Source organism: Kitasatospora sp. NPDC056138 (genome assembly GCF_042264695.1).
Classification (GTDB): domain Bacteria; phylum Actinomycetota; class Actinomycetes; order Streptomycetales; family Streptomycetaceae; genus Kitasatospora.
In genome coordinates this window covers 1-46,537 of sequence record NZ_JBHJVK010000068.1, presented here as the reverse complement: position 1 = coordinate 46,537, position 46,537 = coordinate 1, and the positions used below count along the sequence as shown (strand labels likewise).

Here is a 46,537-nt window from a genome sequence, read left to right as displayed (position 1 = left end):
CCAAGAACGCCTCGGTGGCGGTCCTTTGGCGCCCGGGAGCGGGTGCGCCCTCGCGGTGGCTCGGGTCCGGTGGTGCCGTGGCCGTCGCCGCCGGCAGCGGCACCCGCGTCGACGGGCGGGCACGCTCCGCCGGGAGGCCGACCTGTCCACCATGCGGACGGTGGACGACACACCAGGCGCGGACGACCGGACCTCCGGCCCGTTCGTCGTACGATTGCGTGCCGCCGCCACCGGACGCCGATCACCGGCGACACGGCGGCGTGGCGGCGGATGTGAACGGGACGCGTGCGAACGGTGCGCCCGTGACAGCGCGCCAGCCATGGCCGATCCGCCGCGCCGCATCCCACCGCCGTCCGACCCGCCCTTCGGAGGGCGGCGTCCGCGCCGTGTGGGGACGCCGCCAGGCGGGCGCACACCGACCGCCGGTGGACACCGCGGGCACGATCACGGCCGTGTGAGGGAACTCGGATGACAGGCACGGGGGAGCGCAGACAGGTGGACGGACTGAAGGTCGAGGTGCTGGGCCCGCTGCGGGCTTGGCGCGCCGGCAGTGAGCTGGACACCGGCTCGGCCCAGCAGCGCGCGGTCCTGGCCGCCCTCGCGCTCCGCAGCGGCCGGGTGGTCTCGGTGGAGGAGCTGTCGCAGGGGATCTGGGGCTGGAATCCGCCCGCCAGCTCGGCGGTGGCCCTGCGCAACCACATCTCACGCCTGCGGGGCGCGCTGGAGACCGAACCCCGCGCGCCCCGGCTGCTGGTCTCGGTGGCCGGCGGCTACACGCTGCGGCTGGACGAGGACGCGCTGGACGCGGCCCGCGCCGAACGGCTGGCCGCCGAGGCCGAGCACGCCGCCAGGACCGGCGACCGGCCCGAGGCCGCCCGGCTGCTGGACCAGGCGCTCGCCCTCTGGGCGGGCGTTCCACTGACGGGTGTGCCCGGGGAGTACGCCGAGCGGCAGCGCGAGCGGCTGGCGGAGCGGCGCCTGGCCCTGCTGGAGACCTGGCTCGGCCTGGAACTCGAACTCGGCCGCCACGCCCGGGCCGTCGCGGAGCTGACTGCGCTCGCCGACGAGCACCCGATGCGCGAAGGCCTGCGAGCGCTCCAGATGCTCGCCCTGTACCGCTCCGGACGCCAGGCCGACGCGCTGGCCGCGTACGACCGCACCAGACGCACCCTCACCGAGGAACTCGGGCTCGACCCGGGCCCGGAGCTGGTACGGCTGCACCAGCGCGTCCTGCGCACCGACCCCGAGCTGGCGGCACCGGGCGCCGAGCCGTCGGCGCCCGCCGCACCGTCGGTCACGGCCTGGCTGCCACCGGCCCAACTCCCCCTGGACGTACCCGACTTCACCGGGCGCACCGAGACGATCGCGGAGCTGGACGAGGCGCTGGCCCGTCCGGCGCACGGTATCGGCACGGCCGCCGCCGTCTGCGTCGTCCACGGCATGGGCGGGGTGGGCAAGACCACGCTGGCCGTGCACGCCGCGCACCGCTCCCGAGGCTCCTTCCCCGAGGGGCAGCTCTACGCGGACCTGCGCGGGGCGAGCGCCAAGCCGGCCGACCCGTACCTCGTCCAGGGCCTGTTCCTGCGGGCCCTCGGCGTGCCGTCCGAGAACATCCCGACCAGTCCGCCGGAGCGCACCGCGCTGTACCGGACCAGGCTGGCGGGCCGCCGGCTGCTGATCCTGCTGGACAACGCGGCCGACACCGAGCAGGTGGAGCCGTTGCTCCCGGGCACCGCGGAGTGCGCGGTGCTGGTCACCAGCCGGGCGTCGCTGACCTGCCTCCCGGTCACCAGCCGCACCGCTCTCGAGCCGTTCACCGAACGGGAGGCGCTGGACCTGCTGCGACGGATCACGGGCACCGCCCGGCTGACCCGCGAACCGGAGGCCGCCCGGGCCCTGGTGCGCACCTGCGGCCTGCTGCCGCTCGCGGTGCGGATCGCCGCCTCCCGGCTGGCCGCCCGACCCCGGTGGACGGTCGCCTCGCTGACCGACCGGCTGGCGAACCGGCCCCGGAGACTCTCCGAACTGGAGACGGGCAGCCTCGCGGTGGACGCGGCCTTCCAGCTCGGCTACGCCGCTCTCGACCCGGCGCAGGCCTGGGCCTTCCGGCTGCTCGCCATCCCCGAGACGCCCGACCTGTCGCCCGGTACCGCTGCCGCCGTGCTGGACTGCAGCGACGTCGAGGCGGAGGAGGTCCTGGAGTCGCTGGCCGACGCCGGGCTGCTGGAACCCGGCGACCCGGGCCGGTACCGCTATCACGACCTGGTCCGGCTCTTCGCCCGCCACCGGACCCTGGAGGCCGACCCGCCCCAGGAGCGGCAGGCGGCCCTCAGCCGGCTGGCACGCTGCCACCTCGCCGGGACCAGCGCCGCCCTGCGCAGCGAGCGCCCCTACACCAGGCTCGCCGGCGCCCTGAACCCCGGGCTCGCGGACGGCCCGCAGTTCACCAGCCCGGCCGAGGCCCAACGCTGGGTGATCGAGGAGCTGGCCGGGATGATCGGGCTGGCGACCCAGATCCTGCAGCACCCCACCCGCCCGGCGGGCCTCGACGACGCGCGCGTGATCACCGCCACGCTGACCGCCATGGTCCCGTTTACGGACCTGTGCATGCCGTGGCGCCTGGTGCTGCCGATCGGCCAGGCCCTGCTCCGGATCGCGGAGCAGGCGGCGAGCCCGGAGGTGGCCGTCAACGCCGGCGTGGTGCTCGCCGTCGCGTACGCGCACACCGGAAACCACGCGGAGGCCCGCGAGGCGGCACTGCGCGCCTGGCGGACCGGGGAGCACCGGAACGACGGCGTCTTCCCGCACCGGCTGCGCTACACGATGGGCGCGGTGGCCGCGCTGGACCCCGCGTCGGTGGACGAGGCGGTCGTCCACTTCGAGCAGGCCCGCACGCTCGCGCACGAGGCCGGCGAAACCAGCTTCGAGGCACAGTGCGCCCTGGGTCTGGCCCAGGCCCACCTCTCGCGGAACGACCACGCCGAGGCACTGAAGGAGGGACAGGCCGCGCTCGCCCACTTCCGCGCCACCGCCTGCCACCTCCCCACCACGCTCGCGCTGCGCGCCCTCGGCCTGGCGCTGCACGGCCTCGGCCGGCACGACGACGCCGTGGCGCGGTACGGCGAGGCCCTCGCCCTGTGCGACACCCACGGCCTGCGGAGCCAGCACGCCGCCACCCTGCTGGCCTGTGCCGTCGCACACCTGGACGCCGGACGGCCCACGGAGGCGGATGCACTCGCCGGCCGGGCCGTGGGCCTCTTCGCCGATATCGGTGACCTTGCCGGGCAGCAGCGGGCCCAGGACGTGGTGCGCCGCGCCAGGTCGATGAGTCTTTGACGGTCAGTCAAAAACGCTTCCCCGCCTTGCCCTTGCCCTTGCCGCAGGCCTAGGTCGCCCTGCCCGGGCCGCCGCATGCGGGTGCCCGTGGAGGATCCCGGCGACGGCTTGCCGGCGCGCGGTCCGGGCTGCGGGCAGGGGGATGGTGTCCGGGGCGTCGTGGGGCGCAAGCCGGCTTCGGCCCCGGTGCGCCCGGTGGGGCGTTGATAGCGGCGGGCACGGGTGCGGAGGACCGTGGCGCCCGGTCGGCCCCTCGCTTCGGGGGGACGCGTCGGTGATCCGGGCGGCGCGGGTGGCATGAGCAGGCGGCCGCCTCACCGATACCGACACACCTTCACTGAACGCAGCGGCGGTCCTCGCCGCCCATGGTTCGGATGTCAAGGACCGTCGCTGTGTCCTGAACGTTCCCACATGTCGGAACCGCGCCGAGCGGTGCCGGCGAACCGCCCGTAACCGATCCTTGCTGATGCCTCATCACATCGTGGAGACTGTGCTGCACGAGATTGCTGTGGGGAGCAGTCGGGAAGATGGGGGCAACAGTGGAGATCGGGCTCGCGGACGCGCTACGGGCGCTGCGGCAGGAGCTGGCCGAGGCGATGGCGGACGGCGAGGGGAAGCCCGTACGACTGGCGGTGGAGTCGGTCGACCTCGAAATGCAGGTGACCCTCTCGGCCTCGGCGGAGGCCAGCGGTGGGGTCAAGTTCTGGGTCCTCACAGCCGGTGCCAAGGCCGCGGGCAGCACCGGTGCCTCGCACACCGTCAAGCTGCAGTTGAAGGCGGAAACGGCCGACGGCGGCCGGGTGCTCACCGCCAACCCGGATCGGCTGCGGTTGAACGACTGAGTGCGGGGCGCTGCGCATGTGGGTCGAGCGCGACCGGGTGGTGCAGATCGTCGGCCGCGGGCCGGAGCCCGGGGAGCGGTACTTCGTCGCCACCGGCTTCCTGCTGACCGGCGACCTGGCGATCACGGCGCGGCATGCAGTCCACGAGCCGGGGTCGTACGAGGTCCGGTCGCGTGCCCAGCCGGGTGCGGCCGAGCGGCCGGCACCCGTGCAGGTGCAGCACGTCCTGCTGCACCCGGACAGGGATCTGGCGCTGCTCGTGCTCGACGCCGACCCGGACGGCCTGCCGCCGGTCCGCTTCGCCCGGATGCCCGTGGGACTCGGCGGAGTCGGGTTCCACGCCGTGGGGTTTCCCAGGTTCGCCGTCGAGGACGGCCGGGTGGGCAGCCGGCAGGTCGACGGCACCATCCAGCTCGGCTCCGATCGGGAGGGCCACCGACTGGAGCTGGCTATCACCAGTCCCGAACCGGAGACCCCGGGACGAGGGGCGGACGGGAGGCCCCGCTCGCCTTGGGCCGGGTACTCGGGCGCGGGCATCGTGACTGCCGAGGGCGGGCTGCTCGCGGGTGTGTTCAGCAGCCACCACCTGCCCGGGGGCCGGCAGAGCGTCTCCGCGATCGATGTCTGCGACCTGGACGATCCTGCGTTCCTACGGCAATTGAGGCGTCATCAGGTCGACCCCGAGCCGGTCGCCGTCCCGTTGCCGGGGCATGCGGGGGTGCCGCTGCTGAGCAGCATCCTGCCGCACCAGGAGGTGCTGGGACGACTCACGGCCCGACCGAGCCGTTCCTTCCTGTTGGACCAGCGGCTCTCCTACGTGAGCCCTGGACCGGAGCACGCGGGCGAGCCGGCCCGGTTGCTGGCCGACCTGGCCGACCTCGACACCCCGGATGTCCTGCTGGTCGGTGCGGCCGGTACGGGCAAGACCCGTACCGCCTTCGAGGTGGCTGCACTCGCCGTGCGGTCCGGCTGGCACGTGCTGCACGTACGGCCGGACAGCTCGATCACCGTCGAGGAGCTGGCCCGGGCCGTGCTGGGCCGAGGGCACCGGCAGGTGCTGTTCGTCCTGGACTACCTGGACACCTACACGCAGCTCGATCTGCGCAAGGTCGCGGCCGAGCTGAAGCCGGAGGCCGCGCGGCAGGGGATCACGCTGGCCTTCCTGGGCTCGATCAGGCCAGGTGGCCGGGCCGCTGTCCACCATCGCCATGCCCTCGACCTGTTCCGCGAGGTGCCAGTCCGGGCCGATCCGGCCTACCAGGCGGAGGTGGTCGGACGCATCCTCGCCGAGGTCGCGCCGGAGGCCGAGAAGCGCTGGGGTGCGCCGGCTCTGGCCGAGGCCTGCGGACCACGCCCCGCCGTCGCGCTGCTGATCGCGCTGGGCATCGAGCAGCGACTGGACACCGCCGCCGCCCTGGAGCTGCCTCGGCTGCGCAGCGGTGAACTCCTGCCCTGGTTGGACCTGCGCCTGCGCGAGGACGGGCTGCTGCCCGGGCGGCCCGAGGATCCGCACAGCCCGTTCGCGATGGCGGAGCCGGACACCGTCCAGCTGGCCTGCGCGGCGGCGATCGCCGCCTGCCCGCAGCCGCGTACCGCCGTCGAGACCGCGGTCGCCTCACTGCTGGCCCTGCGCCCCGATGGCGACCGCTGGACCCCCGCGGTGATCCTCGGCACGCTGCTCTCCCTCGGCTGGCTCCAGGAGGCCGACGGGCAACTTGAGCCACTGCACGATGTGGTGGCGGACACCCTGCTGCACGCGGTGCTGCTGCCGCAGCCGTCGCTGACCGTCCACGAGGGCGCGGCCCGCTGCCTGTTCGCCGTCGCCCGGCGTTCGGCCACCGCCCTCGGCCGGTTCGCGGCCCACCTGCGCCGGCTGGCCGCGGACCTGGAGCTGAACAGCACCGGCAGTGATCTGCTGACCGGCTTCTGCGACGGCTGGCTGGCCGAGCACGCGGCCGGAGTCGGCGAACTCCTCGCCACGGCAGGCGAGGAGGGCGCGCACGCACTGCTCACGCTGCTCAGCGGCGCGCCCTGGTCCGGTGCGGTCGGCGCGCGCTGGAACGTCGTGGTCAGCCCGTGGTTCGGTGGCGCCGCGACCGAGCGGGCCGGACGGGTCTTCCTCACCGGCGCTCTGACGGCCAGTCCGCCAGCCGCAGCCGGGCGGATCGTCGCCGAGGCTCTGGGCTGGCTGGACGACCACCGGCGGCGCCCGGACGCCGACTACGTCATGTCGGCGCTGCTCAGCTACTCCTTCCTGGCTCCCGAGCAGTGCCGCAGGCTGGTCGGGTACGCCACCGAGTGGGTCGGTCTCCACCAGCGCCGGGAGCACACGAGTTTCCTGCTCACGGCGCTGCTGCGCCGCCAACTGCCGCCGCAGCAGCGGGCGTCGGTGGTGCAGCTGGCGCTGGCCTCGATCGACGGGCCAGAGTCGGCGGCGGCCAGCTTTCTGCTGTCCGCCCTGGTCCGCAGCTGCGGGTTCTGGGCACCCGAGCTGCGGCCGGCCGTCGGGCGGACCTTGGCCTGGCTGGCCGACCACTGCACGCAGCCCGAGGCCAGCTTCGTGTTCCAGCCTCTGCTGCAACGCCGCGATCTGACCGCTGGCGAGACCGAGCACCTGATCGGGCTCGCCCTGGAGTGGCTCGCCGTGCATGGCACCGACCACGAGGCCCGCTTTCTGCTGCACCGGCTGATCGGCACGAGCAACCTCCCCCAGCGGAGGGTTCCCGAGGTCGCCACCGCCATCTTGCAATGGATCACCGGCCGGGAGGGCACCACGGCTGCCCGGTACCTGCTGGTCGATCTGCTGCGTCGTACGCCGCTGGACCCGGAGGTCGTCCGTGCCGCTGTCGGACGCGCCCTCACCTGGCCCGACACGGACGCTGGGCAACGGCTACTGCCCGCCCTGCTCGCCCGGCGCGATCTCACCGACCTGGAGCAGCGCACGGTGATCGGCCGCGCCCTGCGTCGGCTGGCGGAGCGGCCGGACGGCAGCCCGGCGGGGTTCCTGATCGCGACGATGCTGGCGCAGCCCGGCCTGACCGCCCAGGAGCGGCAGCGCGTACGCGGCGCCGCCGACGCTTGGCTGTCCACGAATTCCGCGGACGGCCCGGGGTACGACGCGATCCTCAACCACCTGATCCAGGACCCGCAGTGGCCGGAGGGCACACGAGAGCACGCTGCCCGGTGGGTGGCGGCCAAGGCGGCAAAGGAGCCCCAGGCGGCTGCCCCGGCACTCCGAGTGATCCTGCGTCAGGGCCACCCCGAGCTCGGGGACGTGCTGATCGACGGCGCCCTGGCCTGGTTGGCGGAGCACGGCCGCTCGGTCCACGCGTACCAACTGCTGCTGGCCCTGGTCGGGCGGCCCGATCTGACCGAGGAGCAGTCCATCGCCGTCGACGGGCGGATCATGGTGTGGCTGCGCACCAACAGCCTGCCGGAGCCGGCCTTCGCGACGGCGCTGCTGGCCGCGCTGTTCGGTACCGACCGGTGGCAGGGCGAACGGACGGCCTCTACCCTGCGCAGGACGCTGGCCTGGTCGGAGGAGCGGCTGCCGCAGGCCTCTGCACGGATCATGTTGCCGCTGCTGTTGAGCCACGAGGAGCTCGCGGACGACCGGTCACAGGTGTTGATCGGCCACGCGGCCGGTCTGCTCGGGGAGTACCCGGACGATCCTCGGCTGATCCGCGCGCTGCTGGACCACGACGGCACCGGCGCAGAGCACCACCGCGTAGCGGTGGACGCGGCGTTGGCCTGGTTGGGCGATCACGGCACCGAACCGGACGCGTCCCACCTGCTCCGCCCGCTGCTGGCATCCGGCCGGTCCGGCTCGGCGCAGTTTCGTGCGGTGACGGATCACGCGCTGGCCTGGCTGGACGAGCACGGGAGCGATCCCGGTGCCTCACACGTCCTGCGTCCGCTGGTGCAGCAGGAGAGCCTCGGCGTGGAGCAGGCCCAACGCACCGTGGCTGCCGCACTGGCCTGGCTGGCCGACCACGGGGACACCGGAGGGTCGCGCCACCTGCTGCGCGCGGTGCTGCACCGGTCCGAGGTCACACCGCAGCAGCTGCGCGCCCTCACGGACCTGGCGCTGCGACGGCTGGAGGTCGGCCGCCGGGATCCGCAGGCGGGGGCGGACCTGAAGACGCTGCTCGACAGCGAGCGCTCCGCGGAGGCGCTGGCGCCCGTTCTGGTCTGGCTGGACAGCTGCCCCGACCCCGTCGCGGCGAGCGTGGTCTTCGAGGTGTTGCTGAAGCGTGACGAGCTCGACGCCGAGCGGCGGGCGCGGTACAGCGCCTCGGCCCTCGACTGGATCCGGCAGCATCCGCAGGACCCCGCGCTCCGGCTCGTCCTGTCGACGCTGCTGGCCCAGCCGGACCTCCCCGATGACCACGCCCGGGCGGCGGCGAACGCCACGCTGCACTGGCTGCGGACCCAGCTCGACCGCCGGCAGGTGGTCACCCCCACCCGCCACGGCGAAGCCGTCCGGCTACTGCGGTTGGTCCTGGCCCGGACGCCGGACGGCCGGCTGGCCACGGACGCACTCGAACTCTCCCTCGACCTCGCCACCCAGTCCCTGACGCGTCCGGGCACGGGCCCACTCCTGCGCACCCTGCTCGCCCGGCGCTGGGAGGCCGAGCAGGAGCGGCTGATCGCCCACCTGGCCGGTCGCTGGCTGAAGCACCACGAGCACGCACCGGCGACCCAGTCCGTCCTGACCGCACTGCTCGCCCGAGGTCGGATCACGCCGGATCACGCGGACTGGGTGGTGAACTTCGCGCTGCGCTGGCAACGGGCCAACCCGCGGGCACAAGCCGGACACCTGGTGCTCAGCGCCCTGCTGATCAGCGAGGTGCGGACCCCGGAGCTGACGGACCGGATCCTGGCCGAGGTCTGGGAATGGCTGGCGGGCGACCACCGCCCCGCCGAAACCGGCACCGTGCTCCAGGCGTTGCTCGCCTGCACCGGGCTGGCCGGTGCTGCCAGAGCCCGGGCCGTCGCGGCCGCCAGCACCTGGCTGGACGGCCAGGAAACGGGTGAACCAGCCTCGGCCGTCCGTACCCTCCTGGCGACGCACAGCTCTTCGGAGGCGCTGATCGAGGCCTTACTGATGGACGACGGCCTGTCCGCAGACACGGCACACAGCCTGCGCTGGTTCCTCCGCCGCCCTGGGATCACCGACCAGCGGATCCAGCGTGTGACCGAACACCTGCTCCACTGCTACGAGAAGGCACCGACCAAGGCCAACCGGGCGATCATCGCCGCCCTGCCGGCCGGCCCCGCCGTGGATGGTGTGCTCAGCTGGCTGGAACGGCACCTCGACTCGTCGCAGGCTCCCACTGTCCTGCGCCTGTTCTTCCCGGACGGCGAGCTCACCCGTGCCCAGCCGGCCCGGGCGGCCCGGGTCAAGCAACCGGTGACGCTCCTGATCCTGCGCCGGTACCTCGACAGGCCCGCCACTGCGGCCGATCAGCCGGACCAGTTGATCGAGGCCGCCGTGGCCAGCATCACCGCCCGGTTCGAACGGCCCGCACTCGAGGTCCTGGACGCGATCCTCTTCCGCCCGGAGACCACCGACGGCCAGATCCAGCGTCTCACCGAACACGCGTTGCGCCGCTTCGACGAGGCTCCCACCAAGACGAACCGGCCGGTGGTCAACGTCCTGCTGGCCGACCCCCGGTCGGGTCCGGCGGTGGCGGCCGCGCTGGCCTGGCTGGCCGATCACCGTTCGTCCGCTGCCGCGCCCACCGTCCTGCGGACGCTGTTCCGCAAACCCGACCTCTCCGCCGCGCAGGCGCGTGCCGCCGCCGACCATGCGCAGGCCTGGCTCGCGGCCGCCCCACCCGACGACCCGGGCCGGGCCACAATCGCTGAGTTCCTCGCTCCCGGGTGATGCGCACCGGGTGACAGCGGTGGCGCATGGTGGCCGTCGGCCGCCGATTCGTGCGCCCCCGGTGACTGTACGCACCCGGCACCGCGCCTTCGGGGACGAACGGCGCGCGGTGCGTTACCCGCGTCACGACTCAGCGGCGGAGCCGGACGGTGAAGCCTCTGGCGCTGGGGTCGCGACGCACGGTGCCGAGATCGATGCCCAGGTCGGTGGCGGCGTGGCTGTCCGCGACAACCTGCTCGACCGGATCGCCGAAGCCGCACGAGAGGGCTGGCTCGGCGAGGTCGAAGGGCTCAAGGTCAGCCTCGCCGGAGCCGGGTGGAAGCTCGTCCAGATCGGTCGGCGCAGCCGGACCAGCACAGTTGCTGACCTCGAGTCCCTCACCTCGCCAAGCCCCTGACCGACGGTCGAGGAGGGAATCCACCGCGATCAAGTTCTGGAGAGGTGTCATCACATACCGCTGGGATGCTGGACAGCCAGTCGGGATGCGCGGCTTTGAGGGCGTCTCAGCCCGGCAGCGCAGCCTCGAGCTGCGCCAGCTCCGCCGTGCTCAGCTCGACCTGCACGGCCTGGGCCGAGTCCAGGATGGAGGCCGGGCGGCTGGCTCCCGGCACCGGGATCACCACCGGGGAGCGGGCCAGCAGCCAGGCCAGGGCGACCCGTTGCGGGCTGACGCCGTGCTCGGCGGCGATGTGGTGGAAGGCGGTGCCTGCCGAGGTCGGGCCGGAGGGGCCGTCGAGGGAGCTGCGGGAGATGCCGCTGAGCGGACTCCAGGGCAGGAAGGCCAGGCCGAGTTCGGTGCTCAGCCGCAGCTCGGGCTCGCTGTCGCGGACCGCCGGCGAGTACTGGTTCTGCACGCTGACGAGCCCGTTGCCGAGGATCGCGTGCGCCTCGCGGATCTGGGCGGTGGTCACGTTGGAGATCCCGGCGGCACGGATCGTGCCGGCGTCGAGCAGCTCGCGCAGTGCGCCGACGGAGTCGGCCCAGGGCACGGCCGGGTCCGGCTTGTGCAGCTGGTACAGGCCGACGGCCTCGACGCCCAGGCGCTCGGCGGAGGCTTCGGCCGCGCGCTTGAGGTGCTCGGGACGGCCGGTGACGGTCCAACTGCCGTCGCCGGGGCGGCCGCGGCCACCCTTGGTGGCGACCAGGACGCCGGAGGTGTCGCCGCCGTAGCGGGCCAGGGCGCGGGCGACGAGGAGCTCGTTGTGGCCCACCTCGTCGGCGTGCCAGTGGTAGCTGTCGGCGGTGTCGACGAGCGTGACCCCGGCGTCGAGCGCGGCGTGGACGGTGGCGATGGCCCGCGCCTCGTCCGGGCGGTGCTCGATGGACAGCGGCATGGCGCCCAGGCCGACGGCACTGACGGTGGTGTTTCCGATGCTGCGGTGGTGCACGGTGACCCCGTTCCTCAGGCGGTGCGGACGGCGGATGCGGTGAGGGCTTCGGCGACGGCGCCGGGCAGCCAGTCGGTGGTGCGGGAGAAGGAGAAGCCCAGACGCTTGGCGCGGGCGTTGCTCATGGCGTAGTGGCGGCAGAAGGAGAACGGTGAGGCGGTCTCGCCCCGGGCGACGGTCCGGTACACGGGCTGCCGCCCGGTCCGTGCGGCAACCACGGCACTCAGGTCGCGTACGTCGAGCAGGCCGTCGGAGCAGGCGTTGATCGGGCCGGTGAAGTCGGCTGCTGTGGCCGCCCACAGCAGCAGGTCCGCCAGTTCCTCGTAGTGGATGAAGACCGTGGGCAGTGCCTCGGCGTGCACGGTGACCTCTTCGCCCCGGGCGATGCGCTCGACGTAGTGCGCGAGCCGGCCGGTGAACTCCCTTGCGCCACCGCCGAGTACGTGGGCGCTGCGTACGGAGGCGAACTCGAACCCGGCAGCCCGGGTGAGGACGGCCTCCGCCTGGCGCTTGCCTTCGGCGTAGTGCGCCTCCAGGTACGCCTCGTCGTGCCAGGGCAGATCCGTCGACACCGGCCAGGTGGACGGGTCCACGGTCTCCTCCGGCACCGGGGTGGCCGTCGGCACGGCGGTGAGCGCGGCGGTCGCCGGGTCGTAGACCTCGATCGTGGAGGTCATGACGTAGCGCCGGGTGCGGCCGCGAAAGGCTCGGGCGGCGGTGGCGGCCTGCACGGGGGTGTAGCAGACCTGGTCGACGACCGCGTCGAAGGTGCGGGTGCCGAGCGCGGCAACGAGGGCGGCTTCGTCGTTGCGGTCGACGACGAGGTGCTCGACCCCGGCGGGCGGCCGGGTGGAGCCGCGGTTGATCACGGTGACCTGGTGGCCGGCGGCCTGCAGGCGCTTCACCAGGAGCCTTCCGAAGTACCGGCTTCCGCCGATGACGCAGATCTTTTGCATGCCCCCATCCTGAAGACCTAGTGTCACCAGCAGAAGTACTGACTTACTGGAAACGCATTAAGGTGAACTGTTGATCGATGTGCAGCGGCTGCGTGTCCTGCGGGCGGTGGCGGAGCGCGGCAGCTTCAACCAGGCGGCCACCGCCCTGCACCTCACCCCCTCGGCCGTCTCCCAGCACGTTGCCGCTCTGGAACGCAGCCTCGGCGCCCAGGTCGTCGCCCGCAGCACCCGTGGCGTCACCCTCACCCGGGCCGGACAGATCATGGTCGCCGCCGCCGAATCGGTCGCCGCCGAGCTCGAACACGCCAAGGCGCAGGTCGACCGGCTCGGCAGCGGACGCACCCAGCTCACCATCGCCACCTTCACCACCGGCGGCAGGTTGCTGCTCCCCGGTGCGCTCGCCCGGCTGACGGCGGCTCACCCCGACACCGTGCTCCATGTCAGGGAGGGCGAGCCCGAGGACAGCCTGCCCCTGGTCCGTCAGGGCGCCGTCGACCTCGCGCTCGCCTACCACTTCGACGGCCCGCTGCCCGGACGGCAGGGCCCAGGCTCCGGCCTGGAGTGGACTGCGCTCATGGAGGACCCGCTGCACGTCGTCCTGCCGGAAGGGCATCGTCTGGCCGATCGCGAAGCGCTCGACCTCGCCGAACTGGGGGCCGAGCCCTGGGTGCTCGGCTGTCGCAAGACCGAGGCGTACCTCCGCCGTTACGCCGAGCGGGCCGGCTTCGACCCGGAGGTGCTCGGCACGACCACCGACTACTTCTTCGCCCGCTCGCTCGTCGCCGCGGGCATGGGAATCTCCCTGATCCCCTCCATCGCACTGAACCCCCGGGTGCCGGGCCTGCGCACCGTCCCGATCGAGCCGCCGGTCCCGACCCGGCACATCGGCGTCGCCACGATCAGCCGCCGACGCGACCACCCCCGGGTCATGACGCTCATCCAGGCCCTCCACGATCAGGCAGCAGAGCTCGACGGGGTGTGAGCACGGGCCGGACCGCGCCGCACGGAAACGGATGTTCGCGAAACGCGGAGATCGACACGACGTTCCTGCGGGTCGTGCTTCTCGCGCGGGTCCGGCGCCTGGTGCGCCGGTCGTGGCGTGGCCGGCGGCAGAACCTTCTGCCGCCGGCCGGGAGTTCGGGGTTGCCGGTCAGTGGGTGGGAGGGGTCCAGTCGGTGGGCAGACCGGACTGGGCGAGGACGGCGGCCAGGCTGTAGTGGTCCTGGTCGGAGGCGATCCTCTCGTGGTCGTCGAGGTCGAGGAGGGTGGTCATCGGCACGGCGAAGGCCTCCGGGGTGAGTGGTCCCTCAGCCAGGCGAAGTACCGGTGGGGTGCCGCGGTGAACTCCTTGGACAGGATGCTGAAGCGGGGATCGACCACGGCGGACCTCTCGGGGGGCGGCGCGCGGGGAGCGCCGGGGTGACAACGTGCTTCGGTGACGGCGGGTGACTGCGGGCGGCGGGATGGTGGTCCAGACCGATTGTCGTGCGCACTATAACCTGAAGATCCGTCGGCACGAGGGCATCGGTTCCGGGCCACGGGTGGTTCGTACCAACCGAGTTACCACACCGTGGGAGGAGCCGCGAGTTCGGCGAAAAGCCGGCCGAGGTGCTCCCGTGGCAGCCCGCAAAAGGCGTCACGGGACATGGCCGCACTGGCCTGACGGAGAGTCACACCTCGACGACCTCGATGGCCACCGGCACGTCACCGCCTGCGTGAACACGCGGTCAGGCGGGCTGCCACAGCTCGATCCGATTGCCCTCGGGATCGGTGACCCAGCCGAACCGGCCGACACCCTCCAGGTCCTGCGTCTCCTCGGCCACGTCCGCTCCCTTGGCGCGCAGTTGCGCGAGCATCGCATCCAGGTCGCGGACCCGGAAGTTGAGCATGGTCCGCTGGGCGCGGGACCCGAAGTAGTCGGTCGCGGACTCGAACGTCGCGAACACCGTCGGCCCGGCTCCCTGACGCCACAGGCCGTTCTCATCGGCGTCCAGACCCAGGCAGTCGCGGTACCAGGCGTTCAGGGCCGCCGGATCGTCAGCCCGCATGAAGTATCCGCCGATTCCAAGCACGCGTTCCATGCCGCCATCCTGCCAGGACGGCGATCGGGCGGGCCGGCACCGCACCGTCGCCCACGGCTGGGCCCCGCCGCCGGATTCGCGGGTCCGCACCGTCGACGACCTGCGGGACGCACGACCGCAGCTGTACGCGTTCGCCCGCGAGCCGGCCGCGAAGGCCGGGACCTCCGGGGTGTCGGTACCTTCGCCGCTGCCGGAGCGTGAACAGCCCCCGTCGTGCACGAGCCTGCCGGAGACGGCGGCGGGAGTCCTCGACGCGAGACGGCGGGAGGGATGTGACGGCGCGTCCATCGGGACCGGCGCCGACCCCCGTCGGCCCGGCGGCGTCGAGATCGGCCACGAGGCCACCGGTCGACGGTGATGACGGAGAAGCGAGGGGACTCCCCGAAGCCGCACGTACCCGAGGTGCGCCTGCGACTGGGCGTCGAACTGGAGCAGATCGCCGAGCAGCTCAAGTCGCTGGCCCGCGCCCAGGACCAGCTGAACGACCTGTACGAGGCCGTCCTCAGCCGGGACGTCGACCTGCCCGTCATGCTGCGCCTGATCGTCGCCACCGCGATGGACCTGGTCGGCGCCCGCTACGGTGCGCTCGGCGTCCTCGACGAGGAAGGCGAGTACCTCGCGCTGTTCGTCCCGGCCGGGCTGTCGGACGAGGAGATGGCCGACCTGGCCGACGTGGAGCTTCCGCACGGCCGCGGCCTGCTGGGGCACCTGATCGCCCACCCCGAACCACTGCGCGTCGACGACATCTCCGCACACCCGGACTCGGCCGGCTTCCCGCCAGGCCATCCGCCGATGCGCACCCTGCTCGGAGCCGCGATCAACATCCGCGGCAGGACCTACGGGGACCTGTACGTCTCCGAACGCCGTGACGGACAGCCCTTCGACGCCCACGACGAAGCACTGATCATCGCGTTGGCCGGCGCAGCGGGACTGGCCATCGACGACGCCCGGCTGTACGAGCAGTTCCGCCTCGACGCGGAACAGTTCCAACGACTGCTGCTTCCCCGGCTACCCGACCTGCATCCGTTCGACGCGGCCGCCGTCTACCGGCCCGCCGCCACCCCCGGCCACGTCGGCGGCGACTGGTACGACGCCCTCCTGGCGCCGGACCGGGCCTGCGCGCTCGTCATCGGCGACGTCGCCGGACACGACCTGCAGGCCGCCGCAGCCATGGCCCAGATCCGCAACATGCTGCGCGCCCTGCTCTACGACCGACGCACCCCGCCCAGCGCCGTCCTCCTCCAGCTCGACCGGACCCTGCACGCCATCACCGACAACCCCGTCACCACCGCGTGCCTCGCGCGCATCGAACCCGGGGAACACGGCGGATGGGTGCTCCGCTGGAGTACCGCGGGCCATCCCCCGCCGCTGCTCCTCACCCCGGACGGTCGGGCCGACTACCTGCACGCCGACCCCGATCTCCCCCTCGGCGTGGACACCGCCCAACCGCGCCACGACCACACCCGTCCGGTGCCCCCGGGTGCGACGGTGGTCCTCTTCACCGATGGGCTCTTCGAGCACCCGCACCACTCCGTCGAGGCGGGCCTGGACCGCCTCGCCGCCCTCGCCGCCACCCATGCCGCCCTGCCACTGCAGGACTTCGTGCAAGCACTGGCCGACCACCACCCCAGCGACGCCCACGACGACATGGCCGTCCTCGCCCTTCGCACGCCTCCCGCCTGACCGCACCGGGCCCCGCCGGGCTCCGTCGTCCCGTCTCACGTGCTGCGCCTACCCTCCGTCGCCGCAGCGCCACCCGGCACGCCGCGGGTGATGCGGGACCGGACCGTCGGCCCTGGTGCCGACGCTCGTCGGCTCGATGCGCCGTCCTGCATGCGGTGCTGTCCGGGGAGCGCACGAGGACTCCGAGGCCGTCGGGTGCGGGCGGTCGGGCGCGGGGGATGGCGACGAGTTCCGCGCCGGTGCCGACGGTGACGGGCTCGGCGTGGGCACCGGCATCGCCTCGGCTCTCGTACCGGTCAGGGTGCGGGGCCGCCACAGCTGACGACTCGCGGCGGTGACACCGGCCCTCGGCGCGGTCGGCCGGCGAAGGGGTGCGGGATTCCCCCGGGTTCCACGGTGCGTTCCTGCTCGGGGCCCGGTTGCGGCCGGGCCCGGTGGCGCTCTTATGACAACGGCATTGACGTGTGACGGTGCCGCCGGTTTCATGGCTCGCACTTCCCCCACACCCCCACAGCCAAGGCGGTGATCCGTTGGCATCGACGGTGAAGGATCCGGGCTCCGGTCCGAGAGCGGACGCGAGCAGCCCCCACGTCACCATGAGCAAGTCCCTCGGCCTGCTGGACGGAGCGGTGATCGCCGCCTCCAGTACGGCCGCCACCAGCAGCATCGGCATCGGTCTGGGTCTGATGGCCGGGGTCGTCGGCCTGCACCTGCCGGCGATCATGCTGCTGGCCTTCCTCCCCGTGCTCGCCATCGCGGGCGGGTACGGGCGGCTGAACGCCGTCGAGCCGGACGCCGGCAGCAGCTACCGCTGGGTGGGTCGCACGCTCAGCCCCTGGCTGGGGTTCCTGACCGGCTGGGTGAACACGGTCGGCACCGTGGTCTTCATGGCCTACACCACGACCGTCACCGGCTCGTCGATCATCCAGCTGCTCGACCAGGCGCACGTGCGCGCCGTCGCGGGCCTTCGGCTCGACGCGGACTCGACCGTCCAGTGCACCCTGCTCGGCCTGGTGGTCCTGGTGGGTGCCGCGCTGGTCGCGGTGCGCGGGCTGGACCTGGCGGCTCGGCTGCAGAAGGCGCTGCTGGTGTTCGAGTACGCCGTGCTGCTCGGCTTCTGCGGGTACGGGCTGTTCGCGGGTGACCAGCCGTTCTCGCTCCAGTGGTACAACCCCTTCGACATCCCCTCCTTCGGCGCGGTGGCGCAGGGCATGGTGCTGGCCGTGTTCTGCTACTGGGGTTTCGAGTCGGTGTTCAGCGTCGGAGAGGAGGTCCGCGACCCGCGGGACGCCTCCCGGGGTGGCATGCTCGCCCTGGTGGTGATGATGCTGCTGTTCCTGCTCGCCGGCACGGCCTTCCAACGGGTGCTGCCGCTCGACGAGTTGGCCGACAACGGCGCGCACGGGCTCACCTACTTCGGCACCAGGCTCGCTCACCAGCCGCTGGCCGCACTGCCGTTGATCGCGCTGATGTTCTCCGCCGTGGCCTCGCTGCAGTCCTCGGTGATCCCGACCGCCCGCGGGATGTACGCGATGGGGCGCGACGGGGTGCTCGGCCCGGTCTGGACCCGGCTGCACCCTCGGCACGTCACGCCCGCGGTCGGCACGCTGCTGATCACCGGGATCGCGGTGGCTCTGGCGCTGGCCTCGATCGCCATCCCCACCGTCAACGACCTGATCTCGGCCGCCGTCAACGCGATCGGCATCGTCGTCGCCCTCTACTACGCGCTGACCGCCGTCGCGGCCGCCGTCCGGTTCCGTCACCTGCTGCGGACCAGCCCGGTGGAGGGACTGCGCGCGGTGGTCGGCCCGTTGCTCGGCGCGGCGGCGCTGCTCGCGGTCGGCGGCTACCTGGCCTGGACCTTCTACGACTCCGCCGACCACTTCGAACTGTCCGCAGACAACGGGTGGTTCGAGTTGACCGTGGTGACGCTGATGGTCGTCACCGGACTGCCGTCGGCGGCCTGGGCCCGCTGGCGTCGGCGCTCGCCGTACTTCCTCGGCACGACCGACTGACCCACCAACAGCACAACCCGAGAACGGAGCACCACCCATGACCGAGGCCGATCTGGTCTTCACCCACGGCCCCGTCCACACCGGCGACGCCGCCCGCACCCGGGCGAGCGGCCTGGCCGTGACCGGCGAGCGGATCAGCGCCGTCGGGCACGACGAGGTCCGCGAGCTGATCGGGCCGCGAACCGAGGTCGTGGACCTCACCGGCAAGCTGCTACTGCCGGGCTTCCAGGACGCGCACGTCCACGCCGTCTACGGCGGAACCGAGTTGGCCTCCTGCGACCTCACCGGCACCGTCGGCGTCGCCGACTACCTGGAGCGGGTCCGTGCGTATGCCGGAGCCAACCCCGAGCAGGTCTGGATCACCGGCAGCGGCTGGTCGATGGAGAGCTTCGAGGGCGGGCTGCCGACCCGGCAGCTGCTCGACTCCGCGGTCCCCGACCGGCCGGTGTACCTGACCAACCGCGACCACCACGGCGCCTGGGCCAACACCCGGGCCCTGGAACTGGCCGGGCTGACCCGGGACACCCCCGACCCGGCCGACGGGCGGATCGAGCGTGAGCCCGACGGCACCCCGAGCGGCATGCTCCAGGAGGGCGCGACCGCCCTCGTCGCCCGGCTGGTCCCGCCCGTCACCGCCGCCGACCGGCTGGACGGGCTGCTGCGCGCCCAGCGGCTGCTGCACTCGCTCGGCATCACCGGCTGGCAGGACGCGCTGCTCGGCGAGTTCAACGGCCAGCCGGACCCCTCCGACAGCTACCTGGCCGCCGCCCGCTCCGGCGCGCTGACCGCCCGGGTGACCGGAGCGCTCTGGTGGGAGCGCGACCGGGGTGCCGAGCAGATCCCCGAACTCGTGCGGCGGCGTGAGGAGTTGAGCCAAGGCCGGTTCCGGGCCGGCTCGGTGAAGGTCATGCAGGACGGCATCGCGGAGAACTTCACCGCCGCGATGACCAGCCCCTACCTGGACGGCTGCGGCTGCGCCACGGCCAACACGGGCCTCAGCTTCGTCGATCCGGCCGCGCTGCGCGGGTACGTCACCGAACTGGACGCGCTCGGCTTCCAGGTGCACTTCCACGCCCTCGGCGACCGGGCGGTCCGCGAGGCGCTGGACGCCGTCGAGGCCGCCCGTACGGCGAACGGCCGACGCGACACCCGGCATCACCTCGCCCACCTCCAGGTGGTCCACCCGGACGACCTGACCCGCTTCGCCAGGCTCGGTGCGGTCGCCAACATCCAGCCGCTCTGGGCCGCCCACGAACCGCAGATGGACGACCTGACCATCCCCTTCCTCGGCCCCGAGCGCGCCGCTTGGCAGTACCCGTTCGGCGCACTCCAGCGCGCGGGCGCCACTCTGGCGGCGGGCAGCGACTGGCCGGTGAGCAGTCCGGACCCGCTGGCCGGCCTGCACGTGGCCGTCAACCGGATGGAGCCGGGCGCCGTCGACGGCCGGGTCTTCCTCCCCGAGCAGCGCCTCGACCTCGCCTCCGCCATCGCGGCGTACACGGCCGGTGCGGCGTACGTGAACGGGCACGACGACGCGGGCGTGCTCGCGGTCGGGCGGCTCGCGGACCTCGTCGTGCTGGACCGCGACATCCTCACCGGGCCCGCCGAGGAGATCGCGGACGCGCGTGTGCTGCGGACGTACGTCGGGGGTGAACTCGTCCACGCGGCCGACTGATCCGGGCGCTGCCGCGACCGGGCCGTCTCCGTGCGGAGGCGGCCCGGTCGGCGTGGGCGCTGCCTCGGGGAACTGCAGGCCACCCGGCGCCGCAGCACGGCGATCTCCTTCCGCGTCGGCGACCTCCTGCTCGCCGAAGGCTTCGCCCCGGGCGCGCCGTCCGCCGCCGAGTGGGACGACGCGCAGGTGGCCGGATGGCAGCGGCGGTGCGGGGGGCGACCCGGCCGACGGCGGCCTTCCCGCCGTCCCGCCGCGCTCAGCCCGCAGCTCGGAGGCGGGCCTCGGCGGCGTCGAGGAGGAGGTCGAGGGCGTACGGGTAGCCGCTGCGGCGCATGTCGGTGGCGAGCAGGTGGGCGGTGGCGGTGATGTGGGGGTGGGTGGCGGCGTCGAGGCGGGCGTAGGAGGCCTGCCAGACCTGCAGGTCCGCGGTCCGGGCGGCGGCGGGCAGGGCGAGGGCGGCGGCGTCGAGGGCGGCGAAGCCCAGGCTCTGGTCCACGAAGGCGTGGTAGATGCGGACGGCCTCGGGGCCGGGGAAGCCGGCGGTGCGCAGGATGCCGAGGATGGCCTCGACGGCGGCGATCTCGTGAGTGCGGCCGGTGGTGCGATGGGCGGCGAGCATGGCGGCCTGCGGGTGGGCCTGGTAGTTGGCGTGGATGCGCAGGCCGATGGCGCGCAGGTCGGCGCGCCAGTCGCCGGTGGGCTGCCAGCCCTGCTGGGCACGGCCGATGAGCTCGTCGGCGATGGCGAGCAGCAGGTCGTCGGTGCTGCGGAAGTAGCGGTAGACGGCACTGGGGTCGGCGCCGAGCGAGATGCCGAGCCGCCGGACGGTGAGCGCGCCGGCGCCCTGCTGGCCGACCAGCCGCAGCGCGGTGTCGATGATCAGCTGCTGCGAGAGGACGATGCCCTGCTTGGTGGGGCGCCGACGCCGCCGCTGGGGCTCGGGGGTCACACGCTCGTTCATCCGGCCAGCCTATGACAACCACCTTGACGTAGGAAGCCGGCGGACGAAGAGGCCGTCGGGCACCGTGCCGGGGCTAATTCCGTCAACGGCGCGGCGGATCCCGGACGGGGCGGATCAGCGTCCGCCGACGGGGCCGGTGCTGTCCCGGACGACCAGCTCGGGGCGCAGCAGCTGGATAGAGTTGGCCGGACCGCCCGACCGGGTGAGGGCGCGCAGCAGCAGCTCGACGGCCTCCCGGGCCATCTCCCTTCGGGGGATGGCCACGCTGGTGAGTGCCGGCCGGGTGACGCCGACCTCCGGGGTGTCGTCGTGCCCGACGATCGACAGGTCGTGCGGGACGGAGCGGCCCGCGGCCCGGGCGGCCTCCAGGGCGCCGAGGGCGAGGACGTCGTGGGTGGCGAAGAGCGCGGTGATCGTCGGGTCTGCCGTCAGGGCTCTCGTCGCCGCCGCGAAGCCGCCCGCGGGGGTGGGCTCGGGTGCCATGTGGACGGCGTCGCCGGGGACGGTCAGGCCGTCGGCGGTGAAGGCGCGCCGGAAGCCCGCCACCCGGGGGGCGTGGTCGGGGCCGGCGAGCACGGCGACGCGTTCGTGCCCGAGTTCGCGCAGGTGGCGCCCGGCCAGGAAGCCCGCCCGCTCGTAGTCGATGGTGACCACCGGGAAGCGGTCGGGGGCGTCGGTCTCCCAGGCGCACAGGGCGACCGGGAAGGCGGCCTCGGCCAGCAGCGGCAGGTGGTCGATCAGGTCCCGGTCGCCGGCGATCAGCAGTGCGTCCACCGAGCGGCTGGTCAGGCCGGCCAGGTGTCGCTTGGCGCGCTCGCCGTCGAGCCGGGTGGTGCAGAGCAGCAGGTGGTAGCCGTTCTCGTCGAGGACGTCCTCGACCTCCTCGACGATGTCGGCGTAGAAGGAACCCGTCACGGTGGGGACGAACAGGCCCACCGTCCTGGTGGCGCCGGTGGCGAGGGAGCGTGCCACCAGGTTGGGGGTGTACCCCAGCTCCTCGATCGCTGCGCGCACCCGGGCCGCGGTCGCCGGGCTCACGGCCCCCCGCCCCCGGACGACGTTGGAGACGGTCTGCTTCGTGACCCCCGCACGCTCGGCCACGTCCTGCATCGTCACCATGACTGGATCCTTCGACTTTACCGGTCAACTCGCTTCCGGTGAAACGTAGGGCACCGGTGAAGGGTCGTCAAGATTGGTCAAAACCATGATTCCGCCTGTGACTTGATGATTCGTCGCCAGGGCGATGCCGGGTCACCGCGAGCCGGAACGGGTTTTGCAAGGCCTCTTGATTTACCGGTCAACTCGACCGTAAGGTCCCAGCAATCCAGCGACGCCACGTCCTCGGGCCCCGGCTGACGATACGTCCGCACGGCATCTCGCTCCTCCGAGAGAGGAACCACCCATGGAACGAGTCCGACGACAAGGTCTACGGCACCACCGCTGCGGCCGGCCAGGCACCGGACCTCTCGCCGGTGCTCCGGCGGCAGGTGCCCGAGGAGAACGTCCCGGGCTCCCGGGGCATCCCGGCCAGGTCCTTCGACATGCTGCCGAAGGACCCGTCCGGCTCCAACCACGACGTGATCCCGTACGGCACCACGTCCTCGTCCTGACGGACAGCCGGCGGACGACCACGCTCCCGGTGGCGTTCTCCTCGTTCGTCGCGGCACAGCAGTTCAACGGCCCGGACTGCGGCACCATGTTCGCCTGAGTCCGCATCATCCTCGCCCCCGGTGATCGCGCTCTTCTCCTGGACGGGCTCGCGGATCATCCAGGGCATGACGGTTGGGATCGGGAAATGACCTCGACACTGCGCACCGACCGGCTCCGCATCGACGGCACCCCCGACCCGGTCGGCGGCACCCTGCCGATCCTGCACGGCGTTCCGCGGCAGACCGCCGCAGGCGTCGGGGTCGATGACGAGATGCGGCGCAACCTGGCCTACGGGGTGCCCGGCACGCTGCTGCCCTACACCCGGCAGGGCGGTTACGACCGCGTCCGCGCGGAGCGTGAACTCCCCTGCGTGGTGCTGGAGAACGAGATCCTCACCGCGACCTTCCTGCCCTCGCTGGGCGGGCGGCTGTGGTCCCTGGTGCACCGGCCCGGCGGACGGGAGCTGCTGCACCGCAACCGGATCCTCCAGCCGGCCAACCTCGCCCTGCGCGACGCCTGGCTGGCCGGCGGCGTGGAGTGGAACCTCGGCACCACCGGCCACTGGCCGCTCACCTGCGAGCCGCTGCACGCCGCCCGGACGACCGCGCCGGACGGCACCCCGGGCTTGAGGATGTACGCCTTCGAACGGCTGCGGCGCCTGGTGCTGCGGATGGACACCTGGCTGCCCGCAGGCTCCCCGGTGCTGTACGTCCACATCGCCGTGCACAACCCCGCGCCGACCGAGACCCCGGTCTACTGGTGGTCCAACATCGCCGTGCCGCAGGACCGGGGCGTGCGCGTCCTCGGGCCGGCGGACCACGCCTTCCACTGCGACTACGTCAGCGATCTGCGGCGGGTGCCCTTCCCGCAGGTCGACGGCGCCGACCGCAGCTACCCCGGCCGGGTGCCGCGCGCCGCCGACTACTTCCTCGACATCCCCGGCGGCGAACGCCCCTGGATCGCCGCGCTGGACGGGGCCGGCACCGGACTCGTCCAGACCTCCACCGCGCGGCTGCGCGGCCGCAAGCTGTTCTGCTGGGGCACCGGTACCGGCGGGAGGCACTGGCAGGAGTGGCTCTCCGGCCCGGACTGCGCCTACCTGGAGATCCAGGCGGGCCTGGCCCGCACCCAGTTGGAGCACCTGCCGCTGCCCGCCGGCGCCACCTGGTCCTGGACCGAGGCGTACGGTCTGCTGCAAGCCGATCCCGCGGCTGTGCACGGGAGTTGGGAGGCCGCCCGGTCGGCCGCCGGCGAGGCGCTGGACCGGCTGGTCCCGCCGCTGGAACTGGAGCTGGCCCAGGCGCTGGCGGGTGGGTTCGGCGAGCCCGAGGAGGTGCTGGCCGAGGGCGGCGGCTGGGCCGCGCTGGAGGTCGAGGCCGGCGCCCTGCCCGCTTCGCCGATGCTGCCCTTCGGCGAGCCGGCCGCCGCCCAGGAACCCTGGCGGCAGCTCCTCAAGACCGGCACGCTGCCGGTCTGCGACCCGCCGGCCGAGCCGGTCACCGGGGCGCACTGGCGGCTGCTGCTGGAGGGGAGCGCCGCCGACTGGCACGCCCTGTACCAGCTCGGGCTGCTGCGCCTGGCGGCCGGGGAGCGGGAGTCCGCCCGCGAGGCGTTCGAGCGCTCGGTCGCCGCGCTGGCCTCGCCCTGGGCGCTGCGGGCGCTCGCCTTCCTCGCCCCGGCCCCGCAGGAGGCCGCCGACCTCATGCACTCGGCACACCGACTCCGCCCGGACCTGAGGGAGTTGACGATCGAGGTGCTGGAGTCCCTGCGGCGCGCCGAGCGTTCCGCCGAGGCGCTCGCGCTGATCGAGGAGCTGTCCCCGGCCGACCGGGCGCACGGGCGGATCAGGCTGGCCGAGGCGGAGGCGGCGCACGCCTCCGGCGACGACGACCGGGTGCGGCGCCTGCTGGCCGAGGGCATCCGGGTCGACACCATGCGCGAAGGGGAGGTCTCCCTGGACACCCTCTGGCGCGCCGTCCACCCCGGCACGCCCGTGCCACCGCAGTACGACTTCCGGATGGCGGACGGCTGAGCCGCCGTCGCCCGCCGACCGCCCTCCCGTTCCGCACCCCCCGCACCGAGGGGCGCAACGGCGCCCCGCCACGGAAGAGGAGTACCCGTGTCACCCCTGCGCACCAGATGGGCCGGCGCCCTCACCGCCGCAACGCTGGCCGTCCTCGGCACCGGCACCCTGGCCGCCACCCCGGCGGCGGCCGGGCACGCGGCGGCCACGTACACGATCTCGATCACGAGGACCGGCTCGTACGCGTACCCGGACGACACCCCGGCGAGCGTCTACACCGACAAGGACGGCACGTTCCACTTCCAGCAGTCGCACTCGCTGTACGGCGCGAAGGACCCCCGGCAGTGGGACTTCTACACCGGCGCGGACTTCGAGAGCGCCACCAGGTCGGCCGAGATCAGCGACGCCGTCAACCCCGCCAACCCCGACGACCGGAACGACGACACCACCTGGCGGTGCAACAACAGCCCCACCGGCCTGGAGTCCAGCAGCGCGCCGCAGGGCTCCGGTTATTCCCAGAAGAACTTCTGCGATCTGGTCGGGGTCTGGGTCGACCCGGACACCGGGGACTGGTACGGGCTGGTGCACAACGAGTTCACCCCCCAGCCCTTCGGCGACGGCCTGCACTACGACGCGATCGACTACGCCGTCTCCACCGACCAGGGCCGGACCTGGACCATCAGGGACCACGCCATCACCTCCCCGTACGGCACCACCCGGGGGGACACCGCCGCCTTCCCCAACCAGACCTACGACTACGGCGACGGCGACCCCCGCCTGTTCGTCGACACCGCCTCGGGCTACTTCTACGTCTACTACGGCTCCCGGATCGTCCCCAAGGCCGGCGTGGGCGGCGGCAACGGCGGCCTGGCCCACGTCGCGCGCGCCCCGATCTCGGCGAAGATGGCGCCCGGCTCCTGGCAGAAGTGGTACGACGGCGCCTGGTCGCAGCCCGGCGCGGGCGGCCTGGAGAGCAACATGGTGCCGGTCACCCCGGCCACGCCGACCGGGTACACCCCGCCCGCGAAGGACTACCGCCCGAGCACCACCGGCTCGGTGGACCAGCAGATCGCGGCCGGCCGACTCCCGTCCAAGTCACCGCTGTTCATCATGAACATCGCCTACGACGCCTACCTGGGCCTGTACATCGGCGAACCCGAGGTGGTGTCCGGCACCGCGCCGCAGCAGTTCTACGCCACCAGGGACCTCGCCACCCAGCAGTGGACCCTGATCGGCGACAGCGGCGGCTACACCTCGGGCTCCTGGTACCGCTGGATGCTCGACACCGCCAGCCGCACGGGCGGCACGGTCATCGGCAGGACCTTCCGCTCGTACTGCTCCATCGCCTGCGCAGGCTCCGACGGCGAGTACGCCGACATCGCCATCGGCTCCTCGGCGCCGGCCGCCCCGCCGGTCGACCCGACCAGGACGTACCGGGTCCAGAGCGGCGACGGCCGCGTCCTCGCCCAGGCCACCGGCGGCTCCGCCACCACCTCCCGGGCCCGGCCCACCGGCTCCGCCCGCGAGTCCTGGAGGTTCCTGGCCGAAGGCGACGGCTCCTACCGGATCGCCAACGCCGCCACCGGGCAGCTGCTGGGCGTCGACTCCGCCTCGACGGCCGGCCGGGCCTGGGGCGCGGGACTGACCGCGACCTCGGCCGCCGGCGGGCACGCCACCGTTGGCCAGCAGTGGTTCATCCTCCCCAGCAAGGCCGGGAAGGGCCGGTTCCAGTTGGTGAACCGCTACAGCGGCCTGGTGGTCGGCATGTCCGCAGTGGCGGGCCGACTCACCGAGACCACGCCCGCCCGCTCCTGGAGCGACACCACCGGCAGCACGGTCGGCGACGGCCGCACGGCTGCCGAGCAGGCCCTCGCCTTCACCCCGACCGGGACGGTCCACGGGACGGTCCTGCTCACCACCCCCGGCGACCGGTCCGGCACCGTCGGCCAGGCCGCCGCGGTCCAGTTCGGCGCCACCGACAGCGCCGGCAGGCCGCTCGCCTTCTCGGCGACCGGCCTGCCCGCCGGACTCTCCATCGGCTCCTTCGGCCCGGCCGCCGCCGGCGCCCGGGTCGTCCAGCGGACCTGTGGCACCGGCCGTACCAACCAGCAGTGGACCGTCTCGTAACGGCACCGGAGAAGCCCCTGCCCCCTGCGCCGTGTCGGACACCCTGCCTGGGTGTCCGACACGGAGGAACGCCATCCCCCGTCCCTCCCCACTCCGGAGACGCCCATGGGCCGTCAACACCTGTCATCGATCTGGCGCACCGCCCTCAGCGCGGCGCTCGTCCTCGCGGGCGCGCTGGGTGGCCTGGCCGCGCCGCCGGCCGCCCGGGCCGCCGCACCGAAGGCCGTCCCCACCACCACCGTCACCGTCGACGGAACCAAGCCGGGCCTCACCTTCGACGGGGTCGGCGCGATCTCCGGCGGCGGCGGCAACTCGCGCCTGCTGGTGGACTATCCGGAGCCCCAGCGCAGCCAGCTGCTGGACTACCTGTTCAAGCCCGGCCACGGCGCCTCGCTGCAGGTGCTGAAGCTGGAGATCGGCGGCGACACCAACTCCACCGACGGCGCCGAGACCAGCATCGAGCACACCCGGGGCACCGTCGACTGCAACCAGGGCTACGAGTGGTGGCTGGCCGAGCAGGCCGAGGCCCGCAACCCCGCCATCAAGTTCTACGGCCTGTCCTGGGGCGCCCCCGGCTGGATCGGCGACGGCAACTTCTGGTCCCAGGACTCCATCGACTACCTGATGTCCTGGATGGGCTGCGCGGCCAAGCACCACCTGAACGTGTCCTACCTCGGCGGGTGGAACGAGCGGGGCTACGACAAGTCCTGGTACGAGAACCTCAAGAGCACGCTCGCCGCGCGCGGTTACGGTGCCACCGAGGTCGTCGCCGCGGACGACGGCTGGGGCGTGGCCGACGCCATGGCCACCGACCCGGCGTTCAAGAACGCCGTCGACATCGTCGGTGTGCACTATCCCTGCGGGTACATGAGCTCCTTCACCGACTGCCCGAGCACGGCGAACGCCAAGGCGCTCGGAAAGCCGCTGTGGGCGAGCGAGAACGGCTCCGAGGACGCCGACGGCGGCGCCCCGGCGGTGGCGCGCGGGATCAACCGCGGCTACCTCGACGGGAAGATGACCTCGTTCATCAACTGGCCGGTCATCGCCGCGCTCTACCCCGACCTGTTCTTCTCCACCGACGGCATGTCGATCGCCGACCAGCCCTGGTCCGGCAACTACGGCATCGGCAAGACGACCTGGGTCACCGCGCACACCACCCAGTTCGCCGAGCCCGGCTGGCGCTACATCGACTCCGCGAGCGGGTACCTCGGCGGTGCGCGCGCCAACGGCAGCTACGTCACGCTGAAGAGCACGAACGAGCGCGACTACAGCACCGTCATCGAGACCATGGACGCCACCGCCGCCCAGCGTGCGAGCTTCACGGTCACCGGCGGCCTGTCCGCCGGCAAGGTCCACGTCTGGTCCACCGACCTCGACTCCACCAACCCGGCCGACTGGTTCGTCCACCAGCAGGACGTCACCCCGTCGCACGGCGGCTACACCCTCACCCTGCAGCCCGGCCGGGTCTACACCGTGACCACCACCACCGGCCAGGGCAAGGGCACCGCCACCCCGCCGGCCGCCGCGCCGATGAAGCTGCCCTACACGGACGGCTTCGACACCCCGGCCACGACCACCTCGCCGAAGTACTTCACGGACATGAACGGCGCCTTCCAGACCGTCGCCTGCGGCGGCGGCCGCACCGGCACCTGCCTGCGCCAGATGGCCCCGGCCTCGCCGATCCGCTGGACCGACGAGCGCTACAACGCCCCGTACACGATGATGGGCGACGGCAGCTGGTCCAACTACACCGTCAGCGCCGACACCATGTTCGAGCAGTCGAGCACCATCGAACTCCTGGGCCGGGTCAACCGGCAGGGCCGCAACAACAACGGTCTGAACGCCTACCACCTGCGGGTGAGCGACACCGGCGCCTGGTCCATCGACAAGAGCGACACCGGCTGGAACTTCACCACCCTCGCGAGCGGCACCACCACCGTCCTCGGCACCGGCCGTTGGCACAGCGTCGCGCTCTCCCTGGACAACGAGACCCTCACCGCGAGCATCGACGGCACCACCGTGGGCAGCGCGACCGACGCGAGCTTCACCGACGGGCGCGCCGGCCTCGGCGTGACCGGCTACCAGACCGACCAGTTCGACAACTTCGCCCTCACCCCCGGCACGCCGACCAGCCACACCGGCCCGGTCGCCTCGGCGCTGCCCGGCACCTGCGCCCGCCCCGCCTCCGGCACCAGCGGCGCCGCCGTGCAGCTCTGGGCCTGCGACGGCAGCGCCGAGCAGACGTGGACCTGGTCCAACGGCACCCTCACCCACAACGGCAAGTGCCTCGACGTCACCGGCGCCGCCACCGTCAACGGCTCCCCGGTCGAACTGTGGGACTGCACCGGTGGCGCCAACCAGCAGTGGACGCCCCAGCCGGACGGCACCCTGAGGAGCACGCAGTCCGGCCGCTGCCTCGACGACCCGGCCTACGCCACCGCCAACGGCACCACGCTGGAGATCTGGGACTGCAACGGCGGCGCCAACCAGCGCTGGACCCTCCCGTGACCGGCTGACCGTCCGGACCCGGACCGACGCAGTCCGCCCGGCCCCGAGCGACACCCCGCCCGGGGCCGGGCGCGTCGGTAGAGCGGTGACGGGAGGCGGATGGCGGGGCCGGCCCCGGCCCGAGCCGGCCGCGCCACAGGGACTGGCCGGGTGACGGCTCCGCCGGGGGATCCCGCGACGGTTGTCGTGCCATCGGGAGTGATCACCAGCACCGACGACACGAGCGTCATCGAAGCGTCTCCGAAGGACGGACTCCCAAGACCGGCAGCCGGCCACGGAGTGACCGGTCGTCCTGGGGTCGGACCGGTGCCACGCCGCCGTGCAGCACCCGCCGGGCCGACCGACCGCACCGTCGTCCGAGCCGGATTCCTAGGAGTCGTGGTCGTAGGCGACCGTCACGGGCGCGTGGTCGGACCAGCGCTCGGCGTGGGTGGCGGCGCGTTCGACGCGGGCGCTGGTGACGCGCTCGGCCAGGCCCGGGGTGGTCATCTGGTAGTCGATCCGCCAGCCCGAGTCGTTGTCGAAGGCACGGCCCCGGTAGGACCACCAGCTGTAGGGGCCGTCCTGGTCGGGGTGGAGACGGCGGACCACGTCCACGTAGCCGACCTCCTCCAGGACCCGGGTCAGCCAGGCGCGCTCCTCCGGGAGGAAGCCGGCGTTCTTCTGGTTGGCCTTCCAGTTCTTGAGGTCGGCGGGCTGGTGGGCGATGTTCCAGTCACCGCAGACCACGACCTCGCGGCCGTCCTTCGCCGCCCGCGCGCGCAGCTCGGCGAGGTGGACGAGGAACTCCGCCATGAAGCGTTCCTTCTCGTCCTGGCGTTCGGTGCCGACCTCGCCGGACGGGAGGTAGAGGCTGGCCACGGTCAGCCCCGGCAGGTCGATGTCCGCGTACCTTCCCGAACCGTCGAACTCGGCCGAGCCGAACCCGATCGCCGTACGCTCCGGAGCCTTCCGCGAGAGCACGGCCACGCCGGCCCGGCCCTTGCTGGCCGCAGGTGCCCAGACCGCGTGCCAGCCGGGCAGGTCGCGCAGTTCGGCGGGCAACTGCTCCGGCTCGGAGCGCACCTCCTGCAGACAGACCACATCCGCCTCGGTGGCCGCCAACCACTCCAGGAAGCCCTTCTTGGCGGCAGCCCGGATGCCATTCACGTTCACACTCGTCACCACGATCACCGGGGAAGGGTATCCGTCCTGCTCCCGGCCGGGCGAGCGTCCGCGCCCGTGCCGAGCGGCCCGGATGAAGGTCCGATGAGAAGGACGTGTGCGGTGTCATTGGTCTTGACCATCTCGTCGGGCACCCCCTAGGGTCGCTTACTGCAAAGACCTTTAATAAAGAAGGACTGATAAAGCCTGCCCCTCCCACCTGCCACAACACAGGGCACGGGGCCGGTCCGACGTCCTTCAGGGTGGAGGACACGATGGGGCAAGGACGGCTGGCGACAGTACCGGAGCCCAAGTACTGGCACCTGCGCACGGTGCTGCTGCGGACCATCGACGAGGAGTTCTCCACCGGCCAGGTCATTCCGAACGAGCGTGAGCTGTCCGCCCGTTTCGGCGTGGCCCGGGCCACCCTCCGGCAGGCGCTGGACCAGCTGGAGCTGGAGGGCCGCCTGGTCCGCCGCCGCGGCATCGGCACCCTGATCGCCGCGCCCCGCGTCGGCATCCCGGTCAGCACCCCCGGCGAGAGCGGCCCCGGTGCCCCCGGCGGCAGCCTGACCTGGCGCGCCGTGGACTGCGTGAGTGCCCCGGCCTCCGCCCAGCTCGCGTCGGCACTCGGCATCCCGGCGGGCGAGACGGTGCACACCGTTCGCCGACTGCGGCTGGTCCAGGGCCAGATCATGGCCACCGAGTCGCTGCACGTGCCGGACTCGGCCGTACCGCACCTGCCCGCCGTTCCGCACGTCGTCGGTGGTGCCACCGAGCAGGACCAGGCGAAGTCGGTCCTGCGGCAGCTGGAGCGGCTCGGCGTGGACGGCGAGTCCCGCTCGGTCGAGCTCGGTGTCGCCGAGGCCGAGCAGGCCGCCCTGCTGGAGCGTCCGCCGGGCACCCCGGTCCTGGTGGTCACCGCCCAGTACGCGGTGGCCGGCCGGCTGGTCGCCCTCGCCGTCTCCACCTACCGGGCCGACACCTGCAAGCTGACCTTCGGCGAGACCGGCAAGGTCGAGGTCACCCCGGTCCAGGCGGGCGCGGTCCGTACCGCCTCCTGAAGCCGGGCCGCTCGCCGCTGTCGCTGCGCCGTGCCGCGCTGTGCGCAGTCAGGGGCGCGGGGAACCGCGCGGGACGGAAGGCGCCACGGTCCGGCCGCGCCCGGAAGAGCGCGGTGCACCTCGCGAACTCCCCTTGGGGCGGTGCGGGTTGCCCTGTCGGGTGGCGGCGCGGCCCGCTGCCCTGCCGTTTCGCGCAGTTCCCCGCCCCCTGGGGCTTGCCCTTTGCCCGTGGGGCGGTGGGGAGCCCTAGCGTGGGCCGATCGCCGGAGGGTCGACTGCGAAGAGCTGCTCCTCGACGTGGTCGAGTGCGACGCGCAGCGCACCCATGGCGACCACCTCCTCGCCCAGGGCCGCCAGAGCGACCTCCGGTGCCCGCAGGCAGTACAGCGCCAACTGCTCGCGCAGCGGCTCCAGTACGCCGTCCAGCCCGGCCGCCCAGCCGCCGACCACGACCAACTGCGGGTCCAGCGCCAGCACCAGCGCCGCCACGTCGTGCACCAGCCGCCGCAGGAAGCGGTCCATCGCGACCCGGGCGACCTCGTCGCCCTCCCGCGCCAGCCGCAGCACCCGCGCCACCGCGGCCTCGTCCAGCGGGTCCAGCGGCTTGCCGGTGGTGGACAACAGCCGTTCGGGCGTGGCCTCCTGGCCGAGCAGGTGCAGTGCGCCGATCTCCCCTGCGGCGCCGCCGAAGCCCCGGTGCAGTCTGCCGTTGATCAGCGAACCGGCGCCGGGGCTGAGTCCGGCCATCACGAAGACCACGTCGCCCTTGCCGACCGCCGCGCCCTGCCAGTGTTCGGCGATGGCGGCCAGGTTGGCGTCGTTCTCGATCAGTACGGGGCAGCGGAAGGAACGGCGCAGCCGGGCGCCGAGGTCGAGACCGGTCCAGCCGGGCATGGCGGTGCCGAGCCGGATGGTGCCGTCGCGGTTCACGATGCCGGGGCTGCCGACGGCGACCGCCCAGAGGCTGTCGCGGGAGACGCCCGTCCTGCGCAGGACCTCGGCGACGGTCGCGCGGACGGCGCAGAGCCGTTCCTCGGGGTCCAGGGTCCCGTCGACCTCCCTGGCCTCGCTGCCGAGCAGTTCGCCGGTCAGGTCGGCGAGCACGACCCGCAGACCGTGCACGCCGATCTCGATGCCCAGGACGTGCCCGGCCTCGGCGCGGAAGCGGAACCAGCGGGCGGGGCGGCCGCGCTGACGGGTGCCCGGCGGTTGGCCGGCCGGGGTGTGGTCGACCTCGGCGACCAGTCCGGATTCCATCAGGCCCTCGATCACGCCTTCGACGGTGGGCCGGGAGAGGCCGGTGTCGCCGACGAGTTGGGTGAGCGTGACCGATCGGCCGTTGCGCAGCGTGCGCAGCGTGACCGCCGCGTTGATCCGTCGCAGCAGGGAGGAGTCCCCTCCGGTGAGCCGATCCGCCAAGTCCCTGCACCTTCCGCGTACGCGCGACAGCTCTGGCGCGCAGTGCCCAGTGCGCGCAGACCCCCAGCTGTCCCGCGAGCATCGCCGAACCGGACGGCGCGACACGGGGTTACGGCACCGGAGGGCGTGAGCCGGATGCTACTCGGGAGTTACCGCTCTAGCGAGCATTTCCGCAGCTCATAACGGCTTCGGTATCGAAACGGTACGTACCGTGTGAGGATCGGGTGTGCGCCGGGGGCGAGTGGAGCAGGTGCGGTGGAACCTCGGGGGAACGCTGCGGTGATCCGGTGTACGGCCGGTTCGGGATGCCCGTCCGCTCGACGGTGCACGGTGGAACCGGTCGTGCACTAGGGTCTGTTCACCTGCCACTGTGACCAGAGGAGCGCCATGTCCGGCGGCATCGCAACCACCGAGGGCGGCGGTACGGCCTTCGTGCTGGAGCAGACCAGTCTCGGCCCCGTCCCGTTCCTGCCGGAGATCCGGCTGCACCTGGCCGAGGAGGCCATCGAACTGTGGGAGCGGACCGAGGAGGCCAAGGGTGAGGTCGGACTGCCGCCCCCGTTCTGGGCGTTCGCCTGGGCCGGGGGAGTCGCGGTGTCCCGCTACGTCCTGGACCACCCCGAGACCGTGGCGGGACGGAAGGTCCTGGACGTGGCGGCCGGTTCGGGCGTGGTCTCGATCGCGGCGGCACTGCGCGGGGCGGCCGCCGTCCGGGCCGCGGAGATCGACGACTACGCGGTGGCCGCGATCTCGGTGAACGCCGGCGCGAACGGTGTCGAGGTGACCGCCGAGTGCGCCGATCTGCTGGACGGCGACGGCGGGGAGGCCGAAGTGGTGCTGGCCGGCGACGTGTTCTACGAGCGCTGGATGGCCGACCGCTTCCTGCCCTTCCTGGAACGCGCGCACGCCCGGGGCGCGGTGGTCCTGGTCGGCGACCCGGGACGGGCGTACCTGCCCCGGGGGCGGTTCACGGCGGTCGCCTCGTACGAGGTGCCCGTGATGGCGGACCTGGAGAGCAGTGCGGTGAAGACGACGACGGTGTGGCGGCTCGGCTGAGCCGACGGCCGTCAGCGGGTGTAGTGGCCGTCGAGGCGTCCACGGGCCAGGGCGGGGCCGCCCGCTGCGGCCAGCACGGCCGGGGGCTTGGCGGCGTCCAGTGCCGCGCCGCCCCCCGCCGAGGTGATGGCGGTGGGCAGGGCGAACAGTTGGAAGACGTACCGGTGCGTGCCGTGCCCCTTCAGCGGCTCGGGGCCCAGGTAGCCGCGCCCGGCGCCCGAGCGCAGCACCCGTACCCCCGGGGCCGGTGCGGCGGCGGCCAGGGCCCCGGTGGGCAGCGAGGTGAGCTCGGGGTCGAGCAGGGCGACGCAGTGCACGAACGGGGTGGCGGTCGGGGAGTCGACGTCCTGGACGACCAGTAGCAGTTGGGCTGTTCCCTCGGGGACGCCGGTCCAGGCCAGCGCGGGGGAGCTGTTGTCCCCGCCGGCGCGTGCGCCGGCATGGGCCTCGGGCAGGGCGCTGCCGGGTGCGAAGTCGGCGCTCCGCAGGTCGAGCGTGTCGGGGCCGGCCAGGGCCGGGAGGTTCCAGGCCAGATTCGCCTCACCGGCCCGCTTGTTCTTCAGCAGGATTCCCAGGATTCGCACGGCGGTGTCCCTCTCTGTCGCAGTCGGCAGGCGGAGTGACGGGCCGTCGGGGCAGGCCCCCAGGGCCGGTCGCAGGCCGGGTCCGCGCATTGACTGCGATCGATGTTCGCAGTTTGTGTCGCCCAACTTACTGCATACGCGGTTCGCAGAACAGGAGGGGTGGGGGCGAGTCGTCCTCGCCCGGGCGGGCGGGTGGTCCCGCGGAGCGGAATTCACTGCGGCTCAGGCACGCCGGGTGCTAGACCGTGCGGTATGACCGAGATCAGAGTCCGCCGTGCCGCCCTCGACGAGATGCCCGACCTGCTGGCCTTCTGGGCGCGATCGGCGGAGGGAACGAGCATCACCGACGACCCTGACGGGGTGGCCCGCCTGATCACCCGTGATCCCGAGGCCCTGCTGGTGGCCGAGCGGGACGGGGCCGTGGTCGGCACCGTCATCGCCGGGTACGACGGCTGGCGCTGCCACCTCTACCGCCTCGCCGTCGACCCCGGGCAGCGCCGGCAGGGCATCGCCACGGCCCTGCTCGCGGCGGCCGAGGAGCGGTTCGCGGTCCTGGGCGGGCGTCGCGGCGACGCGATGGTGCTACAGGCCAACGAGCAGGCCCAGTACGCCTGGAGGGCGGCCGGGTACGTCCGCGAGGAGCAGTGGCGTCGCTGGGTCAAGCCACTCGCACCCTGATGGACTGGGCGGGCCCGAGCCCCCGCCGGCCGCCGGCCCGCTACCGCTCCCGGCCCTGATCCCGAGTCCGGGCCCGTTCCCGGCCGGGCGAGCCGGCCGGCCCGTCGCCGCCCGCCGCTAACGTCGCTGCCCGCCGGTACGGGAGACCGCCGCCCACCGCCCGCCCCGCCGCGCGTCGGCGGCGGGACAGGAGGCGGGACAGGAGGCGGGCGGTTGCGGTCCGCTGCCGGTGGCCGGGGCCGGGCAGGAGTGGGGCGGAACCCGACTCGGTGTCAGCTGCCCGGCCGGTGCTCGGCGGCGAACGCCACCGCGTCCCACCCGCCGCCGAGGGCGGGGGCGAGTGCCTGGCGGGCGCGGAGCCGGAAGGGCGTGCTGCCGCCCTCGGCCACGCCCTCGGGCAGGGCGCCGAGCAGCGGAGCCTCGGCGGAGGCCGGGAGGTCGGCGAGGTTGCAGCGGGAGGCCAGGTCGGGGTCGGCGGGCCAGGAGCCCACCACCACGCCCGCCAGCTCCACGCTGCGGGCGCGCAGCGCCTCGGCGCTGAGCGCGGTGACGCTCAGCGTGCCGAGGCCGGCCGCCGCGACCAGCAGCACCCTCGGGTGCAGGCCGAGGTCGGCCGTGGCGACGGCCATGTCGGCGAGGGTGTGCCCTTCCTCGTCGTACCGGACGAGCAGGCCGCCCGCGCCCTCGACGATCACCAGGTCGTACCGCTCGGCGAGTTCGGCGACGGTCTCGGCGACCTGCTTGGGGCCGATCGTGGGCAGCCCGGACCGCCGGGCGGCGGTGTCGGGGGCCAACGGCTCGGGGTAGCGGGCGAGTTCGACCGGGTGGACGGCCGGGCCGGCCAGCCGGAGGACCTCGTCCACGTCCCCGGGCTCGTCCGGGGCGACCCCGGTCTGACCGGGCTTCAGGACCGCCACGGTACGCCCGGCGTCCAGTGCCAGTGCCGCGACCGCGGCGGTGGCCATGGTCTTTCCGACCTCGGTCCCGGTCCCGGTGACGAACAGGACGCCGTCGGTGCAGTTCGTGTGGGTGCTCATCCCGCCACCGCCGCGGCGGTCACGGCGGCGCCGATCCGCGCCAGGTCCTCGTCCCCGGTGATGTACGGGGGCATGGTGTAGAGCAGGTCGCGGAACGGCCGGAGCCAGACGCCCTCGCGGGCCGCCGCCTCGGTCGCCGCGGCGACGTCGACCGGGTGGTCCAGCTGCACCACGCCGATCGCGCCGAGCACCCGGACGTCGCGCACACCGGGCACGTCGACCGCCTCCGCGAGACCGGCCCGCAGACCCGTCTCGATGCGCTTGACCTCCGGCTGCCAGTCCTGGCGGAGCAGCAGGTCGATCGAGGCGTTGGCGACGGCGGCGGCCAGCGGGTTGCCCATGAAGGTCGGCCCGTGGGCCAGCACCGGCATCTCGCCCTTGCTGATGCCGTCGGCGACCTCGCCGGTGCACAGGGTGGCGGCGAGCGTCAGGTAGCCACCGGTGAGGGCCTTGCCCAGGCACATCACGTCGGGGGAGACGCCGGCGTGGTCGGCGGCGAACAGCGCGCCGGTGCGGCCGAAGCCGGTGGCGATCTCGTCGAAGACGAGCAGTACGCCGTGCCGGTCGCACAGTTCGCGCAGCAGCCGCAGGTACGCGGGGGAGTGGAAGCGCATCCCGCCCGCGCCCTGTACCACCGGCTCCACGATCACGGCGGCCAGCTCCCCGGCCGTACGCTCGATCAGCTCGGTGAGCCCGGCCGCGTAGGCGGGGTCGAGCGGGGCGTCGAACCCGGCCGGGGGCTCGTCGGCGAAGACCTGGCGCGGCAGCACCCCGCCCCAGAGCTGGTGCATTCCGCCCTCGGGGTCGCAGACCGACATGGGGTGGAAGGTGTCGCCGTGGTAGCCGCCGCGCCAGGTGAGCAGCCGGCGCTTCTCCGGCCGCCCGAGCGACTGCCAGTACTGCAGGCACATCTTCATCGCGACCTCGACGGACACCGAGCCCGAGTCGGCCAGGAAGACGTGCTGCAGCGGCTCGGGGGTGATCTCGACCAGCCTGGTGGCCAGCCGGACGGCGGGCTCGTGGGTGAGCCCGCCGAACATCACGTGGCTCATCCGGCCGAGCTGGTCGCGGACGGCCTGGTCCAGTTCGGGGTGGCCGTAACCGTGGATGGCGGCCCACCAGGAGGACATGCCGTCGATCAGTTCCCGGTGCCCGGCCGCCGGTTCGGCGAGCCGGAGCCGCACCCCGGACGCGGACTCGACCACGTACGGGGTGGCCTTGCCCGGCATCGGCGAGTACGGGTGCCAGACGTGGGCCCGGTCCAGCGAGATGAGGGAGTCGGGGGAGAGCTGTGCCATGGGTGCGCGGTCCTCAGGCGTTCGGCGCCAGTTCGGTGCCGGCGCCGCGGCGCCGCACGCGGACCAGGTCGGTCCGGATCTCGTCCCCGTTCGGGCCGAAGTCCCCGGCCGTGGCGGAATCCCCGTCCACCGCGGAGTCCCCGGTCGCGGAGTCCTCGGAGAGGGCGGAGTCCCCGGCCGTGCCGCAGGCTCCGGCCGGCGCGGTGGAGCCGTCGCCGCAGGGGCCGCAACCGCCGCCCGTGCCGCACGAGTTGCCGCCCGCCACGTCGGCGCGGTGCCGGGGCAGCGTCATCTCGTCCGCGCCCTCGACCACGAAGCCGGCGTCCTTGATCATGTCGAGGTCGGCCTGTCCGGCCTGGCCCTCGCTGGTCAGGTAGTCGCCGAGGAAGATCGAGTTGGCGATGTGCAGGCCGAGCGGCTGCATCGTGCGCAGGTGCACCTCGCGGCCGCCGGCGATCCGGACCTCGATGTCGGGGCAGACGAAGCGGACCATCGCGAGGATCCGCAGACAGCGCTGCGGGGTGAGGTTCCACTCCTTGGCCAGCGGGGTGCCCTCGAACGGGATCAGGAAGTTGACCGGCACCGAGTCCGCGTTCAGCTCGCGCAGTGCGAAGACCACGTCCACCAGGTCCGCGTCCGTCTCGCCCATGCCCGCGATCAGGCCGGAGCAGGCGGAGAGTCCGGCGCCGTGCGCCTTGGTGACGGTGTCCACCCGGTCCGCGTAGGTGTGGGTGGTGGCGATGTCGCCGTAGGTGCCCTCGGAGGTGTTGAGGTTGTGGTTGTAGGCGTCCGCACCGGCCGCGCGCAGCCGCTCGGCCTGGTTGTCGGAGAGCAGGCCGAGGCAGACGCAGACCTCGACGTTCTCGTTGGCCTCCTTGACGGCGGAGATGGTGCCGGCCACCCGGTCGATGTCACGGTCCGTCGGACCGCGTCCGCTGGCCACCAGACAGACCCGCTTCGCACCGCCGGCCAGGCCGGCGGCGGCGGCCTCGGCGGCCTGCTCCGGCTTCAGCCAGGTGTACTTGAGGATCTCGGTCTTGGAGCCGAGCCGCTGCGAGCAGTAGGTGCAGTCCTCGGGGCAGAGCCCGCTCTTCAGGTTCACCAGGTAGTTGAGTTTGACCCGGCGTCCGAACCACTGTCGGCGCACCCGACCGGCTGCTGCAACCACGTCCAGCAACTCGTCGTCAGTGGTGGAGAGAACTGCGAGCGCCTCCTCCTTGGTGGGGAGTTCCCGGCGCAGGCCCTTGGCGGTGAGGGTGTCGAGCAGATCCATGGTCCTGATCCTGCCCGGACAACCTGGGCTCGCGCTAGAGAGAACCCACCAAGATGGCTCTGTGGCCGTGTGCGAGTTGTCACAATGCCGATGATCTTCGATCGCGGACGAAGTGGGCTGGTCGGTGCGGGGCGGGCGGGTCGGGCGGCGGACCGGCCGTCTGCTTAGAATTTCCGCCATGACCACGCAGGGGGAGCGCGATCCGCGTTCGGCAGGCCAGCAGGACGGCAAACCCGCCCACACCCATCGGGGAGGGGGACGCCGACCGGTTCTGGTGTGGTGCGCACTGCTGGTGGTGGCGGCGACGGGGGCGGGCTGGATCGCGACCAGCTCCAGCAAGGGCGATCTGATACCCGGTCTCGGCCGGAGGGGTTCGGATCTCGGCAAGATGCTCCCGGCGGGGGGCACCGCCTCCGGCGAGCCGCTGACGGAGGCCCAGGCCTTCGCCGCGGAATACTACTTCCCGCCCCAGAAGCCCATCGAGCTGGACGGCTACAAGGCCCGCCGCACCGCCGCCAGGGACGGCGAGGACTGCGGCGAGGTGTTCCAGGACCGCACCCACGACGTGCTGCGCGACATCGGCTGCGAGAGCTATTTCGCGGTCGGCTTCAGCCAGGTCGACCAGCCGGTGACCACCAGTCTGACGGTGCTGCGCTTCGCTGACGAGACGTCTGCCCGCAAGGCCCTGGACGCGCTGAAGGACGACCCGGGGGCGGTCTCCTTCCTCACCCCGGAGGCCGCGAACCCGCCCGCGCCCGGCCCCACTCCCAGCGCGTCGGCGGCCCCGCAGTCGCCGGGTCCGTCCGGACCGGCGTCACCGGCCCCGTCGGAGAGCCCGCAGCCGTCCGGGCAGCCGCAGTTCGGGCAGCCGTCCCAGGGCCAGCCCGGCGGCACCAACAACCCCAAGCCGCTGACCGACAGCCAGGTCGACGTGGTCGGCCACTACCTGACCGTCACCAGCTCCCGCTACGCGGACCTGCGCGCCACCGGTCCCACCCCCGATCCCGTCCTGGACCGTGCGACCCGGGCCGTCTCCTTCACGGCGGGGTCGGCCTTCCTCTGGATGTGAGGCCGACGGCTGGGCGGCCGGCGCCTCCGGGAGCCCGCCTCCGGGAGACGGACTGACAGAGACCGCCGGCCCGGTGCGTCCGGCCGACGGTCTCCCCGGGCGCCGGTCAGCCGCCCAGGCGGTCCACCGCCGTCACCCGCAGGACCGCCCGGCCCTCCTCGTCGGAGCCGTACAGGTCGACCTCGGCGCTGATGCCCCAGTCGTGGTCCCCGTTCGGGTCGTCGAAGATCTGCCGGACCCGCCAGGCGGAGTCGTCCTCCTCGATCAGCAGCATCTTGGGACCGCGCGCGTCCGGCCCGGTGCCCAGGTCGTCGTACTCCTCCCAGTACCCGTCCAGCGCGTCCGCCCAGCGGTCGGCGTCCCAGCCGTACTCGCCGTCCAGCTCGGCGAGCTCCTCGTAGTGCTCCAGCGCGCAGAGCTCCACCCGGCGGAACATCTCGTTGCGCACCAGCACCCGGAAGGCGCGGGCGTTGGCGGTGACCGGCGCGGGCTTGTCGTCGAGGCGGACCTCGGCCGCCTCGGGCGTGGTCGGGTTCGCCAGCTGCTCCCACTCGTCCAGCAGGCTGGAGTCGACCTGGCGGACCAGCTCACCGAGCCAGGCGATGACGTCCTTGAGGTCGTCGGTCTTGATGTCCTCGGGGACGGTCTGCTCCAGCGCCTTGTACGCACTGGCCAGGTAGCGCAGCACGATGCCCTCGGTGCGGGCGAGCTCGTAGTGGCCGACGTAGTCGGTGAAGGTCATCGCGCGCTCGTAGAGGTCGCGGATCACCGACTTGGGCCGCAGCGGGTGGTCGCCGATCCACGGGTGCGCCCGCCGGTAGACCTCGTACGCGTGGCCGAGCAGCTCCTCCAGCGGCTTGGGGTAGGTGATCTCCTGGAGCCGCTCCATCCGCTCCTCGTACTCGACGCCGTCGCGCTTCATCTCGCCGATGGCCTCGCCGCGCGCCTTGTTCTCCTGCGAGGCGAGGATCTGGCGCGGGTCGTCGAGGGTCGCCTCGACCACCGAGACCACGTCCATGGCGTACGAGGGCGAGGTCGGGTCGAGCAGTTCGAAGGCGGCCAGCGCGAAGGTGGAGAGCGGCTGGTTGAGCGCGAAGTTCTCCTGGAGGTCGAGGGTGAGGCGGACGATCCGGCCCTCGGCGTCCGGCTCGGGCAGGCGCTCGACCACGCCGCCCTCGAGCAGCGAGCGGTAGATGGCGATGGTGGAGCGGATGTGGCGGCGCTGCGCGGCGCGGTCCTCGTGGTTGTCGGTGAGCAGCTTGCGCATCGCCGCGAAGGCGTTGCCGGGGCGGCCGATCACCGAGAGCAGCATGGCGTGGCTGACCTTGAACCGGGAGACCAGCGGCTCCGGGTCGGCGGCGATCAGCCGCTCGAAGGTCTCCTCGCTCCAGCCGACGAAACCTTCCGGCGCCTTCTTGCGCACCACCTTGCGCCGCTTCTTGGGGTCCTCGCCGGCCTTGGCGAGCAGCTTCTCGTTCTCCACCACGTGCTCGGGGGCCTGGGCGACGACCTGGCCGACGGTGTCGAAGCCGGCCCGGCCCGCGCGTCCGGCGATCTGGTGGAACTCCCGGGCGCGCAGCACCCGGACCCGCTGACCGTCGTACTTGGACAGGGCCGTGAACAGCACGGTGCGGATCGGCACGTTGACGCCGACGCCGAGGGTGTCCGTGCCGCAGATGACCTTCAGCAGACCGGCCTGGGCGAGCCGCTCGACCAGGCGGCGGTACTTGGGCAGCATGCCCGCGTGGTGCACGCCGATGCCGTGCCGGACGTAGCGCGAGAGGTTGCGGCCGAACTTGGTGGTGAAGCGGAAGTTGCCGATCAGAGCGGCGATGGCGTCCTTCTCGGCCTTCGAGCACATGTTGATGCTCATCAGCGACTGCGCCCGCTCGACGGCCTCCTTCTGGGTGAAGTGGACCACGTAGACCGGCGCCTGGCCGGTCTTCAGCAGCTCCTCCAGGGTGTCGTGCAGGGTGGTGCGGCGGTACTCGTAGAACAGCGGCACCGGGCGGGTGGCGGAGCGGACGACGGTGGTCGGGCGTCCGGTGCGCCGGGTGAGGTCCTCCTCGAAGCGGCGGACGTCACCGAGGGTCGCGGACATCAGCAGGAACTGCGCCTGCGGCAGCTCCAGGATCGGGACCTGCCACGCCCAGCCGCGGTCCGGCTCGGCGTAGAAGTGGAACTCGTCCATCACGACCTGGCCGATGTCGGCCCGCTCGCCGTCGCGCAGCGCGATCTGCGCCAGCACCTCGGCGGTGCAGCAGATGATCGGCGCGGTCGGGTTGACGCTGGCGTCGCCGGTCATCATGCCGACCTGCTCGGTGCCGAACATCTTCACCAGGTCGAAGAACTTCTCCGAGACCAGCGCCTTGATCGGTGCGGTGTAGAAGGTCCGCTTGCCGTCGGCCAGCGCCGCGAAGTGCGCGCCCGCCGCCACCAGGCTCTTGCCCGAGCCGGTGGGGGTCGCCAGGATCACGTTGTTCCCGGAGACCAGCTCGATCAGCGCCTCCTCCTGGGCTGGGTAGAGGGTGATGCCCCGCTCCTGCGCCCACTCGACGAAGGTCTCGTACAGCGCATCGGGGGTGGCAGGGCTCGGCATCAGGTCCAGGAGGGTCACTCCGCTATCTTGCCTGCTCGCGATCGTCCCGGGCAAAGCCTGCCGAACAGGCGGCCGACCGGAGCGGCGCGGCCCCGACCCGGCCCCGGCCCCCCGGCCCCGTCCCGCCCCCTGCTCCCCGGCGCGGTCGTCGAGCCGCCGAGCCGTACTCGGCCCGGTGGCCCGGGCGCCCTTCGGCCCGGCCTTGCGGACGGCCCGGACCTCTGCTGACGGACTGTCAGAGATCGCGGATACCCTTGGACGCACCGGGGCCGGAACCGGTCCCGTCGATCCGAAGGAGACCATCCGATGATCCTCATAGCCGAGCTGACCGCGGTGCCCGGCCAGGCCGATCGCCTCCGTACGCTGCTGGAAGGCATGATCGAGCCCTCGCTGGAGGAACCGGGCTGCCGCTCGTACCAGCCGCTGGTCGACCCGAACCGCCCCGAGCGAATGGTGATCATCGAGGAGTGGCAGGACGAGGAGGCGCTCCAGGAGCACTTCGCCACGCCGCACTTCCGGCACGCGAGCGAGGTCCTGGACACGATCCTCGCCGAGCCGCTGGCACTGCGGCGGCTCACCCCGCTGGAGGGCTGACGGCGCCTGCCGCCCAGGGGTTCCGCGGCGGAATGAATGAGGCTTCCCGGCGTTACAGCGTGGCACTACACGTGGCGCCGGGAAGCTCCTAGTCTCAACGGTCTACAGCACCTTCGTCGAAGGAGTGGACCGATGAGCCGAGTCGTTCGAGCAGCTCTCTTCCAGACCGCCTGGACGGGTGACCCGGAGACGATGATCGCGGCCCACGAGAAGGCGGCCCGGGACGCGGCCGCGCAGGGCGCCCGGATCATCGGGTTCCAGGAGGTCTTCAACGCGCCGTACTTCTGCCAGGTCCAGGAGCCCGAGCACTACCGCTGGGCCGAGCCGGTCCCCGACGGCCCGACCGTGCGCCGGATGCAGGAGCTGGCACGCGAGCTGGGCCTGGTGATCGTCGTCCCGGTGTACGAGGTCGAGAAGTCCGGCTTCTACTACAACACCGCCGCCGTGATCGACGCCGACGGCTCCTACCTCGGCAAGTACCGCAAGCACCACATCCCGCAGGTCAAGGGCTTCTGGGAGAAGTACTACTTCAAGCCCGGCAACCTCGGCTGGCCGGTGTTCGACACCGCCGTCGGCAGGGTCGGCGTCTACATCTGCTACGACCGGCACTTCCCCGAGGGCTGGCGCGCGCTCGGCCTCGCCGGCGCCGAGATCGTCTACAACCCCTCCGCGACCAGCCGGAGCCTGTCCTCCTACCTGTGGCAGCTGGAACAGCCCGCCGCCGCCGTCGCCAACGAGTACTACATCGCCGCGATCAACCGGGTCGGCGTGGAGGAGTACGGCGACAACGACTTCTACGGCACCTCCTACTTCGTCGACCCGCGCGGCCGGTTCGTCGGCGAGGTGGCCTCCGACAAGGACGAGGAACTGGTCGTCCGCGACCTCGACCTGGACGTGATCGAGGAGGTCCGCCAGCAGTGGGCCTTCTACCGCGACCGCCGCCCCGACGCGTACGGCCCGCTCTCCGAGGCCTGAGAGGAACGGAACCCATGAACCGTACGGTGATCCGCGGCGGTCTGGTCGTCACCGCCGCCGAGGAAGTGCACGCCGACGTCCTGGTCGAGGGCGAGAAGGTGGTGGCCCTGGCGTCCTACGGCAGCGGCGTCGCCGAGGGCTGGACGGCCGACCGGGTGCTCGACGCCCGCGGGCTGTACGTCATCCCCGGCGGCGTGGACGCCCACACCCACATGGAGCTGCCGTTCGGCGGCACCTCCGCCTCCGACACCTTCGAGACCGGCACCCGTGCCGCCGCCTGGGGCGGCACCACCACCATCGTGGACTTCGCCGTCCAGTCGGTGGGCTCCTCGCTGCGCGAGGGACTGGACACCTGGCACGCCAAGGCCCAGGGCGCCTGCGCGATCGACTACGGCTTCCACATGATCCTGGCCGACGTCACCGAGCACAGCCTCAAGGAGATGGACCTGCTGGTCGCGGAGGGCGTGACCTCGTTCAAGCTCTTCATGGCCTACCCCGGCGTGTTCTACAGCGACGACGGGAAGATCCTGCGCGCCATGCAGCGCGGCGCCGAGAACGGCGGGCTGATCATGATGCACGCCGAGAACGGCATCGCCATCGACGTCCTGGTCGAACAGGCCCTCGCAGCCGGGAAGACCGACCCGCGCTACCACGGCGAGGTCCGCCGCGAGCTCCTGGAGGCCGAGGCCACCCACCGCGCCATCAAGCTGGCCCAGGTGGCCGGCTCGCCGCTCTACGTCGTGCACGTCTCCGCCGCCTCGGCGGTGGCCGAACTCGCCGCCGCCCGGCGGCAGGGACTGAGCGTCTTCGGCGAGACCTGCCCGCAGTACCTCTTCCTCTCCACCGACAACCTGGCCGAGCCCGGCTTCGAGGGCGCCAAGTACGTCTGCTCCACCCCGCTGCGCCCGCGCGAGCACCAGGCCGAGCTGTGGAAGGGCCTGCGCACCGGGGACCTCCAGGTGGTCTCCACCGACCACTGCCCCTTCTGCTTCAGCGGCCAGAAGGAGCTCGGGCGCGGCGACTTCTCCAAGATCCCCAACGGTCTGCCCGGCGTGGAGAACCGGATGGACCTGCTCCACCAGGCGGTCGTCGAGGGCCGGATCTCCCGCCGTCGCTGGATCGAGATCGCCTGCGCCGCCCCGGCCCGGATGTTCGGCCTCTACCCGCGCAAGGGCACCATCGCCCCGGGCGCCGACGCCGACATCGTGCTCTACGACCCGGCGGCCCGGCAGACCCTCTCCGCCGCCACCCACCACATGAACGTCGACTACTCCGCCTACGAGGGCAAGGAGGTCACCGGCAAGGTCCGCACCGTCCTCTCCCGGGGCGCCGTCGTCATCGACGACGGCGCCTACCTGGGCCGGGCCGGACACGGGCGCTACCAGCCGCGCGCCACCTGCCAGTACCTCGACTGAGCCGAGACCCGCCCCGTACCGGCAGGTGCCCGCCGACCGGCACCTGCCGGCGCCTCTGAGCCACCTGGGCAACCGTTAAGGAGAAGTGTGGACATCGGACTTGTGCTCCAGACCGACCCGCCCGCGCAGCTGCTCGTCGAGCGGATGAAACGGGCGGAGTCGGCGGGTTTCACCCATGGCTGGACCTTCGACTCGGTGGTGCTCTGGCAGGAGCCCTTCGTCATCTACAGCCGGATCCTCGCCGAGACCAGCCGCCTGATCGTCGGCCCGATGGTCACCAACCCCGCCACCCGCACCTGGGAGGTCACCGCCTCCCTGTTCGCCACCCTCAACGACATGTACGGCAACCGCACCGTCTGCGGCATCGGCCGCGGCGACTCCGCGATGCGGGTGGCCGGCCGCCACCCCGCCACCCTGGACCGGCTCTCGCACGCCATGCACGCCATCAAGGAGCTCGCCGAGGGGCGCGAGACCGAGGTGGACGGCACCGCCATGCACCTCCCCTGGGTCAAGCCGGGCGCCCGGCTCCCGGTCTGGACGGGCGCGTACGGCCCCAAGGCGCTCGCGCTGACCGGACGCCAGGCGGACGGCTTCATCCTCCAGCTCGCCGACCCCTTCCTCACCGAGTGGATGGTCAAGGCCGTCCGTGCCGCTGCCGTCGAGGCCGGACGCGACCCCGACTCGCTGACCATCTGCGTCGCGGCCCCCGCGTACGTCACGGAGGACGACTCGCCCGCCGCGCTCGCCCACGCCCGCGAGCAGTGCCGCTGGTTCGGCGGGATGGTCGGCAACCACGTCGCCGACCTGGTCGCGCGCTACGGCGAGCACTCCGGGATGGTTCCCGAGGCGCTCACCGCGTACATCAAGGACCGGCACGGCTACGACTACTCCCACCACGGCCGGGCCGGGAACCCCGACACCGCCTTCGTCCCCGACGAGATCGTCGACCGGTTCTGCCTGATCGGGCCGCCCGAGGCCCAACTCGCCCGGCTCGCCGAGCTGCGCGCCCTCGGCGTCGACCAGTTCGCCGTCTACGCCATGCACGACGCGGTGGAGGCGACCATCGACGCGTACGGCAAGAGCGTCATCCCCGCGCTCGGCTGACGCCCCGTCGGGGGGGGGGGGCCCCCCCCCCCCCCCCCCCCCCCCGGGGGCAGGGTGGTATTAAAAAACAAAACAACCGCACCACATAGGGGTG

Annotated in this window: 33 protein-coding genes; 20 read left to right on the top strand and 13 right to left on the bottom strand. The window is 72.8% G+C overall.

Annotated elements, in window-relative coordinates:
* The first annotated feature begins 468 nt into the window (after nt 1-468).
* The 4 genes from ACFC1R_RS31055 (at nt 469) to ACFC1R_RS31040 (ending at nt 10,465) form a co-directional block, all read left to right on the top strand.
* Nucleotides 469-3,336 (top strand): BTAD domain-containing putative transcriptional regulator, encoded by a 2,868-nt coding sequence (locus ACFC1R_RS31055; protein ID WP_375944283.1) that lies wholly within the window; start codon nt 469-471, stop codon nt 3,334-3,336.
* Nucleotides 3,337-3,863: 527 nt separating this feature from the next.
* Nucleotides 3,864-4,178, top strand: a complete 315-nt coding sequence (locus tag ACFC1R_RS31050; protein WP_375944281.1) for a trypco2 family protein — start codon at nt 3,864-3,866, stop codon at nt 4,176-4,178.
* A 16-nt stretch (nt 4,179-4,194) separates the two neighbouring features.
* A complete protein-coding gene (locus tag ACFC1R_RS31045; protein ID WP_375944279.1) occupies nt 4,195-10,068 on the top strand; it encodes a trypsin-like peptidase domain-containing protein in 5,874 nt (1,957 codons plus the stop codon).
* 61 nt (nt 10,069-10,129) lie between these two features.
* Complete coding sequence (locus tag ACFC1R_RS31040) at nt 10,130-10,465, top strand: hypothetical protein (RefSeq protein WP_375944277.1); 336 nt, start codon at nt 10,130-10,132, stop codon at nt 10,463-10,465.
* A gap of 106 nt (nt 10,466-10,571) precedes the next feature.
* Here ACFC1R_RS31040 and ACFC1R_RS31035 read toward each other — a convergent pair whose 3' ends face one another.
* Both ACFC1R_RS31035 and ACFC1R_RS31030 read right to left on the bottom strand, forming a co-directional pair.
* Nucleotides 10,572-11,456 carry an aldo/keto reductase gene (locus ACFC1R_RS31035; RefSeq protein WP_375944275.1) on the bottom strand — a complete coding sequence of 295 codons (885 nt, stop codon included), beginning with the start codon at nt 11,454-11,456 and terminating at the stop codon, nt 10,572-10,574.
* A gap of 14 nt (nt 11,457-11,470) precedes the next feature.
* A complete protein-coding gene (locus ACFC1R_RS31030; protein WP_375944273.1) occupies nt 11,471-12,412 on the bottom strand; it encodes an NAD-dependent epimerase/dehydratase family protein in 942 nt (313 codons plus the stop codon).
* 70 nt (nt 12,413-12,482) lie between these two features.
* Here ACFC1R_RS31030 and ACFC1R_RS31025 point away from each other — a divergent pair, with 70 nt between their 5' ends.
* Nucleotides 12,483-13,394, top strand: coding sequence for a LysR family transcriptional regulator (locus ACFC1R_RS31025; RefSeq protein ID WP_375944271.1), 912 nt, complete (start codon nt 12,483-12,485; stop codon nt 13,392-13,394).
* A 168-nt stretch (nt 13,395-13,562) separates the two neighbouring features.
* On the opposite strand, the gene ACFC1R_RS31020 is transcribed toward ACFC1R_RS31025, so the two are convergent.
* Together ACFC1R_RS31020 and ACFC1R_RS31015 are read right to left on the bottom strand one after the other, a co-directional pair.
* Nucleotides 13,563-13,685 carry a hypothetical protein gene (locus ACFC1R_RS31020; RefSeq protein ID WP_375944269.1) on the bottom strand — a complete coding sequence of 41 codons (123 nt, stop codon included), beginning with the start codon at nt 13,683-13,685 and terminating at the stop codon, nt 13,563-13,565.
* A gap of 454 nt (nt 13,686-14,139) precedes the next feature.
* On the bottom strand, nt 14,140-14,493 hold the full coding sequence (locus tag ACFC1R_RS31015; RefSeq protein ID WP_375944267.1) for a VOC family protein: 354 nt from the start codon (nt 14,491-14,493) through the stop codon (nt 14,140-14,142).
* Between the two features lie 357 nt (nt 14,494-14,850).
* On the opposite strand from ACFC1R_RS31015, the gene ACFC1R_RS31010 reads away from it, so the two are divergent.
* From ACFC1R_RS31010 to ACFC1R_RS31000, 3 genes are all read left to right on the top strand, one after another.
* A complete protein-coding gene (locus ACFC1R_RS31010; protein ID WP_375944265.1) occupies nt 14,851-16,176 on the top strand; it encodes a PP2C family protein-serine/threonine phosphatase in 1,326 nt (441 codons plus the stop codon).
* A gap of 596 nt (nt 16,177-16,772) precedes the next feature.
* Nucleotides 16,773-18,191 carry an APC family permease gene (locus ACFC1R_RS31005; RefSeq protein ID WP_375944263.1) on the top strand — a complete coding sequence of 473 codons (1,419 nt, stop codon included), beginning with the start codon at nt 16,773-16,775 and terminating at the stop codon, nt 18,189-18,191.
* Nucleotides 18,192-18,228: 37 nt separating this feature from the next.
* Complete coding sequence (locus tag ACFC1R_RS31000) at nt 18,229-19,866, top strand: amidohydrolase (RefSeq protein ID WP_375944261.1); 1,638 nt, start codon at nt 18,229-18,231, stop codon at nt 19,864-19,866.
* Between the two features lie 256 nt (nt 19,867-20,122).
* Here ACFC1R_RS31000 and ACFC1R_RS30995 read toward each other — a convergent pair whose 3' ends face one another.
* Nucleotides 20,123-20,827 carry a TetR/AcrR family transcriptional regulator gene (locus ACFC1R_RS30995; RefSeq protein ID WP_375944259.1) on the bottom strand — a complete coding sequence of 235 codons (705 nt, stop codon included), beginning with the start codon at nt 20,825-20,827 and terminating at the stop codon, nt 20,123-20,125.
* Between the two features lie 114 nt (nt 20,828-20,941).
* Nucleotides 20,942-21,946, bottom strand: a complete 1,005-nt coding sequence (locus ACFC1R_RS30990; RefSeq protein WP_375944257.1) for a LacI family DNA-binding transcriptional regulator — start codon at nt 21,944-21,946, stop codon at nt 20,942-20,944.
* Between the two features lie 353 nt (nt 21,947-22,299).
* Here ACFC1R_RS30990 and ACFC1R_RS30985 point away from each other — a divergent pair, with 353 nt between their 5' ends.
* From ACFC1R_RS30985 to ACFC1R_RS30970, 4 genes are all read left to right on the top strand, one after another.
* Nucleotides 22,300-22,437: a hypothetical protein gene (locus ACFC1R_RS30985; RefSeq protein WP_375944255.1), complete on the top strand. Its 138-nt coding sequence runs from the start codon at nt 22,300-22,302 to the stop codon at nt 22,435-22,437.
* A 185-nt stretch (nt 22,438-22,622) separates the two neighbouring features.
* The gene (locus ACFC1R_RS30980) at nt 22,623-24,509 is read left to right on the top strand and encodes a DUF5107 domain-containing protein (protein ID WP_375944253.1); all 1,887 of its coding nucleotides are present in this window, start codon (nt 22,623-22,625) and stop codon (nt 24,507-24,509) included.
* 87 nt (nt 24,510-24,596) lie between these two features.
* Complete coding sequence (locus tag ACFC1R_RS30975; RefSeq protein ID WP_375944251.1) at nt 24,597-26,627, top strand: RICIN domain-containing protein; 2,031 nt, start codon at nt 24,597-24,599, stop codon at nt 26,625-26,627.
* A gap of 105 nt (nt 26,628-26,732) precedes the next feature.
* Nucleotides 26,733-29,135: a ricin-type beta-trefoil lectin domain protein gene (locus tag ACFC1R_RS30970; RefSeq protein WP_375944249.1), complete on the top strand. Its 2,403-nt coding sequence runs from the start codon at nt 26,733-26,735 to the stop codon at nt 29,133-29,135.
* A 369-nt stretch (nt 29,136-29,504) separates the two neighbouring features.
* Here the strand turns inward: ACFC1R_RS30970 and ACFC1R_RS30965 are convergent, their stop codons facing one another.
* Entirely contained in the window at nt 29,505-30,308 is an 804-nt protein-coding gene (locus ACFC1R_RS30965; RefSeq protein WP_375944247.1) for an exodeoxyribonuclease III, read from the bottom strand.
* 245 nt (nt 30,309-30,553) lie between these two features.
* On the opposite strand from ACFC1R_RS30965, the gene ACFC1R_RS30960 reads away from it, so the two are divergent.
* Complete coding sequence (locus tag ACFC1R_RS30960) at nt 30,554-31,342, top strand: GntR family transcriptional regulator (RefSeq protein WP_375944245.1); 789 nt, start codon at nt 30,554-30,556, stop codon at nt 31,340-31,342.
* Nucleotides 31,343-31,588: 246 nt separating this feature from the next.
* On the opposite strand, the gene ACFC1R_RS30955 is transcribed toward ACFC1R_RS30960, so the two are convergent.
* A complete protein-coding gene (locus ACFC1R_RS30955; RefSeq protein WP_375944243.1) occupies nt 31,589-32,761 on the bottom strand; it encodes an ROK family protein in 1,173 nt (390 codons plus the stop codon).
* A gap of 387 nt (nt 32,762-33,148) precedes the next feature.
* Between ACFC1R_RS30955 and ACFC1R_RS30950 the strand changes: the two genes are divergently transcribed.
* Nucleotides 33,149-33,817: a methyltransferase gene (locus ACFC1R_RS30950; protein ID WP_375944241.1), complete on the top strand. Its 669-nt coding sequence runs from the start codon at nt 33,149-33,151 to the stop codon at nt 33,815-33,817.
* An 11-nt stretch (nt 33,818-33,828) separates the two neighbouring features.
* On the opposite strand, the gene ACFC1R_RS30945 is transcribed toward ACFC1R_RS30950, so the two are convergent.
* Nucleotides 33,829-34,401 (bottom strand): YbhB/YbcL family Raf kinase inhibitor-like protein, encoded by a 573-nt coding sequence (locus tag ACFC1R_RS30945; protein ID WP_375944239.1) that lies wholly within the window; start codon nt 34,399-34,401, stop codon nt 33,829-33,831.
* 252 nt (nt 34,402-34,653) lie between these two features.
* On the opposite strand from ACFC1R_RS30945, the gene ACFC1R_RS30940 reads away from it, so the two are divergent.
* Complete coding sequence (locus tag ACFC1R_RS30940) at nt 34,654-35,079, top strand: GNAT family N-acetyltransferase (RefSeq protein WP_375944237.1); 426 nt, start codon at nt 34,654-34,656, stop codon at nt 35,077-35,079.
* Nucleotides 35,080-35,351: 272 nt separating this feature from the next.
* Here ACFC1R_RS30940 and bioD read toward each other — a convergent pair whose 3' ends face one another.
* The 3 genes from bioD to bioB are packed head-to-tail and all read right to left on the bottom strand — an operon-like array spanning nt 35,352 to nt 38,687.
* On the bottom strand, nt 35,352-36,116 hold the full coding sequence (gene bioD, locus ACFC1R_RS30935) for a dethiobiotin synthase (RefSeq protein ID WP_375944235.1): 765 nt from the start codon (nt 36,114-36,116) through the stop codon (nt 35,352-35,354).
* On the bottom strand, nt 36,113-37,414 hold the full coding sequence (locus tag ACFC1R_RS30930) for an adenosylmethionine--8-amino-7-oxononanoate transaminase (RefSeq protein ID WP_375944233.1): 1,302 nt from the start codon (nt 37,412-37,414) through the stop codon (nt 36,113-36,115). The genes bioD and ACFC1R_RS30930 overlap by 4 nt, the downstream gene beginning before the upstream one ends.
* Before the next feature lie 13 nt (nt 37,415-37,427).
* Nucleotides 37,428-38,687 (bottom strand): biotin synthase BioB, encoded by a 1,260-nt coding sequence (gene bioB, locus ACFC1R_RS30925; RefSeq protein ID WP_375944231.1) that lies wholly within the window; start codon nt 38,685-38,687, stop codon nt 37,428-37,430.
* 178 nt (nt 38,688-38,865) lie between these two features.
* Here bioB and ACFC1R_RS30920 point away from each other — a divergent pair, with 178 nt between their 5' ends.
* On the top strand, nt 38,866-39,756 hold the full coding sequence (locus tag ACFC1R_RS30920; RefSeq protein ID WP_375944229.1) for a hypothetical protein: 891 nt from the start codon (nt 38,866-38,868) through the stop codon (nt 39,754-39,756).
* 106 nt (nt 39,757-39,862) lie between these two features.
* Here ACFC1R_RS30920 and ACFC1R_RS30915 read toward each other — a convergent pair whose 3' ends face one another.
* Nucleotides 39,863-42,355, bottom strand: a complete 2,493-nt coding sequence (locus ACFC1R_RS30915; protein WP_375944285.1) for a DEAD/DEAH box helicase — start codon at nt 42,353-42,355, stop codon at nt 39,863-39,865.
* Nucleotides 42,356-42,661: 306 nt separating this feature from the next.
* Between ACFC1R_RS30915 and ACFC1R_RS30910 the strand changes: the two genes are divergently transcribed.
* The 4 genes from ACFC1R_RS30910 (at nt 42,662) to ACFC1R_RS30895 (ending at nt 46,443) form a co-directional block, all read left to right on the top strand.
* Complete coding sequence (locus ACFC1R_RS30910) at nt 42,662-42,949, top strand: putative quinol monooxygenase (protein ID WP_375944227.1); 288 nt, start codon at nt 42,662-42,664, stop codon at nt 42,947-42,949.
* A gap of 132 nt (nt 42,950-43,081) precedes the next feature.
* On the top strand, nt 43,082-43,924 hold the full coding sequence (locus tag ACFC1R_RS30905; protein WP_375944225.1) for a nitrilase-related carbon-nitrogen hydrolase: 843 nt from the start codon (nt 43,082-43,084) through the stop codon (nt 43,922-43,924).
* Between the two features lie 14 nt (nt 43,925-43,938).
* Nucleotides 43,939-45,339: a dihydropyrimidinase gene (gene hydA, locus ACFC1R_RS30900; protein WP_375944223.1), complete on the top strand. Its 1,401-nt coding sequence runs from the start codon at nt 43,939-43,941 to the stop codon at nt 45,337-45,339.
* A gap of 87 nt (nt 45,340-45,426) precedes the next feature.
* The gene (locus ACFC1R_RS30895) at nt 45,427-46,443 is read left to right on the top strand and encodes a TIGR03842 family LLM class F420-dependent oxidoreductase (RefSeq protein ID WP_375944221.1); all 1,017 of its coding nucleotides are present in this window, start codon (nt 45,427-45,429) and stop codon (nt 46,441-46,443) included.
* The last annotated feature ends 94 nt before the right edge of the window (nt 46,444-46,537 follow it).

Coding starts and splice junctions, on each gene's coding strand:
- ACFC1R_RS30980 (WP_375944253.1), top strand. CDS start 22,623: ATGACCTCGACACTGCGCACCGACCGGCTCCGCATCGACGGCACCCCC.
- ACFC1R_RS30960 (WP_375944245.1), top strand. CDS start 30,554: ATGGGGCAAGGACGGCTGGCGACAGTACCGGAGCCCAAGTACTGGCAC.
- ACFC1R_RS30915 (WP_375944285.1), bottom strand. CDS start 42,355: ATGCCGAGCCCTGCCACCCCCGATGCGCTGTACGAGACCTTCGTCGAG.
- ACFC1R_RS30950 (WP_375944241.1), top strand. CDS start 33,149: ATGTCCGGCGGCATCGCAACCACCGAGGGCGGCGGTACGGCCTTCGTG.
- ACFC1R_RS31015 (WP_375944267.1), bottom strand. CDS start 14,493: ATGGAACGCGTGCTTGGAATCGGCGGATACTTCATGCGGGCTGACGAT.
- ACFC1R_RS30990 (WP_375944257.1), bottom strand. CDS start 21,946: ATGGTGACGATGCAGGACGTGGCCGAGCGTGCGGGGGTCACGAAGCAG.
- ACFC1R_RS31055 (WP_375944283.1), top strand. CDS start 469: ATGACAGGCACGGGGGAGCGCAGACAGGTGGACGGACTGAAGGTCGAG.
- ACFC1R_RS30995 (WP_375944259.1), bottom strand. CDS start 20,827: ATGAACGAGCGTGTGACCCCCGAGCCCCAGCGGCGGCGTCGGCGCCCC.
- bioD (WP_375944235.1), bottom strand. CDS start 36,116: ATGAGCACCCACACGAACTGCACCGACGGCGTCCTGTTCGTCACCGGG.
- ACFC1R_RS30920 (WP_375944229.1), top strand. CDS start 38,866: ATGACCACGCAGGGGGAGCGCGATCCGCGTTCGGCAGGCCAGCAGGAC.
- ACFC1R_RS31000 (WP_375944261.1), top strand. CDS start 18,229: ATGACCGAGGCCGATCTGGTCTTCACCCACGGCCCCGTCCACACCGGC.
- bioB (WP_375944231.1), bottom strand. CDS start 38,687: ATGGATCTGCTCGACACCCTCACCGCCAAGGGCCTGCGCCGGGAACTC.
- ACFC1R_RS31045 (WP_375944279.1), top strand. CDS start 4,195: ATGTGGGTCGAGCGCGACCGGGTGGTGCAGATCGTCGGCCGCGGGCCG.
- ACFC1R_RS31010 (WP_375944265.1), top strand. CDS start 14,851: ATGACGGAGAAGCGAGGGGACTCCCCGAAGCCGCACGTACCCGAGGTG.
- ACFC1R_RS31050 (WP_375944281.1), top strand. CDS start 3,864: ATGGGGGCAACAGTGGAGATCGGGCTCGCGGACGCGCTACGGGCGCTG.
- ACFC1R_RS31020 (WP_375944269.1), bottom strand. CDS start 13,685: ATGACCACCCTCCTCGACCTCGACGACCACGAGAGGATCGCCTCCGAC.
- ACFC1R_RS30905 (WP_375944225.1), top strand. CDS start 43,082: ATGAGCCGAGTCGTTCGAGCAGCTCTCTTCCAGACCGCCTGGACGGGT.
- hydA (WP_375944223.1), top strand. CDS start 43,939: ATGAACCGTACGGTGATCCGCGGCGGTCTGGTCGTCACCGCCGCCGAG.
- ACFC1R_RS30940 (WP_375944237.1), top strand. CDS start 34,654: ATGACCGAGATCAGAGTCCGCCGTGCCGCCCTCGACGAGATGCCCGAC.
- ACFC1R_RS31030 (WP_375944273.1), bottom strand. CDS start 12,412: ATGCAAAAGATCTGCGTCATCGGCGGAAGCCGGTACTTCGGAAGGCTC.
- ACFC1R_RS30970 (WP_375944249.1), top strand. CDS start 26,733: ATGGGCCGTCAACACCTGTCATCGATCTGGCGCACCGCCCTCAGCGCG.
- ACFC1R_RS30910 (WP_375944227.1), top strand. CDS start 42,662: ATGATCCTCATAGCCGAGCTGACCGCGGTGCCCGGCCAGGCCGATCGC.
- ACFC1R_RS31005 (WP_375944263.1), top strand. CDS start 16,773: ATGAGCAAGTCCCTCGGCCTGCTGGACGGAGCGGTGATCGCCGCCTCC.
- ACFC1R_RS30930 (WP_375944233.1), bottom strand. CDS start 37,414: ATGGCACAGCTCTCCCCCGACTCCCTCATCTCGCTGGACCGGGCCCAC.